Here is a 55,099-nt window from a genome sequence, read left to right on the forward strand (position 1 = left end):
GCGCGTGGTACTGCTCCAGCGACGGTACCAGGCCTTCTTCCATGCGCTCGCGCTGCAGGCGCAGCATCATCAGCGCATCGACGCCTTCCAGCATCGCGTCGAAATCATCGCCGACCACGCAGCCCTTCAGGGTCTCGTCGTCCGGCAGCAGCGACTGCGGGCCACACACGCGGATCTCGCCCACGCCCAGCGTGCGCAGCGCATGCAGGTCCGTGCGGGCCACGCGCGAGTGCTTCACGTCGCCGACGATCACGACTTTCAGCTTCGAGAAATCCGGGCCCTTGGCCTGGCGCAGGGTCAGCATGTCCAGCAGGCCCTGGGTCGGGTGCGAACTGCGGCCGTCACCGGCATTGATCAGCGCGGTGCCCTCGCCTGCCGCATCGGCCAGTGCGGCCACGGCGCCGTCATCGGGGTGGCGCACCACGAAGCCGCGCACGCCCATCGCTTCCAGGTTGCGCAGCGTGTCGCAGGCGGTCTCACCCTTGCGGGTAGAGGAGGTCGAGGCGTCGAAATTCAGCACGTCCGCCCCCAGCCGCTGCGCGGCCAGCTGGAACGAACTGCGGGTGCGCGTGGACGGTTCGAAGAACAGCGTGCACACCGCCGAACCGGCCAGCACCTGGCGCTTGTTGCCGACGCGGCCGACTGCGGCATCGCGGATCTGCCCTGCGCGGTCGAGCAGCTGAAGCAGCGTTTCGCGCGGCAGGCCCTCCAGGGTCAGCAGGTGGCGCAGGCGTCCGGAGGCATCGATTTGCTGGGCGGTCATGGCGGTGTCGGGCAGTCAGGGAATGGGGGTGGCGTCGTCCGGCGACGACAGCCAGCGATCGATGATCACCGCTGCGGCGACGGCATCGAGGGCAGCCGCATCACGGCGGCGCTTGCGCCCTTCGGCGCGCTCGACGGCGAAGCGGCGTGCGGCCTCGACCGAGCTGGAACGCTCGTCGATCATCACCACCGGCAGCTTGAAGCGCTCCCGCAGCTGGCGGGCGAAGCCCTGCGCGCGCTTGCGGTTGGGCTGGTCCTGGCCGTCCAGGGTCAGCGGGTCGCCGACCACCAGGCCGTCGGGCTTCCATTCCTTGAGCAGGCGTTCGATCGCGGTCCAGTCCGGGCCGTTGCCGTGCACATCGACCACGGCCACCGCGCGCGCATGCGCGGCGAAGGCACTGCCGATGGCCACGCCGATCCGTCGCGAGCCGACATCGAAACCCAGAACGGTGCCATCACGGCGGATCGCCGGGGCAGCAGAATCCGGCGCGGGCGTGATGGGCTCAGACATGGCCACTGTAGTCGGTCAGCCGGAACAGGTCCACGCCGATGCGCGAGGCCGCACCCTGCCAGCGCTGCTCCAGCGGCATCTGGAACACCAGCTCGGCATCGGCCGGCACGGTCAGCCAGCTGTTCTCGGACAGCTCGCTTTCCAGCTGCCCTGCGCCCCAACCGGCACAGCCGAGGGTGACCACGGCATTGGCCGGGCCTTCGCCGCGCGCCATCGCTTCGAGGATGTCGCGCGAGGTGGTCAGGTACAGGCCGTCGCCCACGGTCAGGCTGGAATCCCACGCCCGCGCGTCGTCATGGATGACGAAGCCGCGCTCGGGATGCACCGGGCCGCCGTTGAGCACCATGCGCGCCTGCAGGTCGCCATCACCGGTGGTGATGTCCATCTGTGCAAGCACTTCACCCAGCGTGTACTCGGAAGGCTGGTTGACCAGCACGCCCATCGCCCCGTTCTCGTCGTGCTGGCAGATCAGCGCGACGCTGCGGGCGAAGGTCGCGTCGAGCAGCGACGGCAGCGCGACGAGCAGGTGATCGGCAAGGGAGGTCGGCGTTACAGGCATGGTCCTATTCTACCTGCTGGGGGCGGGATGGTCGCGCGATGGCGTCGAACTGCGATGGGCTAGGATGGTGCTTTGCCATGGAAGGCCATCGATGCAGTCTTCAACGCCCCTGACCCTGCCGGCACGCAGCGCCATCGTCCTGCTTGCCCTGCTGCAGGGCCTGATGCTGTATGCCGCGCAGGAACTGTCCGACGCGTGGCCGTTCCGCGATATCGGCTGGCGCTACTGCTGGTACGCCTGGGTGCTGGCCATTCCCAGCGCGGTGGCGCTGAGCCTGGTGGAGCTGGGCCAGCGCCGCCTGTGGCTGCAGGCCGTGCTCGGCTCGACGGTGGTGCTGGCGCTGGCCGCCTGGATCGGCTGGAACCTCAATGGCGAGACCGCACTGGAATCGGGCGCGTTGCAGCTTCCGTTGACCCTGGGCATGGCCGTTGCGGTGTTCGTGGTCCTGCCCTGGTGGCAGTTCCAGCTGCAGCACGGGCACTGGCGTGCCAGTTACCCCGAGCTGTTCGAGCGCGCCTGGCAGAATGGTCTGACCCTGGCCCTGGCGGCACTGTTCACCGGGCTGACCTGGCTGCTGTTGTGGCTGTGGTCGGCGCTGTTCCAGCTGCTCGACGTGACCGTCTTCCGCGACCTGTTCCGGCAGGACGCGTTCATCGCACTGGCCACCGGCAGCCTGGCCGGGTTCGGCGTACTGATCGGGCGCACCCAGCACCGCGCCATCCAGATCACCCGCCAGGTGCTGTTCGCGATCTGCCGTGGGCTGTTGCCACTGCTCTCGTTCATCGCCGTATTGTTCGTGCTGAGCCTGCCGCTTACCGGGCTGGAACCATTGTGGAAGACCCGCTCGGCCGCCGGCCTGCTGCTGGTGCTGTCGCTGCTGCTGGTGACGTTCACCAATGCGGTCTACCAGCAGGGGGAAGACAGCGCCCCCTACCCGCTGCTGCTGCGCCGGCTGGTTGAGGCCAGCCTGCTGGCACTGCCGGTCTACGCGGCGTTGGCCCTGTATGCACTGGGCCTGCGCGTGGTGCAGTACGGCTGGACCGTGGACCGGTTCTGGGCGGTACTCGTCGCAGTGGCCGTGGCCGGCTATGCCGCGGGCTACGCGCTGGCGGTGCTGCGCCGGCAGCGCCGCTGGTTGCAGATGCTGGAGCCGGTCAACCGCTGGATGTGCTGGGCGGTGCTGGCACTGGCATTGCTGGGCAACTCGCCGCTGCTGGACCCGGTGCGGCTGGCCCTGTCCAGCCAGTTGGCGCGCCTGCGTGCGGACCCGCCTGCAATCACCAGCAGTGACGTCAACGTGCTGCGCTTCGATCTTGGCCACCGCGGCGTGCGGGCGCTGCGCGAGCTGCAGCGTGATCCAGCCATCACCGCCGATGCCAACGCGCCACAGGTGATCGCTGCCGCGCTGGCACGTACCTCGCGCTGGGATGACGGCCACCGCCTCGACAAGGGGCCGCAGGACGTCGTCGCCCTGCAGCGCGCGTTGAAGCTGGCCAAGGGATCCAGCTCGCCACCGGACGATTGGTGGCAGGCACTGGCCACGCGCGCGATCGATGGCGAATCCTGCGCCCAGAGCGAGCGCGACTGCCTGATCGTGCATCGCGACCTGGACGGCGATGGCACTGGCGAAGTGCTGCTGTGCGAGCTGTACACCCACCGTGGGCCGGACTGCGTGCTGTACGCACGTGGCAGGGATGCCCACTGGCGCCGGGCCGGTTCGCTGTTCGGCACCGTCAGCGGCCAAGCCGAGACGATCAACCAGGCCCTGCGTGACGGCAAACTCACGCTCGTGCCACCGCGCTGGCCGATGCTGTCCATTGGCGGGCACCCTGCGCTGGCCATCGATCCCGAACCCGAATCCAACGAGCCATCCCCATGAGCGGCTACTGCCTCATCGCCCCGGGCCATCCGGTGCACGACTACTACCACGCCAACGAATACGGCTTTCCGCAGCGTGACGAGCGCGAGCTGTTCGAACGGCTGGTGCTGGAGATCAACCAGGCCGGCCTGAGCTGGGAAACGATCCTGAAGAAGCGCGAGGGCTTCCGCACGGCCTATGACGGCTTCGATGTGGACCGCGTGGCGGCGTACGCCGAGCAGGACATCGAGCGCCTGCTGTCGGACGCGGGCGTCATCCGCAACCGGCTGAAGGTGCTGGCGGCGATCCACAACGCACAGGTGATCCAGCAGCTGCGGGCCAGCCACGGCAGCTTCGCGTCGTGGCTGGATGCGCACCACCCGCGCAGCAAGGCCGACTGGGTGAAGTTGTTCAAGAAGACCTTCCGCTTCACCGGCGGCGAGATCACCGGCGAGTTCCTGATGAGCCTGGGCTACCTGCCCGGTGCGCATGCCGAGGACTGCCCGGTGCATGCGCGGCTGCTGACGCTGTCGCCGCCGTGGTTGCAGGCCGCCGCCCGCTGATGGATATCCGCCGGGCATGGCCCGGCGTCATCACGCGTGGGTTCCGGTAGTGCCGGCCGCTGGCCGGCAACCCCGTTGAACGGTCACACGCCCATGTAGCGGCCGGGGCGGTGGTTGAACATCAGCACCAGGCTGAGCACCACCGCGCCGATGGCCGAGTACAGCACCTTCGACGGCGACAACACGAAGAACGCGGCCACCATCAGGCAGGCGTCGTAGGACATCTGCACCTTGCCCGCGCTCCAGCCGCGGGTGCGCTGCAGGTACACCGCCAGGATGCCGATGCCGCCGAGACTGGCACGATGGCGGATGAAGAACAGGATGCCCAGGCCGGACAACGCACCGCCGACGATCGCCGAATACAGCGGGTTGATGTGCGAGAAGTCGATCCAGCGCGGCAGCAGGTCGGTCAACACGCCACAGGCGGTGACCGCAGCGAAGGTCTTCAGGGTGAATTCCCAACCCATGCGCCGCAGCGCCACCCAGTAGAACGGCAGGTTGACCAGCACGAACACCAGGCCGAAGTTCCAGCCCATCGCGTAGTGCAGCAGGAAGGCCATGCCCGCCATGCCGCCGATCATCAGCCCGCCCTTGGCGAAGATGGCCAGGCCCAGCGAGGCCACCATCGTGGCCAGCACCATGCCTTGCACGTCCTCGGCGATCGAGTGGCGCAGCGCTTTTTCGTCGGCGGTGGTGCCGGCGCTGTCGGGCGGCGGGGTCAGCGGACCGGCGGTGACCAGGTGGCCGTCAGCGTCGTCGCACGGCGCGGGGCCATGGGAGGGAAGGGACATACGGGTGGGGAACAGCAGGTGGGGAGCGGTATTAGACACGATCTGCATGACAGTTGCAGATGAAATCGTTCAGCTGAATGCGCCCCGCGCTATCTCCGGCCCGCCGCTGCTCAGCCCTTGCCGGCCAGATGGTGCGCCACCAGCGCGTTGGCATGGCCATGGCCCAGCCCATGCTCACTTTTCAGGAAGCTGACCAATTCCATGTGTTTCAGGCCCTTCTTCCCGGCCAGCAGCCCGAACCAGTGCGCCACCGGCTGCCCGTAGGTCTTCTCGATGGAGGGGAAATACGAGGCCGGGCCTTTCGGCTTGGTGTCAATGCTCATGTGCAGCTCCCGTTGAAGTCATTCATTCGACGAACCACAGTCCCTGAAATCGACACACCCTCACGTCGTGGGGCCGGATCCCGTGCCGACCAACGGTCGGCACCCACCAACAGCAGCGGGAAATTGTCGAAGGCGGGGTGGCTCAGGTTGCGGGGGCGTGAGCGCCGTGGGCCCGAGGCATGCCTCGGGCGGGTTGGGCAGGATGCCCAGCCCCGGTCTTGCCGTGTGCGCAGGACAGCGCACACGAGCAAGCGCGACCGAGCTTCATGGGTGAGGGCGCTTTGCTTGCGAAGCACTGCTTCGCAAGCGCCCGAACGCACAGCCGCCAGCGGCTGGGCCGGGCCCCGGAGGGGGACTTGCGCCGTCCCCCGCAACCTGAGCCACCTCGCCTCCCACGGGAAGCCAGCTTTTGACGTTGCCGTTGACGTTGATTCGGCAAGTGCCGGGCGCAGCCCGGCCGTATCATCCCGTCATGCCCCGCGAAAACCTCAACGACCTGCAGGCCTTCGTCCACGTTGCCCGCGAGGGCAGCTTCACCAAGGCCGCCGCCCAGCTGGGCGTGTCCCAGTCCGCGCTCAGCCATGCCATGCGCGGCCTGGAACAGCGCCTGGGCGTGCGCCTGCTGACCCGCACCACCCGCAGCGTGTCCACCACCGAAGCCGGTGCCCGCCTGCTCGACACCCTGGGCCCGCGCCTGGCCGAGATCGAGGACGGACTGGCCGCGCTGGCCGAATACCGTGAACGCCCGGCCGGCACCATCCGCATCAATGCCACCGGCCATGCCGCCGAGTACATCGCGTGGCCACGGCTGGCGCCGCTGCTGCAGCAGTATCCGGATTTGAAGGTGGAACTGGCCGCCGACTATGGGCTGGCCGACATCGTGGCCGAGCGCTACGACATCGGCATCCGCCTCGGCGAACGCCTGGCGCGCGACATGGTCGCCGTGCCGATCAGCCCGCCGCTGCGCATGCGCGTGGTCGGTGCACCCAGCTACTTCCGCCAGCACGTGGTCCCACGCCATCCGGACGAGCTGGCAGGCCACAACTGCGTGACCCTGCGCCTGCCCACGCATGGCGGGCTGATGCCGTGGGATTTCGGCCAGGACGGCAACGAACTGAGCGTGCGCGTGAGCGGCCAGTGGACCTTCAACACCATGGGCATGACCCGCGCCGCTGCGCTGGCCGGCAGCGGACTGGCCTGGCTGCCGGAAGACCAGGTGCAGCCGATGCTGGACGATGGCCGCCTGCAGTCGGTGCTGGACGACTGGTGCCCGCACTTCGATGGCTACTACGCGTACTACCCGTCGCGCCGCCACGTCACCGTGGCGATGCGCACGGTGCTGGATGCGCTGCGCGGGCCGATGGCTGGATGAGGTGTGCGGACCAACGGTCCGCACCCACCTCGGTCCGCACCCGGTGATCAGCCCTTGGCCTGGGCCGCACGCTGGGCGTTGTAGCGCTCACCGACGATCGACACTTCATCCAGCGCCTGCGCGATGCGCTGCAGTTCCTCCGGCGCCAGCTGCAGGTCAGCCGCACCCAGGTTCTCTTCCAGGCGGTGGATCTTGGTGGTGCCCGGAATCGGCACGATCCACGGCGCCTGCGCCAGCAGCCAGGCCAGCGCCACCTGCGCCGGGGTCGCGCCGCGTGCTGCAGCAATCGTACTGATGCGATCCACCAGCGCCTGGTTGGCGCGGCGGGCTTCCACTTCGAAGCGCGGCACGCTGTTGCGGAAATCGTTGGCGTCGAAGGTGGTGTCGGCGTTGATCGCACCGGTCAGGAAGCCACGGCCGAGCGGACTGAACGGCACGAAGCCGATGCCCAGTTCCTGCAGGGCCGGCAGCAGTTCGCGCTCCGGTTCACGCCACCACAGCGAATACTCGCTCTGCACGGCAGCCACCGGCTGCACCGCGTGCGCACGGCGCACGGTGGTGGCGCTGGCCTCGGACAGGCCGAAGTGGCCGACCTTGCCCTCGGCGATCAGGTCGCGCACGGTGCCGGCCACGTCCTCGATCGGCACGTTCGGGTCGACACGGTGCTGGTAGAACAGGTCGATATGGTCGGTGCGCAGGCGCTTGAGACTGGCTTCGGCCACGGCGCGGATGTTCTCGGGGCGGCTGTCCAGGCCGGTATCGGTGCGCGCGTCCTTGAAACCGAACTTGGTGGCGATCACCAGTTTGTCGCGGTAAGGCGCCAGGGCCTCGCCGAGCAGGTCTTCATTGGTGTACGGGCCGTACACTTCGGCGGTGTCGAAGAAGGTCACGCCGCGTTCAACGGCAGCGTGCAGCAGGGCGATGCCCTGGCTGCGCTCGACCGGCTGGCCATAGGCATGGGTCAGGCCCATGCAGCCCAGGCCCAGGGCGGAAACCTTCAGGCCGCTGCGGCCGAGTTCACGTGTCTGCATCGTGGTGCTCCAGAGGGGGAACGCTGACGATACGCCTGCAGGGGCTGCCGATTGAATGGGCAGCGTTGCAGTTGGTCATGACTGGAATTCATCAATCGCCAACGCGCCCGGTAGAGTCGACTGTTAGTCGACTGCTCTTTCACCGGCCGGGAAAATCCCACGCTGCGCGCGAGCGTCGACTGACAGTCGACTCTACAGATCTGCAGGTCACCGGATCTCGGAGATCTCCACGCCATCCAGGCCCTGTGACAGCGTGCGTGCGTCGCCGCCCTGGCTGAGCTTGATGCGCAGGCGCACTTCGTTCTGCGAATCGGCGTAACGCAGCGCGTCCTCGTAGCTGATCTCGCCGGCCTGGTACAGCTCGAACAGGCTCTGGTCGAAGGTCTTCATGCCCAGCTGGACCGAGTCCTTCATCACTTCCTTCAGCTTGTGGATCTCGCCGTCGCGGATGTAGTCCTGCACCAGCGGCGTGCCCAGCAGGATCTCCATCGCCACCTTGCGCGAGCGGCCATCGGGCGACGGCACCAGCTGCTGCGCGACCACGCCCTTGAGATTCAGCGACAGGTCCATCAGCAGCTGGTTGCGGCGGTCTTCCGGGAAGAAATTGACGATGCGGTCCATCGCCTGGTTGGCGTTGTTGGCATGCAGGGTGCACAGCACCAGGTGGCCGGTTTCGGCGAACGCGATGGCGTGGTCCATGCCTTCGCGGGTACGCACCTCACCAATCATGATCACGTCCGGCGCCTGGCGCAGGGTGTTCTTCAGCGCGGCTTCCCAGCTGTCGGTATCGATGCCGACTTCGCGCTGGGTGATGATGCAGCCCTCGTGCTTGTGCACGAATTCGATCGGATCTTCGATGGTGATGATGTGGCCGGTCGAGTTCTGGTTGCGGTAACCGATCATCGCTGCCAGCGACGTCGATTTACCGGTGCCGGTGGCGCCGACGAACAGGATGATGCCGCGCTTGGTCATCGCCAGCGTCTTGATGATCGGCGGCAGGCTCAGTTCTTCCACCGTCGGAATGCGCGTCTCGATGCGACGCAGCACCATGCCGACCTGGTTGCGCTGGTAGAAGCAGCTGACGCGGAAGCGGCCGACACCGGACAGGCCGATGGCGAAGTTGCATTCATGGGTCTTCTCGAATTCCTCGCGCTGCGCCGGAGTCATCACGTTGAGGACCAGGTCGCGGCTCTGCTGCGGCGTGAGCGGGGTCTGCGTGATCGGCGAGATCTTGCCGTTGACCTTCATCGCCGGCGGCATGCCGGCCGTGATGAACAGGTCCGAGGCGCGCTGGTGCGCCATCAGCTTGAGGAACGAAGTGAAATCGATGGTGGTCGCGGTGGTGTTCACGGCAGGCTCCCGGAAAGCGGTTTACCAGGTAACGGTCGGTGGAGGAAACAACACGGGAACAGCAGCGCACTGGCGCACGCTGCCCCGTTACTGCCCCGCCTTACTCGAACAGGCGCTTGTCCTTGGCGTACTCACGGGCCTGGTTTCGGGTGATCAGGCTGCGCTTGACCAGGTCCTGCAGGTGCTGGTCCAGGGTCATCATGCCGTACTGCTGGCCAGTCTGGATGGCCGAGTACATCTGCGCCACCTTGTCCTCGCGGATCAGGTTGCGGATGGCCGGGGTGCCGACCATGATTTCCCACGCTGCGGTACGACCGCCGCCAACCTTCTTCAGCAGCGCCTGCGAAATGACCGCGCGCAACGACTCGGACAGCATCGAGCGCACCATCGGCTTTTCGCCGGCCGGGAACACGTCGATGATGCGGTCGATGGTCTTGGCCGCCGAGCTGGTGTGCAGGGTGCCGAACACCAGGTGGCCGGTTTCCGCCGCGGTCAGTGCCAGGCGGATGGTTTCCAGGTCACGAAGTTCGCCCACCAGGATGATGTCCGGGTCCTCACGCAGCGCCGAGCGCAGTGCTTCATTGAAGCCATGCGTGTCGCGGTGCACTTCGCGCTGGTTGATCAGGCACTTCTGCGAGGTATGCACGAATTCGATCGGATCCTCGACGGTGAGGATGTGGCCGTATTCGTTCTTGTTGATGTAGTCGATCATCGCCGCCAGCGTGGTCGACTTGCCCGAACCGGTCGGGCCGGTCACCAGGATCAGGCCCTGCGGCTGCTGGATCACTTCGCGGAACAGCGGCGGGCAGGCCAGGTCCTCGAGGGTGAGCACCTCGGACGGAATGGTACGGAACACCGCACCGGCACCGCGGTTCTGGTTGAACGCGTTCACTCGGAAGCGCGCCAGCGATGGAATCTCGAAGGAGAAGTCCACTTCGAGGAATTCCTCGTAATCGCGGCGCTGCTTGTCGGACATGATGTCGTACACCAGCGCATGGACCTGCTTGTGGTCCAGGGCTGGGATGTTGATCCGGCGAACGTCGCCGTCGACGCGGATCATCGGCGGCAGGCCTGCGGACAGGTGCAGGTCGGACGCTTTGTTCTTTACGGAAAACGCCAGCAGTTCGGCGATATCCATGAGCGGCTACTCCCCAATAACGGCTTCGACTGGAAGGATCTTTCCCCGGGCGGCAGTATAGCCTCCTGATTCAACGGAACGCGTTACGTGGCCACTTCCCTGCCCCAGATCCTGAGCAACCTGCATGCCGCCGCCGAGGCCGCTGGCAGGCCCGACCCACGCCTGCTGGCGGTGTCCAAGACCCAGCCGGCCGAGGCCGTGGCCGCGCTGGCCGCGCAGGGCCAGCACGCCTTCGGCGAGAACTACGTGCAGGAAGCACTGGCCAAGATGCAGGCGCTGCAGCACCTGGCGCTGGAATGGCACCTGATCGGCCACCTGCAGTCGAACAAGGCCGAGGCCGTGGCCAGCCATTTCGACTGGGTGCAGAGCGTGGACCGCCCCAAGCTGGTGACCGCGCTGGCACGCCATCGCCCGGCCGCGCGAGGCCCGCTGAACGTGCTGATCCAGGTCAACATCGACGACGAATCCAGCAAGCATGGCTGTGCACCGGAAGAAGTGGATGCACTGGCCGCAGCGATTGCCGCCGAACCCACCCTGCGCCTGCGCGGACTGATGGCGATTCCCGCGCCATGGCCCGAAGCCGAGCGCCGTCGGGATGCATTCGTGCGCATGCGCACACTTTTCCAGTCGCTGGCTGCCCAGCACGCGCAGATCGACACGCTGTCGATGGGCATGAGCAGCGACTACGCCGAAGCCATCGCCGAGGGCGCCACCCTGGTGCGCATCGGCACCGCCCTGTTCGGCGCGCGCCCGCGCCCGGCCTGATTTTTCAAGGAGATTTCCATGGCAGCTGATTCCATCACCTTCATCGGCGGCGGCAACATGGCGCGCAGCCTGATCGCCGGCCTGATCCGCCAGGGCGTGCCGGCCGCGCACATCCACGTCGCCGAACCGGTGGCCGAACTGCGCCAGGCGCTGGCCGCCGACTTCGGCGTGCAGGTGCATGACAACGCGAGCGATGCCGCCGCGCAGGGTGGCACCTGGCTGCTGGCGGTGAAGCCGCAGGTGCTGCGCGAAGTCTGCCAGTCTCTGCAGGCGCTGGCACAGGCGAGCCGACCGCTGGTGGTGTCGATTGCCGCCGGCATCACCAGTGCGCAGCTGCAGCGTTGGCTGGGGGGCGACCTGGCAGTGGTGCGCGCGATGCCGAACACCCCTGCCCTGCTCGGCGCAGGTGTGACCGGCCTGTTCGCCACACCGTCGGTGGACATGCAGCAGCACGCGCGGGCCGAGCAGGTGCTGGCCAGTGCCGGGCGCACGGTGTGGATCGACAGCGAGGGGCTGATGGATTCAGTGACTGCCGTTTCCGGCAGCGGCCCGGCCTATGTGTTCCTGCTGGCCGAAGCGATGGAAGCGGCGGGTATTGCCCAGGGCCTGCCGGCCGACGCCGCGCGCACGCTGGTGGTGCAGACCCTGCTGGGTGCCTCGCGCATGCTGGATGAGGCTGGTGAAAGCCCGGCGGAACTGCGCCGCCGCGTGACCTCGCCCAACGGCACCACCCAGGCCGCGATCGAGAGCTTCCAGGCCGGTGGCTTCGAGGCTCTGGTGGATACGGCACTGCGCGCTGCGCAGGTGCGTGGGCAGGAACTGTCTGCGGTGAATGATTGACCCCGATGTGTGCCGACCAATGGTCGGCACCTACCATCATCCACGCATGGCGTGGATCTATTGATACCTGTCGCCGCTGGAATGCACGGTGCTCTGCTGTCTGCGGTGAATGATTGCCCCCGATGTGTGCCGACCAACGGTCGGCACCCACCATCATCCACGCATGGCGTGGATGCTCATTGCCCCAACGTCGTCATGACGAAATCGACGAAGCACTGCAACCGCGGGCGCGGTCTGCGGTCGGGCAGGTAGATCAGGTGCATCGGCCGCGGTTCGGGCAGGTAGTCGCGCAGCAGCGGCTTCAACCGCCCGGCTGCAATCTCCCCGGCCAGCAGTGCGGTCGGCTGCAGCACCAGCCCGGCTCCGGCCACGGCGGCTTCGCGCAGTGCAACACCATCATTGCAGGTCAGGCGCGCTTCCCAGTCCACCTGTTCACCGTTGGCCAGCTGCCAGCCGTGGCCACCGCGCCAGGCCAGATGGCTCAGGCAGTCATGCCCTTCCAGATCGGCGGGCGTACGCGGCGTGCCGCGCCGGCGCAGGTAGGACGGCGCCGCGCACAGGCTCATCGCATACGGTGGCAGCGGCCGCGCCACCACCTCCTGCGACGGCAGCGGCCCGACCCGGATCGCCACGTCGAAGCCGTCCTCGATCAGATCCACACGGCGGTTGCTCAGATCCAGTTCGACGTTCAGCTGCGGCTGCGCGCGCAGCAGGCCGGCGAGCTGTGGCGCCAGCACGCAGCTGCCCCAGGTGGTGGGTGCGCTGACCCGCAGCAGCCCGCGCGGTTGCACCTGCAGTCCAGCCACGTCGGCCTCGGCCTGCTGCACCTGCTCCAGCACCTGCCGGCACCCGGCCAGGTAGGCGCTGCCGGCTTCGGTCAGGCGCTGGCGGCGGGTGTTCCGTTGCAGCAACCCGGTGCCCAGGTGCGCCTCCAGCTGCTGGATGTACTTGCCGACCATCACCGCCGAGACCTGCAGCTGTTCAGCGGCCCCTGCAAAGCTGCCGCACTCGGCTACCGCGACGAAAGCCTGCATGCAGCGAAGGGTATCCATTGCTAATCCGGAGTTAGGAATCTGCAAAGCATACGCCGCTTACCTAACCCCGCTGTGACGGCGCAGACTGCGTTCACTCCCTCACGCAAGGAACGGCCATGAAGATCCTCCTCGTTGGTGCCAGCGGCACCCTCGGCCAGGCAGTCGCCCGCCAGCTCGGCCAACAGCATCATCAGATTCTCGCCGCCGGCCGCAACAGTGGCGAACTGCGCGTGGACCTGACCGACGACGCCAGCGTCGCCGAACTGTTCTCGCGTACCGGCCCGGTTGATGCGGTGATTTCCACCGCCGGCAAGCTGCACTTCGGTCCGCTGCAGGACATGACGCCGGCGCAGTTCAACCTCGGCCTGCAGGACAAGCTGCTGGGCCAGGTGCGGCTGGCACTGGCGGCGCAGCACCATCTCAACGCCGGCGGCTCGATCACCCTGACCAGCGGCATCGTCAGTGCACAGCCGATCCGCGATGGCGTCAACGCCACCTCGGTGAATGCCGCGCTGGAAGGCTTCGTGCGTGCCGCCGCGTTGGAACTGCTGCCGCGTGGCCTGCGCATCAACGTGGTCAGCCCGAACGTGCTGATCGAATCGATGGCGGCCTACGGACCCTACTTCCCGGGCTTTGAAGCGGTGAGCGCGCAGCGCGCGGCGCTGGCCTTCAAGCGTGCAGTGGAAGGCATCCAGAGCGGCGAGACGATCACGGTCTGGTAAGAAAAAAGGGACGGAGGGGATCAAGTCGTCAATGCACAAACGACATAATCCCCTCCGTCCCCTTTTCGCGGGTCATTCCCAGCGCATCGGGCCGTCGCCGCGTTCGCCAAGCACATCGCCGGGGTTGGCCAGGCGGCAATGCTGCAGCGACAGGCAGCCGCAGCCGATGCAGCCGGTGAGCTCATCGCGCAGCAGTTGCAGCATATGGATGCGCTCCTCCAGCTCGGTGCGCCAGCGCGCGGACAGCCTGGCCCAGTCGGCCTTGGTCGGTGCGCGGCCCTCGGGCAGGCTTTCGAAGGCACGGCCGACCGCTTCCAACGGCATGCCCACGCGTTGCGCGACGCGGATCACCGCCAGCCGGCGCAGCACGTCGCGGCTGTAGCGGCGCTGGTTACCCGAAGTCCGCAGGCTGCTGATCAGCCCCTTGCGCTCGTAGAAGTGCAGCGCGGAAACCGCCACGCCACTGCGCTGGGAGACTTCGCCAACGCTCAGTTCCTGGGACACCATTGCTTGACCTCAACTGCAGTTGAGGTGTCATGCTGCTATCTTCGCCGCCGGTTGACAAGCGCGGCCCGCACCTGACCCGTATGACCCCGACCCTCTCTCCCGCCGCCGCCCATCTGCCGGCTGACACCTCGATCCTGTCCGCACGCTATCGCGCGACCACCCTCGGCATGGTCGCGCTGGTCGCGCTGCATGCCTTCGAGGCATTGGCCGTTGCGGCCGCGATGCCCACCGTGGCCGAGGCGCTGGATGGCCTGCGCCTGTACGCACTGGCCTTCGGCGGTACCCTGGCCACCAGCGTGATCGGCATGACCCTGGCCGGGCGCTGGACCGATCACCATGGTCCGGCACGGCCGCTCTGGTACGGATTGGCCTGCTTCGTGCTGGGCCTGTTGCTGGCCGGCTTCGCGATGCGCATGGGCATGCTGGTGGCGGGACGCCTGCTGCAGGGCCTGGGTGCGGGTGCGATCTCGGTCTCGCTGTACGTGATGGTCGGCCGCAGCTACCCGGAGCACCTGCGGCCGAAGGTGTTCGCCGCCTTCTCGGCCGGGTGGGTGGTGCCTTCGATGGTCGGCCCGGCGTTGAGCGGCCTGATCGTGCAGCACCTGGGCTGGCGCTGGGTGTTTCTGGCGGTGCCATTGCTGGCGGTTCCGGCAGGCCTGCTGCTGCGCCCCGCGCTGGCACGCATGCAGCCCAGTCCCCCCAGCACCGCCGACGATGGACGCGGCAAGGTGGTGCGCTGGGCCAGCGGCGCCTCGCTGGCCGCGTTGCTGCTGTACTTCGGCGGTCAGCAACCGGGCCTGCCTGCCCTGCTCTGCATCGGCGTGGCGGTGCTGGCGCTGCTGTTCTGCGTACATCGACTGCTTCCGCCCGGAACACTGATCCTGCGCCGTGGCCTGCCCAGCGTAATCGCGCTGCGTGGCATCGCGGCAGCTGCCTTCTTCGCCTGCGAGGCCTACCTGCCACTGCTGCTGCAGCGCGAACGTGGCCTTTCGCCCAGCTGGGCCGGTGCCGTACTCAGTCTCGGTGCGCTGGGCTGGTTCGCCGGCTCGTGGCTGCAGGGCCACCAGCAGCGTGGCTGGTCACGCCAGCAGCTGCTGCGCGCCGGCACGATGATGATGACGGTCGGCATCGCCGCCACGCTGGCCGTGCTGTTCAACGCGGTGCCACTGCCGGTGTCGCTGCTCGGCTGGGCCGTGACCGGCTTCGGCATGGGCATGATCTACGCCAGCCTGTCGGTGTTGACGCTGTCGTTGTCGGCGCCGCGGGAGCAAGGTGCCAACACCTCGGCACTGCAGCTGAGCGAGGCCCTGTCGGTGACCACCGCGCTGGCGGTCTCCGGTGCATTGTTCGCGTTGTTCGTGGAAAGCACCCCGCACACCGGCTACCTGCTGTGCCTGGCCATCACCTTCGGCCTTGCGCTGTTGGCCACGGTGATCGCGCGACGGGTGTAGCGCCGCCGCGCATCGCGGTAGTGCCGGCCGCTGGCCGGCAACCTCACGAACGCTGGAATGTCCAGATGATGACGGCCAGGGACCGGCATTACCGCGTACCAGCCCCCACATCATCGATGTCCCGATGCAGGATGCGCCGCACTTCCAGCACCGCCTGCGGGGTCTCCTGCACGCTGTGGCCGGAGATGATCACCTTCTCGGACAATGCACCCGGCAGGTGCGCGCTCCAGTACGGCACCAGCCCGTCATCGGATTTGTCCACCGGCAGTTCCGGTTTGCGCTGGGCGATGATCGAGTGGTACTTCAGGCCCGCTTCGATCGGCAGCTGTGCGGCGGCCTTCACGAACGGATCGCTGGCCTTGAGGTTGTCGATGCTGTTCGGGATCTTCGGCTTGGCCGTGCCATCGACCTGCTGTTCGGCCTGCGCCAGTGCCAGGAACACATCCTCGAACTTGCCGAGGATGGTCAGCGGCAGGCGTACCAGGCGACCGATCAGCCGCCCGACCTTGTTGCCTGCGATGTCGGTGCCCTGGTGTGGAGCAGCGATGAAGATCGCACGCTCCACGTTCGGCTGCGCCTTGAAATGCAGCAGCGGCCCCAGCTTGTTCTGCACCCGCTTCAGGCGCTCGCCCTTCAGGTCGTAGTTGGCCAGCAGATCATTCCACAGTACGTCGCCCGAGTCACTGACCAGCAGGCGCGCCAGCACGCCGCCCATGCTGTGGCCGATGTAGACCATGTCCTTCGATGCACGCGTGCTGCCGTTGGGATCGAAGTGCTTCAGCGTGTCGTTGAACGCACTGGCGATCTCGTAGCGGTTCAACGCGATCGGCGCATTGGTCGGGTAGTAGACCTGCCACACCTGGAACTGCTGGCGCAGCTCGGGGTCGCCCATGATCTCGTTGGCCAGGTTCACCCAGGCTTCCGGGCTGCTGGCCAGGCCGTGCAGCATGAAGATGATGCGACGATTCGGATCCCACGGCTGCATCAGGTAGATGTGCGGTTCGCCGATGCCCTCGCTCATGCCGAACAGGGTGCGCAGCGATTGCCGGGCGAAACCGCTCTGCGCCAGCCACAGGCCATAGGCGGCGGTGAAGTTGCCGGCCAGCGGCACCTGCTCGCCATGCAGGGTGATGCGCTCAGTGGCTTCGGGCGAGTAAGCGTCCAGCTCGACCCGGCGCGTGCGCATCACATCGTCCAGGTTGCTGCCCTCGAAACGCAGCAGTGCGGTGACGTTGATCGAGGACATCTCGCTGAACTCGGGCACCGAATCGTCATGGCGATGACGGCGGCCACGGCGTGCGTCGTCCTCATTCTCCTGCGGCGCCTCGGCCTTGGGGCCCTCGGGTGCGATCACCGGTGCAACCAGCTTCGGCGGGTCCATCACCATCACCAGCTCGGCACCGAAGCCATCGCGGCGATAGGTACTGCGCAGGCCGACGAAGCTGACCGTGCCGGCCGGCACCAGCTGCGCGGGAATGCTCTTCAGGTTCAGCTGCTGGTAGTTGGAGGCCAGCGACCAGCTGCCGACCGTGAGCGGCTTCGTGTAATCCTCGCCGGCCAGCGCAGCGGCGCGTGCGCGCACGAACAGCACCACTGCTGCCTTCTCGGCCGCGTAGTTGTAATAGTCGCGCACCTGCGTCTGGCGGTCCTCGAAGGCACGGTCGGACGGTGAGCGGCCGCTGTAGAACAGGTAGGCATAGGCATAGCGCGCCGCTTCCAGCCAGGCATCCAATGCCGCATCGCTCATCGGCGGATCGCCGGCAGCCGTCTTCTTCGGCGTCATCGCCAGCGCGGCCTTCACCCACAGTTCGGACAGCGCCGACAACCGCTGCTCGACATTGAGGTCGTCGGTCATCAGCAGCGTGCTGCGGCAGACCAGGAAGTCCTTTTCGCACTGCGACTCGTCCAGGCCTGCCGCGCTGAGCGTCTCGCGCGCGGCCGGGCTGAGCTTGCCCGTGTTGAGCACGTCGGCACGCTTGTTGACCAGCGAATCGCTGGACTTGACCTGCTTGACGGTAACCATCGCGCAACCGCTGCTACCCAGCAGCAGGAAGGCAGCGAACAACACCGGCAGCAGGCGCTGCCAGCGGCGTGGGAGGAATCGGGTCATTACTGCGGGTCCTGCTCGGTGCCGGGCACGCCCTGGCGGATTACGGTGGAGAAGTGGTCGCCGCTGCCCAGGTCCAGCGCACGCTGGGTGATGCGGCCCTTGTCATGCAGCTCGGCGTACGGCACACCTGGAGCGAGCGCGCCGACCTCCTGCGCGTACTCGGCCAGGTAACCGGACAGCAGCAGGCGGTAATCCAGCGGCAGGCGCGGTGCGATGTGCCGGGCCAGGTCGAAGACGATGGTGGTGCAGTTGCTGGTCAGCGTGTTGTAGAAGCCGGGCTTGGCGTCCAGTTCGCGGGCCTGCGCGATGTACGCTGCGAACAGCTCCTTCAGCTGCGCACGGTCCATGCCATGCAGGCGGTAGAGATAGACGTCCTCGCCGCGCGCGTTGGTGCGGGTGCGGATGATGTCGGTCTCCTCCGAAGCTACCAGGGTCATCTCGAACTTGCGGAAGAAGCCACCCAGCGCCGAGAACGATTCACCGCGCTCCTTGCGGATCTCCAGCGAGAACACCACGTGGCGACCGTCCTCGAAACCAAACGAGATCAGGGTGTGGGCGATGGCCGGGCCCATCCAGTACGACAGCACCAGATCGGCCGAGCGCAACTGGTCCAGGTCGTACTCGCGGCGCACCCAGCGGGCGTCGTAGTCGGTTTCGCTGCGCCAGGTGAAATCACGCACGTTGTCCAGCACGACGTGGCGGCCATCGAAAGACACCACGTGCAGGCGCTGGGCCACGTCATCGGCCCACACGCGGTCCTGGCGCGGGGTCAGCAGCAGCCACCACAGGCCGGCCAGCGCCAGCGATGCACCGAACGCCAGGCCCAGGCGGCGCGAGGCACGGCCCCGCGCGACCCGCCACGACACCCACAGCGCTACCAGCAGCCACAGCCCGGCGACGCCGGTAGCCAGCCAGCCCGGCCCCGGCAACTGATAGGCCAGCAGCCCGGTCACCCACAGCGCCAGCAGCGCCATGGCACTTCCTGTCATCCATCGTCCTGCGGCTTTCACTGGCATCCTGTCGCGGTCCTGAAGCCGCATAGTTAGCCACAAGCGGGTTCACCGTGGCATCTACGGCCCGTTCAGGCACATCGGCGCACCGTCTGCGGCGGCCCCCGCGGCCAGACGGATCACACAGGAGCAATGATGGGCATCACTTCCGTGGCCGGCGTTCCGGTCCAACCCCAGCACCGCGCAACCTGCCACTGCGGCACCGTCGAGCTGCTGCTGGACCTGCCGGACGGCATCGTCGATCCCCGCCGCTGCGACTGCTCGATGTGCCGGCGCCGGGGTGCCATCGCCGCCAGCGTCCCCCGCCAGGGCCTGCAGGTGCTGCGCGGGCAGAACCATCTGCGGATGTACCAGTTCAACACCCATGTGGCCGAGCACTACTTCTGTGGCGTGTGCGGCATCTACACCCATCACCGGCGCCGCTCCAACCCCGACCAGTACGGCTACAACGTGGCCTGCCTGGAAGGCATCGACCCGTTCGCGTTGGGGGTGATCCCGGTCAGCGATGGGGTCAACCACCCATCAGACCGCACCGGCTAGTGGCGCGTGCGCCGCGGCGGGGTGGCCACCTTCTGCCAGGGCGCCATGCCGCTGCGCCCCGCCCGCGCCGGGCGTTTCAGCCAGGGCCGGCGCGGCGTTGCCGGTGGCGCATCCGCGGCCGGGGCAGGAAGCGGTCGACGGCCAGGCCAGAGATGATCGAGCAGCCACATGGCAGGTCTCCGTGGGGGACGGGGACGACCAAGCCTAGGCCCGGGTGGGCATAGGCAGCGTGAGCGGGACACGACAACGGGATGACGGCGAAGGCGGGCGATGAGCCCGCTACGCAGTACGCCCGACCAGCGCGTCTTTACGTTTCCGCAGCAACAGGTGCAACAACGCAGCACATGCGGCGGTCAGCAGCGCCAGTACACGCAGCAGTGTTGCCAGCGCCTCACTACTGGCGTGCTGCAGCTGCATGCGACTCATCGCCGGTAGCAGTGCCTGCGCCTGTTCCCGCGCCCCGGTGGCCAGATAGGCACCGGCACGCGCCAGCGATGCCGGCGACGCCCCCTGCAGCTGATGGCCGATCAGCAGCGCAAGCAAGGCAGTGACTGCGGCCAATGCGATGCCCTCACCGGCTACACGCACGGTCCCGAAGATGCCGGCGGCCATGCCCGCACGCTGTACCGGCACCACGCTGACCGACAGCCCATCCATCAGCCCCCATGGCAAGGCCGTCCCTGCACCGACCAGCATCAGCCACGGCACCCACTGCGAAGGCGACGGCTGCGATGCATGGCGCGACAACAGGTACAGGCCAGAGGCACAGACCAGCAGTCCCAGCGTGCACAGCCGCGCACTTCCAACGCGCTCCGCCCAGCGCGCAGCCAGCATCGGCAGCACCAGCATCGGCGCGGACAGGGCCAGCATCTGCAGCCCCACCAGGGTCGCGCTCTGTCCGTGCACTCCCAGCAGCTGCAGAGGCAATACCACCAGCAGCACCACGTAGCCGAAGCAGGTCGCCACCGGCAGCAGCTGGACACCGAGGAACGCCGGTTGCGAGAACAACGAGAGGTCCAGCAGGGGTGAGCGGTGCAGTCGTTCGATGCAGATGAACGCTGCGCCCAGCAGCAGCGTCGCCAACAGCGCCAGTTGCACGCGCACGGTATGCAGGCCGAACTCGCCCAGCCACAGCAGGGCCAGGGTCAACGCTGCCAGCATCAGGCTGAAGCCCAGCATGCCGCCGACATCCAGCCGCCCGCGTTCACCGTGGCTTTCGGGCAACACACGCGCGCCCCGTACGAAGGCGGCGAATGTCAGCACGCCGCCGACGGCGAACACACTGCGCCATCCCAATGCCTGCAGCAGCAGACCCGCAAGCAGCGGCCCCAGCGCCAACCCCGCACCGAATGTGGCGCCCAGCAGGGCGAACACACGGCCACGCATCGGCCCCTGCCAGGCATGCGCGAGCGCAGCCGTGCCGGACGCCAACGCCGCTGCGGCGGCAACGCCCTGCAGCCCGCGCGCCAGATCCAGCCACAGCAGCGTGGGCGCGAGGCAGACGACGATCGTGGCGACGGTGAAGCCTGCCGTGCCCAGCAGGAACAACCGCCGCCGGCCATAGCGGTCGGCCAGGCCACCGGCAGCGAGCAGCAGGCTGCCGAAGGTGAGCATGAAGGCATTGGTCACCCAGGCCAGCACGCTCGGCGACGACGCCACGGAACGGGCCAGCGCGGGCACCGCGACGGCACCGCCCGAGAAGGACAACGGCAACGCCAGTGCGGCCAGGCAGACGGCAAGCAGGGTCCAGCGCTGCTGCGTCTGGACAGGTACAGGGAGCATCGAAACCGGGGCCATGCGGGCCTCCATCCATCGGGGGCATTGATGATGGACAGGCCGCTATCCCTGAAAAACAGGCTCGATGGACGTTGATTGCGTCCCACTGTTCCGTAATCATGCCCCGCATGGACTCCATTTCTGCCCTGCTCGCCTTCGTCCGCACCGCGGAGGCTGGCAGCATCGTCGGCGCTGCGCGTGTACTTGGCCTGTCCGCGTCGGCGGTCGGCAAGCGCATCGCCCGTCTTGAACAGGAGCTCGGCACCCGCCTGTTCCAACGCACCACCCGCCGCGTGCATCTCACCGACGAAGGCGAACTGCTGCTGCAGCGCTGCCGGCGTGCACTGGACGAGCTTTCCGAAGCACAGGCGGACCTGGCGCAGCGACAGCACGCCCCCAGCGGGCTGCTGCGCATCGGCCTGCCCACCATCGGGTACCGCTTCCTGCTGCCGGTGCTGCCCGGCTTCCAGCAACGCTATCCGCAGGTGCAGCTGGAACTGGACTTCAACGACCGCATCGTCGATGTGGTCAGCGAAGGCCTGGACGCGGTGATACGCAGTGGTGAACTGGCCGATTCCAGCTTGACCGCACGGCGACTGGGCGGCTTTCGTTTCATCCTCTGTGCGGCGCCGGGCTATCTGCAGGCGCATGGCACGCCCGGTGATGTGGGCGAGCTGCGCATGCATACCGCGCTGCGTTTCCGTTACCCCACCACCGGAAAGCTGCATCCGTGGCAGCTGCCGGGCATCGAAGGCGATGCGGGGGCACGCCTTCCCACGGCGATGACCTGCAACAACATGGAGGCCGTGCTTGCCGCTGCGATCGGTTGCATGGGCCTGGCCTGGATGCCTGACTTCCTCGCTGCTGACGCGCTGGCCGATGGCCGCCTGCAACGGGTACTGCCTGCGCTGCCCACGCACCAGGGGCAGTTCTCGCTGCTATGGCCCGGTGGGCGCCATCCCAGTGCACGCCTGCGGGTATTCATCGACTATGCCGTTGCGCATCTGTTCCAGGGCGCCCCGGAAAAGGGGACGGAGGGGATTAAGTCGTTTCAGGCACAGTAGGACCGATTACGACTTAATCCCCTCCGTCCCCTTTTTCGTTCAGCGACTGAAGCGGCGCGCGCCGGCCACGCAGATCACCGCGACCACGGTCACCAGCACCATGCTGAGGCTGACCGATTCGTGCAGCAGCAGCGCGGCCAGGGCCAGGCCGAAGAAGGGCTGTAGCAGCTGCAGCTGGCCGACGGCGGCGATACCGCCCTGGGCCAGCCCGCGATACCAGAACAGGAAGCCGAGCAGCATGCTGAACACTGCCACGTAGCCCAGTGCCCACCATGCCGAGGCATCGACCGCGGTGAACGAGGCCGGGCGCATCAGCACTGTCAGCGGCAGCATCGCCGGCAAGGCCAGCAGCAACGCCCAACTGATCACCTGCCAACCGCCGAGATGACGGGCCAGCCGACCACCTTCGGCATAGCCCAGCCCGCACACCACGATCGCCGCCAGCATCAGCAGGTCTGCCTGCAAGGACGCCTCGATGCCGTTGCGCACCGCATAGCCGACCACGCAGGCACTGCCCAGCAACGAAAACAGCCAGAAGGCCGGGCGCGGTCGATCGCCGCCGCGCAGCACGCCGAACACCGCAGTGCTCAGTGGTAACAGCCCGAGGAACACGATGGTGTGCGCCGACGATGCGTGACGCAGCGCGAGTGCGGTCAACAGCGGAAAGCCGACCACCACCCCGAGGCTGACCACTACCAGCCCGGGCAGGTCATTGCGCCGCGGCCACGGCTGGCGCAGCAGAAGGAGCAGGCCAAGGCCGAGCACGGCGGCAATGGTGGCGCGTGCAGCAGTGACGAATCCGGCGTCCAGCTGCAGCACCGCCAGGCGGGTGGCCGGCAGGGAGCCGGCGAAGATCACCACACCGATGAAGCCATTGATCCAACCACTCGCCGACCGTTCCACGCCTGTACTCCTGAAGGTGCCGGACGATGCCCGGCTGGACCTGCATGGAAGCATCCGGCGCGGGAAGACCCCAGCTACAATCCAGTACAGTCGCAAGTAACTGTACTGCCCACACTTCCACTACGGTTCCACCATGCCGCGCCCGCTTACCCGCATCGAATCGGTCATCCAGACCGTCCGCACCCGCATCAGTGCACGGGTGGATGGCCCCGGCTCCCGCCTGCCTTCGGTACGTGCGCAGGCTGCGACGATGGGAGTTTCAGTCTCCACCGTGGTCGAGGCCTACGAGCGCCTGGCGGCCGAAGGCCTGATCAGTGCACGCGCAGGCTCGGGCTTCTACGTCAGTGGCCCGGCCGCACCGCTGGCGCTGGCCGAAATGGAGCCGCGGCTGGATCGCGCGGTGGATCCGCTGTGGGTATCACGGCAATCGCTGGAAACGCCCGCGGGCGACCTCAAGCCAGGGTGCGGCTGGATGCCCAGTGACTGGCTGTATCACGATGGCGTGCGCCGCGGCCTGCGCCGGCTGGCGCGTGCCGATGCCATGCAACTGGTCGACTACGCCGCCCCGCTCGGGCTGCCCGCGTTGCGCCAGCTGCTGCAAAGGCGCAGCGCCACGCTTGGCATCGATGCACCGGTGGAGCAGATCCTGCTGACCGAATCCGGTACGCACGCGGTCGATCTGCTCTGCCGCTTCCTGCTCAAGCCCGGCGACTGCGTGCTGGTCGATGACCCGAGCTACTTCAATTACCACGCGCTGCTGAAGGCGCACCAGGTGCAGGCCATCGGCGTGCCGTACACGCACAGCGGCCCGGACCTGGAGGCGTTCGCGCAGGCCCTGCAGGCACATTCGCCGCGGCTGTACATCACCAATTCCGGATTGCACAACCCGACCGGCGCGGTACTTTCCGCAAGCACCGCACACCGCCTGCTGGGCCTGGCCGAACGCAGCGAACTGATCATCATCGAGGATGACATCTTCGCCGACTTCGAACTGCAGCCGGCACCGCGGCTGGCCGCGCTCGATGGGCTGTCACGGGTGATCCACGTCGGTAGCTTCTCCAAGACGCTGTCGGCAGCGTCGCGCTGCGGCTACATCGCCGCGCGCCACGACTGGATAGAGGCATTGACCGACCTGAAGCTGGCGACCAGCTTCGGCGGTGGTCATCTGGCCGCGCAGTTGATGCACATCGCGCTGACCGACAGCGGTTACCGCCGCCACATGCAGTCGATACGTTCGCGGCTGGCCGATGCACGCCGGCACACACTGCGGAAACTGCAGACGCTGGGCATCATGCCGTGGCTGCAGCCGGAAGCCGGCCTGTTCCTGTGGTGCCAGCTGCCCGATGGCCGCGACGCCGCCGCACTGGCGCGGCAATGCCTGCGCGAGGGCATCGTGCTGGCGCCGGGCAACGCGTTCAGCCAGTCGCAGCGCGCGGCCGACTATGTACGTTTCAACGTTTCGCAGTGCCAGGACCCGAAGATCTGGCAGGTACTGGCGCGCGCGCTGCGTTGAGCTGGTAATGCGCGACCAGCGCATCCACCACCACGCGCACGCCCGGCAACTGGCCGCGACGATGCGGCAGCAACACGCTGGTGGTGACTTCGCCGGCATGCCACGCCGGCAGCACCTGCTGCAGGCGGCCGGCGGCGATGGCCGCAGCACACAGGCTGTGTGGCAGTACGGTGATGCCAAGACCCGCTTCTGCCGCCGCGATCAGCAGCTGCGATTCATTGCCGACCAGCGCCACCTGCGGCTCCACCTGCACGGTGCGGGCGTCGGCGCCGTGCAGCGTCCAGCGCGTTGCATGGCGCGCGGTCAGCAGGCCGGCATGCGCGCGTAGCTGTTCGGGCGTGTCCACTGCCGGCGCGGCTGCCAGATAACCAGGGGACGCCACCAGCACGATGCGTTCGCTACCGAGCATGCGCTGCACCAACCCGGAATCCGGCAGCGGACCGAAGTGGCTGCGCAGGGCGATGTCGATGCCTTCCTGCGCCAGGTCGATGAAACGATCACTCACTTCAACTTCGATACGCAGCCGTGGATAGCGGCGGGCCAACGCGGGCAGGCACGCGGCGAGCTCGCCCTGCACCACCGGAATCGAAGCGCTGATCCGCACGGTGCCGCTGGGTTCGGCCTGGCGGTCGCGGACAATGGCCTCGGCGGCCTCGACCTCGGACAACGCTGCGCGTGCGCGCTCGAAGAACTCCTGACCGACCTCGGTCAATGCGAAGCGGCGCGAACTGCGCTGCAGCAGCCGCACCTGGAGCTGTTCTTCCAGCAGCGCCACGCGCTTGCTCAGGGTCGAGCGCGGCAGGCCCAGATGGCGCCCGCCTGCAGCGAACCCGCGCTGCTCCACCGCGGTCACGAACAGGGCCAGATCGTTGAGGTTGAGCATGCGCAACGTCCACAGATGTGGACTTCAGGATGCCATTCAAGCGGCTTCCGGGGCAATGTCCACGCAGGCACGCTTTCCTCACCCGCCGCATCGCGGCTTGAACCGGAAACCTGCCATGACCCCGATCCTCTTCTACGGCGTGCCCTCGGGCTGCTCGTTCGGCTCCATCGTCGCCCTGGAATGGCTGCGCCAGCCGTATCACCTGTGCCGCATCGACATGCCCGGCCAGGTGCAGAGCGAAGACTACCGCCGCCTCAATCCGCTGGGTGAAACCCCGACCCTGCGCACCGCGCAGGGCGAGCTGCTCAGCGAGAGCCTGGCCATCCTCAACCATCTGGCCGCGAAGGGCATCGCGCAGGGGCTGGGCTTCGCACAGGGCACGCCCGGCTTCGATCGCCTCAACCACCGGCTGGCCTATCTCAACACCAGTTTCTTCGGTGCCTACGCGCCGCTCTGGCACGCACTGGAGCATGCGCAAGGCGATGACGGCGAGGCGATGCGTGCCTATGGCACCACCAAGGTGCGCCACGCCCACCAGGCGCTGGAGCAGGTGATCGGCACGGGCCCGTGGCTGCTGGGCGAACAGCGCAGCTTTGCCGATGCCTACTTCGCCGGCATCGCGCGCTGGAACGACTATCACCAGGTGGTCGATCGTCGCGAGTTCCCCAGGGTGCAGCAGCTGTTCGAGCGCCTGCAGGACGACGCCGGCGTGCAGTTCGCCCACGCCATCGAAGCGCAGCAGCCGGCAACCAGCAGCGGTGGCTTCCTCGGCGAGGTGCGGCTGGAAGACGTGCTTGAGGCAGCAGCGGCCTGAGCCCTGTCCTGCCCGTGTGGCAGCGGCGCGCAATGCCTCTTGCGCGCCGCGCTACAGTGGTATGTCCCCCGCCGCAGGAATCCGCGCATGTCCACGTTCTCCGATCCGCAGGCGGTGGCCCGCTATGCCGAAGCGCCGCTGCGCCAGGTGCCCGGTTTCCTCGCGTTGCAGCAGATGAGCCGCCTGCTGCTGGCCGAACGCGTTCCCGCGCAGGGCCGTGTGCTGGTGCTGGGCGCCGGTGGCGGGCTGGAGCTGAAGGCTTTTGCCGAGGCGCAGCCGGGCTGGCAGCTGCTGGGCGTGGATCCGGCCGCGCCGATGCTGGCCCTGGCCGAGCAGACACTGGGTCCGCTGATGCCGCGCGTGCAACTGCTGGAAGGCTACATCGACGATGCGCCCGATCTGCGCTTCGATGGGGCCAGCTGCCTGCTGACCCTGCACTTCCTCGATGCCGCGCAGCGCCTGCACACGCTGCGCGAGCTGCACAGGCGCCTGCAACCCGGCGCGCCGCTGGTGGTGGCCCACCACAGCGTGCCGCAGGATCCGGCCGGCAAGCTGCGCTGGTTGCAGCGCTACGCAGCGTTCGCCGAAGCCTCGGGCGTTGCCCACGCCGATGCACAGCGCGCGATCGAGGCCATTGCCGAGCGGCTGCCGCTGCTGGCCCCCGAACAGGAAGTGGCGCTGCTGCAGGAGGCCGGCTTCGATGGTGTGGAGCTGTTCTATGCCGGCTTCAGCTTCAAGGGCTGGGTGGCGTACACCGGTTGATGCCTACGGCACCACCGTGATGCCGATGCGCTGCATCAACAGCGCCACCTGCTGCACGTCCAGCGTGGCGCCACGCAGGTTGGTGCTGCGCAGGTCCAGCTCACCCAGCTCCGAGTTGGTCAGGTCGCAGTCGGTGAAGTTGGCGCTGTTCCAGTCGATGCCCTCGAACTGGCCGCCGGACAGGTCCGAGCCGGCGAAGCTGGCGCCACTCACATTCGCGCCATCCCATCGGTTTTCCCACAGCTCGCACTTTTCCAGCGCTACCCGCGAGAAATTGGCATAGCGCAGGTTCGACTTCTTGATGAATGCGCTGCAGAACCAGCTGCGCGTGGTGATCTGGTTCATGAAGCTGGCGTTGCTGAAATCCGCGCCCTGCGCACGGCACTCGCTGATCTCCAGGCCCAGCGCCTTGATGAAATTGAAATGGCACATGCTGATATCGCAGCTGCGGAAACTGGCTTCCTTCAGCGTGGCGCCATTGAAGCGGCAGCCAGCACGGCTGTCGGCATCGTAGAAACTGCAGTTGATGAACTCGGTACCGGTCAGGTCGGCGCCGGAAAAATCGCACTCGTGGAACTGCTGGTCGACCACTTTCTGGCCGGTGTACTGGTCCGCGCTGATGCGCAGCTTGCGGTGAACGGTGGGGGACATCAGGGATTCCATGCCAAGTGCCCCGCCATGATGCCGGTCCGCGAGGGCGATCCATAGACCCCGGGGCGGGCGGGTTCACCGGCAGTCCAGCCGCCCTGTGCCCTCCCGCTGAATGCACGTTATTGCACGTTTATGCACGAACGTGCAGACTTATAGCATGAGCTCCGATCCCAGCCCCCTCCCCGCCCAGCGCACGCGCCAGATCCTCGAGGAACTGCGCCAGCAGGGCCGCGTGGTCGCCGCCGAACTGGCGCGCCGCTATGCCGTTTCAGAAGATTCGATCCGCCGCGACCTTCGTGAACTCGCCGCCCAGGGCCTGTGCCAGCGCGTCTACGGCGGCGCCGTGCTGCCGCCGCCCAAGGAACGGCCGCTGCGCGAGCGCCTGACCCGCGACCGCGGCGACAAGGCCGAGCTGGCCGCCCGCGTCTGCGCGCTGCTGCAACCCGGCCAGGTGGTACTGCTCGATGCCGGTTCGACCAATCTGGCGATCGCCCAGCAGCTGCCGGCCGCTCTCGGGCTGACGGTGATCACCAATGCCCCGCAGATCGCCACCGCCGCCAGCATGCTCGAAGGCACTTCAGTGCAGCTGATCGGCGGGCGCCTGGCCAGCGGTGGCGGTGCGGTCGGTGCCGAGGCGTTGGCCCAGGTGCAGCGCCTGCGTGCCGACGTGTACCTGCCCGGCCCCTGCGCGGTGGACGGCGACACCGGCGTGTGGGCGATGGATGCGGAAGAAGCCACGCTGAAGCGCGCGATGGTGGCCTGCAGCAGCCGTGTCATCGTCGCCGCCACCACTGAAAAGCTCGGTGCCCGCGGCAACTGGCAGATCGCCAGCCTGGACGAGATCGACGACCTGGTGCTGACCACCACCGCACCGCCCGCCTTGGCGGCTCGCTTCCACGCCGCCGGTATCGCGGTGCACCCCACGCCTCCCTGACCGTACTGCTCATGTCCCTTGCCAACCGCGCGCGTGCCGAACAGCACGCGACCCGCGCTGCGTTCTTCATTCCCGGCTTCGCCACCGCGTTGTGGGCCACCCTGGTGCCATTCGCCAAAGCGCGCACCGGGATCAATGACGCCACGCTGGGACTGGTGCTGCTCTGCCTCGGTGCCGGCTCGCTGCTGGCGATGCCCTTGTCCGGCGTGCTGGCCGCACGCCTCGGTTGCCGCCGGGTGATGGTGGCCAGCAGCCTGCTGATCTGCCTGACCGTGCCCGGCCTGGCACTGGCCGGTTCAGCCTGGACGCTGGGCGTGGTGCTGTTCGTGTTCGGTGCGGCCGTGGGCGCGATGGACTGCACGATGAACGTGCAGGCCGTCATCGTCGAGCGCGAAGCACGGCGGGTGATGATGTCTGGCTTCCATGCTTTCTTCAGCATTGGCGGCTTCCTCGGCGCGGCCACCATGACCGTGCTGCTGTCCGCACAGTTGCCGCCCTTGGCATCGGTGCTGATCGGTGTCGGCACCATGCTGCTGGTGACGCTGTTGTCGGCGACCTACTGGCACAGCGAACGCATGCCGCACGACACACCGATGCTGGCCCTGCCGCATGGCATCGTGCTGTTCATCGGCGTGCTGGCGTTCGTCGCCTTCCTCGGCGAAGGTGCGATGCTCGACTGGAGCGCGGTGTTCCTCAGCGATGTACGTCGCGTCGATGCCAGCCTCGCCGGCGTCGGCTATGTGACCTTCACCCTGACCATGACGGTCGCGCGCCTGTTCGGCGATGCACTGGTGGCACGCGTGGGCCGCCAGCGCGCGATCGTGTTCGGCGCGCTGCTCGCCGCTGCCGGCGTGCTGGTGCTGACCCTGGTCACGCCGTGGCAGATGTCGTTGGCCGGATACGTGCTGGTCGGCCTCGGCTGCGCCAACATCGCGCCGGCGCTGTTCTCGCTGGCCGGCCATCAGAACCGCATGCCCGGTGCACTGGCGATCACGGCCGTCTCTACGCTGGGCTTTGCCGGCATCCTTGCCGGACCGGCGTTGATCGGCTTTGCCGCCAATCATTTCGGTCTGATTGCTGCGTTCATCGGTGTGGCCACGGCCTTGTTGCTGGTGGCCGTGTCCACACGTTGGCTGCGGGTGTGACGCCTGTACGGAACCGCGCGCCCGAAGGCACGCGGTTCCAGAGCATGACATCAGCCCTGGCTCTCCTCAGTAGGAGGAGAACTGCCAGCGCTGGTTGTCGCCACCATGGCACATCCACATGTGCACCTTGGAGCCATTGGTGTTGCCCAGGCCAGGATCATCCAGGCACATGTTGGTCTGCGGATTGCGGATCTCGCCGACCAGGCGCCACGACTGGTGCGCACCGCCGTTGCAGGACCACATGCGGATCGCATTGCCGTCATGGCTTGCGCCGTCGGCTGCCTCCAGGCACTTCCCGCCCAGCCCGCGGATCGATCCATCCGAACCCAGTTCGAAGCGCTGCTGCGGTACACCCGTACAGTCCCACAGCTGTACGCGGGTGCCATCTGCCGTGTTGGCGCCTTCCACATCCAGGCACTTGCCGCCGACACCGACGATCGAGCCGTTGGCCGGATTGAACTCCCACTTCTGGTTGGCAGTCTGTGCGTTGCTGTAAAGCTGGATCTTGGTGCCGTTGGCGCTGGAGGCGCCGATGGCGTCGAGCACCTTATCGCCCACGCCGACGATGGAGGTATTGGTGAACTTCCATGACTGGTTCCAATCACCGTGCGCGTCATACAGCTGGATCCGGCTTCCATTACTGGTGCCGTAACCTACGATATCGAGTACGCGGTTGCTGGGCACACCGGTGATGGTCGACGTGTTGGGCTTCACCGTCCACAACTGCTGCGGCGTGCCCGGCGTGCAGTCCCACACTTGGATGGCGGTACCCGGACCGGTGTTGGCGCCTTCGGCGTCGAGGCACTTGTTGCCTGCGCCGCGGATCTCACCAAAGGTTGGAATGTTGCGCAGGTTGATCGGCGCCGACACCGAACCTTGCGAGAACTGGCCATCGCCGCTGAAGGTGGCGGTGATCGATGCGGTGGTGAAGCCGGCGGGCACGGTGTAGTTCACCGCAACCTTGGCGGGGCTGCCATAGGCATAGCGATGCGTACAGAACTGGACATCGCGTGTTGCCGCATAGCAAGCCTGGTCAAGCTGGGAAACGAGACCTGCCATTGGTGTATTGGTCGTGCTGACCTGCACTTTACCCACCGCTTGGCCATTCACCTTGAATTCGACGAAGCCACCGATCTGCTCATTGCCCGGGATGTGATACAGCCCCAGCGCCTGGCCATCGACCTGCGCAGAAAGCTGGATCACCTGCCCCGGCGCCGGAAGGGCATTGGACACGGAAGCCGTGGTGGTGGTCGGGAGGTTGTAGAGACGCGGGAACGATTTGGCCTGCGCGCCCGCAGATGCCGCTGCAATTCCAATTGCGAGAACACCCATCGAAACGTAGTTCATCCTTGCTCCATTTACGTTGTGTGGAAATCCTATCCAGGGACCACCATTGAAACGCTGCAAGTACGGTGCCCCCTGCACTCCCTGGCCATCGACATCGACTGCGGGCCGCGGCCTTCATGGCCAGGAACTCCGGATAGTCTCACAGACGGCGCGCTCGCGGCAGGATGCTACCGCCGCCTGCGCCGCAGTTTCATCCGCAACCGGCGGTAGCCGATCACCGTGGCCGTTGCACACAACGCAGCGCCAGCCAGGCTCAGCAGCAGCAACACCGCCAGCCGGGCGATGTCCTGACGCAGCATCGCCGGCAGGTCCCAGCTGTGCAGGAAGTAGAACAGCCAGCGACCCACGCGCTCGCGACGCCCCATCGTCAGCAACGGGTCGCCAGTGGCCAGATCGAGGTAGACCCGCGTCGCCTCGGCATCGCCGAAATCAGCCACCGCCACCGGGAAGCGGCGTACCGCTGCGCCGTTCATGGCTTCCGGTGCACGCGGGTAGAAGTACGCATCCGCTGCGAGCTGGACCCAGTACCCCTGCACGGGCGCATCGGACAACGCCCGCACCTTCTGCTGCAGCCATGCGGCCGGCAGCAACCGCGCAACCTGCAGATGACCATCACTGCCGGACACAATGCGGGTCTCGCCCTGCCCGTCCAGCAACACCGCGAACAGCTCACCATCGATGCGTCGCCACTGGATCTCCACCGGCTTGAAGCGCGCGTCGTCGACGGCCGCCAGCAGCGCCGCCGGTTCACCCAACGCGCCATCCACCGCCACCGTACCGCCACGATAGCGTCCGCTGTCGATCGCTTCACGCGTGCTGCTGAAAACTCCCAACGGATTCATCGACATCAGCCCGCTGAAGATCCAGGTGAATACGAAGGCCGCAGCCACCAGCCCGATCAGATGGTGCCAGCGCATCCAGGGCTCGACGTACGGCGTCTTCGCGCCAGTGCGGTAGTGCCCGCGGAAGCGCCAGCGCCACACACCCACCACGATGCCGCTGATCGCCGCCACCGTGCACAGCGCGGACAGCGCGATCACCCCCCACGTCCACACCGGGTCCACCGACTGCATGCGCAGGAAGTACAACCAGTGCAGCCAGGCGCCCACATAGTTCCAGCGCTGCTGCACATGCGGTGCGTCCTGCACCACTTCGCCGGTGTGTGAGGACACATACACATCCCCTGGCTGCGCGCCGCCCACTTCAACCCGGTACAGCGGCCGATGCGCATCCAGCGCACGCGAATGCGTCCAGCGGTCCTCGTCCACGCGTGTCGCGCCGACGAAGGCTTGGCCGCCCGCGAACTGTGCGGCGGATGCTTCGGCTCGCTGTGCCGACACCGGCAGCAGCGCCTGGCCGGTGTACGCCGACCAGGCGCCCACGTTGCGGCCATTGCGCACCACATACGCAGGCTCGCCACGCAGCGTGGTCAGTGCCACGCTTTCCGGCTCGGCCTGCACCGCCGCCGGCAGTACCGACAGTCCCTGCAGATCGCGGGCATCAGCCAGCACCGGCAACGCCGCCAGCCGCTCACCGGGTGTCAGCTTCGGGTAACCAATGAACAGCATCACCATGCCGCTGACAAACCACAGCAACATCAGCAGGCATCCGCCGATGCCCAGCCAGCGGTGCACCAGGTAGGTCCAGCGCTTGGCGGTGGATCGCAACGTCATCGCCAGCCTCCTCAGAAGCGATGGTCGACGGTGAACTCGACGCGCCGGTCCGCACCCAGCAGCCACTGCGTGCTGGTGTAGTACGCGGTGGCGTAGTAAGCCTTGTCGAACACGTTGAACAGCCGCGCCGACAGCCGCGTGCGCGGTGCCGCCTGCCAGGTCAGTGCCAGGTCGGTGGTGCTGTAGCCGGGCAGCTCCAAGGTGTTGGCGTTGTCGGCGTAGCGCTTGCCGACGTAACGCACGCCACCCGCCGCACTCCAGTCCGGTGCGAACTGCCAGCTCAGCCACACATTGGCCAGGCGCTCGGCCACGTTCGGTGGCACATTGCCATCACGCGACACCAGCACCGCCGGCGAACCGGTGGTTTCCAGGAAGTCCTCGAAATCGGCCTTCAGCACCGTGGCGTTGGCATCGAGCGACCAGTGCGGCGCGAAGTTCCAGTTCAAGGAGGCTTCAACGCCACGCGAGGTCTGTGCGCCCACCTGCACGCGGCGATCCGGCACCAGCGGATCGCGGCTGAGCAGCCCGGTCTTGCGGATGCGGTACGCCGCCAGCGTCCACTCGCCGCCATCGAAGGCCTGCTTCAGGCCCACCTCGATCTGCCGGCCCTTGGCCAGGTCGAAGGCCCCGTTGGCCGGGCTGATCATCAACAGGCCACTCACCGGGTCCGCCGCCTGCGAGTACTGCGCATACAGGTTCAACGTCGGCTGCAGCGCGAATACCGTGCCTGCACGCCAGCCGGTGCTGCGGTAGGTCTTCGAGAACGCGTTCTGGCCGCTGATCAGATCGGTACGATCAATGCGCGCGCGGTCGTGGCGCAGCCCACCCAGCATCGACCAGCGCTCGCTCAGCGCCAAGCGGTCTTCCACGAACAGCGCGTACTGCTCGGCACGATTACGGTAGCGCGGCAGGTTCGGCGCGTCGCTGGTGAACTGGCCCGGCACCGGATCGAACGGATCGACCGGGCCCGAGCTGCCGGCATAGGTGTTGTTGGTGTGCTTGAAGTGCGCGCGGTTGGCATCGAGGCCCACGGCGAAGCTGTTGGCCAGGCCCGCAATGTTCCCCTGTACCCTCAGCGTCGAGGTCAACCCGGTCTGGTCCTGGTCGTGGGTGATCTCGGTATTGCCTGAGCGATCGATCAAGCCGGTAGCGCGGTTGTAGACGTAGGCTTCGGCATTGCGCCAATCGCGCTGGCTGTCGATCTGGTAGAGGCGCGTGCGCCATTCGACGCTTGCGTTCGGCGTCCACAGCGCATCGAGCTGGGTCCAGCGGTCGCGGTAGCGGATGTCGCTGTCTTCCACGTTGTAGTTGCGGTGGCGCAGCGCCTCCAGCTGGCGGCCATCTACCAGTGGCGTGCCGAAGTAGCGCATCGGTTGCTGATAGCCTTCCGCATGGGTGAGCGACAGCTGCAGATCCGCACGCGGTTGCCACAGCAGTGCGCCGGAGAAGGTGGCATCACTACTGCGCCCGCGATCAACCCAGCCACCGCTGTAGTTGCCGCTCACATCCAGCCGGTAGGCCAGCTCGGGCGTCAGCGCGCCGCCACTGCCGAAGCCCAGGCGTGCGGTGTCCTCGCTGCCCACGGTTGCGCTGATCTCGTTCTCGATGGCACCGCGCGTCGGCTTCTTCGGCACGATGTTGATGACCCCGCCAATGGCACCATCGCCATGGATGACCGAGGCCGGACCGCGCAGCACTTCGATGCGCTCGATGGACCAGGTATCGAACGGAAAGGTGATGCCCACGCCGCCATACTGGCGCAGCCCGTCATACAGGCGCATCACGGAAGCGCCATCGGTGAAGCCACGGCTGGACAGCGCACTCAGGCCGTTGCCCGGGTGCGGCATCGCACTGATCGCACCGGCGCGGCTGATCGCATCATTGAGGTTGGTGTCGCCGCGCTGTTCCAGCTGCTCGCGCGAAATCACCGTCAGGCTGGCCGGTGTCTGCAGCACGCTCAGGCCCAACGCAGAGCCTGCGCTGGAGGTGGAAGACAGCTCGCCGCTGCGGGTATCGACCACGCGCACGGTATCCAGCGTGGTCGGTGGTGCCGCATCGGCGGCAAGTACAGAGGCGGTGTGCAGGAGCAACGCGCACATGGCAGGCAGCGCCGCCCTGCGCAGGCGCGCGGAGTTGGGGTTGGTTTTCATCTGTTCACGGCATGCAGGGCCACCCCGCAGTGGCAGGGCAGCTCAGGGAGTTCGGGGAACGCGCACGCAGTCGCGCCAGGCCATGCCTGGCAGCTTGGGAAAATCAATCCAAAGGCGTGCGCGCAGGGCTCAGACAGCCATGAAGACCGGCGGCCCACGCGCTCCCAATGTGCCGCTGACCCGCTGCGGCAACGCCTGCACTGCACCACGCAGCGCACGGCATATCGATACCATCGGTGCCAACAGCAGCAATGCCGCCACCAGCAGGGTGATCAGCCGCGCGGCGATCAGGCAGTAGTCGCAGTCCACGCCCATCTCATGCGCGGCGTGTGGATCGGCGGGCGGCTTCTTTGCGACCTCGCCCTGCTGCATCGCCATCGCGTGGTGGTCGTGATGGCCCTCCATCGCATGCTGCGCATGCTGGGAATGGTCCATCGCCGCTACCGGCACAGCCGCTGCAACGTGACCATGCGCCAGCCAGCGGCTCACCAGCGGGGCAAGCAGCACCAGCAGCATGGCTAGCCATGCCAGGGCCTGGAACCGGCGGTGGAGGACAGAACGACGCACCCGGCCATTCTACGGGCCTGCGGTCAACCTTGGACCACGTTCAGGGTTGCCCGGCGGCCAGTGCGACGTTATGACGCAGCCTCCAGCGCAGGGGATCGTCCACTGCCCGAGGGGGACGGAAGGCAGCCTGGCCGGCCCCTTCCGCCCCCGCACCGGATGACTAGAACCGCGCCGGTTGCTGCACCGCGCGCTCCAGGAACATGAAACCCGCCTGCAGGCTGTTGCGGGCGTTCTCCAACCAGCGCTCCGGATCGGCTACCGCAAATCGCTCCTGTGCATCCACATCACCCGAGTCGGCCAGATCAGCCAGCTGCAGATGGATGTGGTTCTCCACCAAGCTCACCAGCACGGCGAGCTCGGCCGATAAACCGGCGATGCGTTCGGTGAAGCCAGCGTCGTTGCTGTTCAGAGACATGTCCCCTGTTCCTATGCGTTGCGGTGTTGATGGATGGCTTCGAAACGCTCGGCACAGGCAGGCCCGCAGAACAGTCTTGCCGGATCGTTGTCGAAGTCCTCGCTGCAGTCCGGGTTGTGGCATTCCCCCATGGGAGTGAGAGGGGCAACGTTGCTGGCCCGCGTTGCGTGCTGGGCCAGGGCGCGTTGCAGGTGGCGCGCTTCCATTTCCTGCGCTTCGTCGATGGTGTCCGTCATGCGGGTTGTATTTTATCGAGGGGCGGTCGCACCGATTGAGAACGTCGCAACGACCGTCAACGACGCGGACTCCGCGGCGGATCGGCGTTCGTGGTTGCAGTGGATTTCAGGCATGCAGGCTCCTTGTGCACGGGCGCCCGAAGGCGCGATGGAGAGAAACGAAGGGCCGTCGCTGACGGCGATAGCATCATCCGAAAACCGGTTCTCGCCAACTGCGACGCATCGGCACGATCACAGTGATCTGCGAACGCCATCGCAGATCCAACGCGTACTGGGTGGCGCCGTCATGGCCAGGGATGCAAGGTGCTGGAAGGTGTTGCAAATGAAGCGCCGTTCCGACACCATGACCGTATCACCACTCCCATCACATCCTGACCACACTGCGTCGGTCGGCCGCTGCGTGACCTGCGCACGCCGGACACTGCACAGCACGTTGGCCGCCATCGGCCGCCGTGGACCGATCCACGTTCCCAGGGGCCTTGTCGAATGCACACACCGCATCCCACGCAGGACATCGTTCCCGCGTTCCTGCAGGCCATGCACGCGCACGGCATCGTGCCGGACGCGCGCGGCCGCGACGCGCTCAACGCCGATGGCACGCTGGTGCGCTTCCATGTGGAAGGCGACCGTCGTGGCACGCGCAATGGTTGGGCGGTGTTGTTTGGAGACCACGTGCCGGCCGGCGAGTTCGGCAGCTGGCGGACCGGCACCCGCCATGCCTGGTGCGCGAAATCGCCGACCGCGTTGAGCGCCGCCGAGCAGCGTGCCATCAGGCAACGCCAGGAGGCGGCCCGCAGCGAGCGCGAACGGCATCAGCGCGAACGCGAGGACGCCGCCGCCAGGGCGGCCAACGTGCTGTGGAACCGAGCCATTCCTGCCGATGCCCACCACCCCTATCTCGTACGCAAGGGCATCCATGCACATGGCCTGCGTGTGGCGCCATGGCCGGTGCGCAACAGCGATGGCCTTGTCTTCCGCCACATCGACAGCGCCCTGCTGGTATCGGTGATGAACAGCGCGGGCCGTATCGTCTCGTTGCAGGCGATCTTTCCCCGCGTGGATCCAGCACTTGGCCGCGACAAGGACTTCCTTTCCGGTGGCCGCAAGCAGGGCTGCTTCCATGTCATCGGCAAGCCGGTTACCGGCCAGCCGATCGCCATTGCAGAGGGCTATGCCACCGCCGGATCCATCCACCAGGCCACGGGCTGGTGCGTGGTGGTGGCCTGGGATGCAGGCAACCTTGGCGCGGTCGCCCGAGCCTGGCGCGGCGCCATGCCGGACGCGTCATTCGTGCTGTGTGCCGACAACGATCAGTGGACGCGGCAGCCGCTGGACAACCCTGGCGTCACCCTGGCCACGCAGGCTGCCGCGGACATCGATGCCCGCGTGGTCTGGCCCGAGTTCGCCACGCTGCATGGCGACGATGACCGCCCTACCGACTTCAACGACCTGCATCTGCGCGAGGGGCTGGACACCGTGCGTGCCCAGTTGTTGCCCCCCATGCCGCCGGCAGGGGGCGACGACGTGGCACTGGACGATGCGCCGTCATCGGCCAGCGCGCGCTACCAGGTGCCTGGCAACCTGTCCGCATTCGATGCCTTCACCCCGTTTCCCGATACCAACGCGCGCGGGCGGCCGTTGCCAACCGCCCGCAACCTGGCCGAACTGTGCCGTCGTACCGGTGTGACCGTGCGCTACAACGTCATCCGCAAGGATCTGGAGATTCTGGTCCCTGGGCTGCAGACGACCGTGGACAACGCCAAGGAGGTCGCGGCGGGCGAAGTGATGGATTGCATGCACCGCGCCGGCATGGCCACCGCCAGCTTCGAGACCAACCTGTGCCAGGTGGCCGAAGCCAATCCCTACAACCCGGTCGCCAGCTGGATCACCTCACGGCCGTGGGATGGCCAGTCCCGCCTGCAGGCGTTCTTCGATACAGTGCAGGAAGCCAAGCCCACGCACATGGCCGACGGCCGCGTGCTGAAGGAAGTCCTGATGCGGCGCTGGCTGATCTCCGGCGTGGCTGCGGCGTTTGAGCCCGATGGCGTGGTCGCGCGCGGCGTGCTGACGTTCGTTTCGAAACAGAACCTGGGCAAGACACGCTGGGCGCGGCAGCTGGCGCCGGTAGAGCTGCAACTGATCGCCGACGGTGTGGTGCTCGATCCGGCCAACAAGGACAGCGTCAAGCAGGTCATCTCCAGATGGATCGTCGAGCTGGGCGAAGTCGATGCCACCTTCCGCCGTACCGATATCGCGGCGCTGAAATCATTCATCTCGCGCAGCCATGACGAGATCCGTCGCCCCTACGCGCGCACCGAATCCCGCTATGCGCGGCGCACCATCCTGTTTGCCAGTGTCAACGACGAACGCTTCCTCCGCGATGCCACCGGCAACACCCGCTGGTGGACCGTGCACGCCGTGGCGCTGGGCGAACCGGCGCGGATCGACATGCAGCAGGTCTGGGCTGAGGCCCATGCGTTGTACTGCAGTGGCGAGACCTGGCACTTGAGTGCCGAGGAACTGGATGCGCTCAATGCCACCAACAGCGAACACGAGCCCATCTCGCCGATCGCCGAACTGATCGATCGTCATTTCGACTGGTCGCTCCCTGCCGAGCACTGGAGCGCGCACTACCGCGCCACCGAGATCGTCATCGCGGTGGGCATCGACAGGCCCAACCGTCGCGAGGTGAACGAGGCCGCCGCCTACGTGGTGAAGCGGCATGGCGTGCGCACCCGCGTGGTGGGCAAGGAGCGGGCCAAGGTCTGGCTGATGCCACAGCGCAGACGCAGTCTGGCCGAGCACGCGGCAGGGCCGTTCTAGATGCCGCGCCTCCATGATGGTCGCGACGTTGACAGCAGCAGCGGCGACTGGCGCCTGCACTGCGAAGCACGTCGCCTGCTGCAACTGGACGGCTACCGGCGCGTGGGCACCGACGGGCGCTGGACGACGGTCAGTCCGCGCCGGCACCGCCAACAGTATCTCGAGGGTGTCCTGGCCGCACGCGGGCCGGTTGAGCGTGAGCGTCTGGCAGCAGCGGCATTGCGGCTGTGGATCGCCAGCCCGCCCAACCGCACCATGATGCAAGTAGATGAAAGGTGTTGACTGGGAGCATCTACAGGGGCAAGATGCAGGTATCGGCCCGCCACCTTCCAGGAGCGCTTCCGCCATGTCCCGTCCCCGACTGCATGCCTTCGAAGGTGAGCAGCTGACCGTGCAGCAGATCCACCAGCGGGTACCGGTGCTGTCCGAGCGGACCATCCGCGACCACCTTGCTGCCGGCCGGCGTACCCGCACCGCCATGTTGTGCTTTGACCCGATCGCCGCAGCGGCCCGGGGAGGGCGCATCACCCAGCGCATCCTCCGCGCCCGCAGCGTCGTCGGTCGCGATTCCTGATCCTCCGGCACCTGCCGCATTTCTCCAGGAGTAGATTCCGCATGATTCCCGCCTCCCTCGACAGCGGTCATCGCCTGATTGCCGACACACTGGCCGCGTTCCGTGCCGGCCCTGGACTGGGCAGCGTTGCCCTGCGGCCGGCGCCACGCTCTCGTGTGCCGCTCTACATCGGCATCGCCGGCAGCAAGCGCTCGGGCAAGGACACACTCGCCAATGGACTGGCGTCGGCGTTGTCACTGCCATGCGACAGCTTCGCGGGCCCGCTGCGGCAATTGGTCGCCACCCTCCTCGGGCTCTCCCTGCACGAACTGGACAGCCGCAAGGAGGACGCCATCGACTGGCTGGCCGAACTCACCCCGCGCCACCTGATGCAGACCGCCGGTACCGAGTGGGGGCGTGACCGCGTCCATCCCGAGCTGTGGGTACGCTCGCTGTTCGCACGCCTGCCCGAGGGCGGGCTGGTACCCGACGTCCGCTTCGCCAATGAGGCCCGCGCGATCCGGCGTCGTGGTGGTGTCGTGATCCGCGTCAATCGCCCAGGCCATCGCAGCAGCGACCCTCATGCCAGCGAGCAGCCGCTGCCGCATGAGCTGGTCGACATCGAAGTCGACAATGACAGCACCCCGGCCGATCTGGTCCGCAGATCGCTGGACCAGCTGCGTTCGCGCGGTGTGATCTGATCCGGAATGCCGGCCCGCCATCCGGTCCATCCCCCGAACCCAGCGCAGGCCCCGACCCATCATCGGCGAAAATGATGTAAGGTCATCCCCCATCACCGACGACACCTGTCGTCACCCTGCATCCCCAACCCATTTCGCAAAGAGGAAACGCCATGGAGGTCGAACAGTTCACGTCGACGCGCCTGAAGGCCATCGAGTTGTTCAAGTCCCAGCCCAAGGGCAGCAAGGACATCGTGAGCCTGGATGCGATCTTCATCTCGCTGTGCACGCTGGCCACTGCCCGGGCGGGCGCAGGCAGCGCCCAGCAGGCGCGTACCGTGGCCCGCCCGGGCAGCCAGCAGCCGCCCGCGCCATGGTTCGTCGAAACCCTTGCGGCCCTGAAGGGCAAGGGCGAGTCGATCACCGTGGCGCGCTTCCTGATGTTCGCCAACCGCTTCCCGGTCAAGCGCATGGACCAGGTCAACGCGGCACGCTGGCTGCGCGACGCCGGGTACATCCCCCGCAAGACCGGCGGCAACCTGGTGTTCGATCTTTGATCCAGCGCCCCCTGCAGTCCTGAAGCCCCGGCATCGTCCGGGGCTTTTTCGTTTCCGGCCAGTACACGGCGCATGAGGCTGTGTGGCAGGTGGCCGTCCTCACCCTGTACCTGCCCCATCCCCTTGATCTGCCTCTGTTCCTGCCAGGTGAGGACAACGAGTACGGATGTGCAGGAAAACACCAGCGGCCAGAGCAAGCGGATTCGGCTCACTGCAAGCAGGCGTGTCGTGCTCCTCCCCCCTCCTCACGCACGACTGAACGTCTTCAGCGCACCGATATAAAAGTAGATGAAAGGTGTTGACTGGACAGGCGGGATGGCAACAGTGGAGATCAATGCCACTGAAGACATCCTCCATGAACGCCCTGCCCGACAGCATCCAGACCCTGGCCGAGGTCATCGGCGAATCCGCAGCCCTCACGCTGGTGCGTGCCTGGCCGCCGACCACCTCCAGCACCACCGGCCGTCACCGCGTCATTGTCTACGTACCCTCCACCCTGCCCGACCAGCACCGGCTGATCGACATCCTTGGCCACGACGTCGCCCAGCGGCTGGTCGCGCACTTCGGCGGCGAACTGTTGTTCCTGGCATCCTGCTTCGCTGCCGGCGCGCACGAACGCCGCGAGCAGATTGCCCGCGCGGTCGCCAGCGGCATGCCACGCGACCATGTTGCGCGTGAGTTCGGCGTCTCACAGACCACCATCAAGCGCGCCCTGCGCGGTGCGCGCACCGCGTTGCCACCGGCTGTCCACCCGGCCCTGCTCAAGGGATACGCACGCGCATGAACGAGAGCGACCTGCTGGCCGGCGTGCCGGATTGGGCCAAGTACCTGGGCGGGACCTCGGGCGTGCTGATCGCGGTGTCGCTGTGGCTGCGCCAGTGGTTGTCGTCGGCCAAGGTCGACCGCACCGCCGATGAAGCCACCAGCAACACCCTGCGCACCCTGCAGGAACAGCTCGCGGCCGAACGTACACGCGCTGATGGGCTGATGCACGAGCGCGAGGCAATGGCCCAGGAGATCGGGCAGCTGCGCGGTGAAGTCAGCGCCCTGCGTGCACAGATCGCCCAGCAGAGCGTACAGATAGACGCCCTGCTGGCCCTGGTGCGCAAGCAGCCGGGGGCCGCCGCATGACCGCCGCTGCAGCCAGCGCCCTCGGTGGCACCAACGTTGCTGCGTTCCTGGACATGCTGGCGGTGTCCGAAGGCACCGATATACCCAGCCAGCGTTCGCGTGACCGCGGCTACGACGTCATCGTCGGTGGCCAGCTGTTCACCGACTACCGCGACCATCCCCGCGTGCTGGTGTCGCTGCCGCGCTACGGCATCAAATCCAGCGCCGCCGGCCGCTACCAGTTCCTGCGCAGCACCTGGGATGACCTGCGCGCGCGACTGGGTCTGCCTGACTTCGGGCCAGTCTCCCAGGACCGTGCAGCAGTCGCCCTGCTGAAACAGTGCGGTGCCTACGAGCTGATCCGGCTGGGACGCTTCGATGCCGCCGTCACCGCGGCCCGGCGCATCTGGGCATCGCTGCCGGGCGCCGGCTACGGCCAGAAGGAGCACGCACTGGAAACACTGCGCGCGGCGTACCGTGCCGCCGGCGGAGCCCTGCAGTGACGCCCGCGGGACTGAGGTTGGGCATCGGGTTGCTGGTCCTTGCCGGTAGCCACGCGAGCTGCGCCTGGCTGGGATGGACCCTGCGCGACCGCACTGCGGACCTTGCCGTTGCCACCACCCGGGCAGCGCAGCAGGAGGCCCGCACCGATGCAGTCCAGCGCGCGCACCAGCAGGCCCTCGCCAACAGCGCCGCAGGCGCGCAGGCCGAATCACAGCGCCTGGCCCACCAGGCCCGGCACACCGAACAGTTCAACACCCTGCAACGGGACATCGAGACCCATGCCAAGACTCCTGGTCGTGATCGCGGCGACGCTGACGCTGAGTTCGTGCGCATCTGGCGCGAGGCCAACGCCGGCCACGCCCTGCCGCGCTGACCTCAGCATCGCACCTGCCCAGCTGCTTCCCCCACCCCGCCTGCCGGACCTGCACGCAGCCAGCGATGACGCGCTGCTGCGCAATCACGTTGCGGTCGCACAGCAGTACCACGCGCTGGCCGACCAGCTGAGTGCGCTGCTATGCAGCCTCGGCAGCCAGCGCGGCATCACCATCAATGGCGCCGTGCCGGCAGCACCCGCCGACTGCGGCAGCAGTGCCACTCCCACGCACTGAGCCTGCCGGATACGGCCACGCCTGCAATGCCACCCCACCGCGGTGATGGCAACACTGGCTGCAGACCGCGCGCGCCGCACGGGCCACGCACTTCTTTCCTTCCCTGCATGAGCTGACATGGCGAACGATCCCTTCCCTCCCACGCTCGATCCGCTGATTGCCGCGATCGAAGCCACGATCCGCGCACGCTTTCCCGGGTTTGCAAGCGTCGAGTTCCATCGCGACGCCAACGCCGAGGGGATGCCCCTGCCGGCCTGCCTGCTGGCGATGACCCGCTGTGACCGCAGCAGGGACAACAATGATGGCAGTGGCCTGCTGCAGGCCACGCTACGCTTCGAAGCGCGCATTGCGCTGCCGGCGACCGATGCAAGCACAGCGCTGCAGCTGCGCAACGCGGCCCTCGCCCTGGCGACCTGGCTGCACCAGCTCGGCCGCTTCCCCGGCGTTGCCAGCGGTGCGATCGATGTGATTGCAGCATTGCCGGAAGACGCCGCGGCGGCACAGCCGGGCCTGCGCACCTGGATCGTCGAGTGGTCACTGCCGGTCGCGCTGGGCGACAACCCCTGGGACGACGCTGGCGGCGTGGTGCCGCAGGCGTGCTACAGCTTCGCGCCGGAGATCGGCCGCGTCCATGAGTCCCGCTACCAGCCATTGCCGGAGCGCGCACCATGAGCGCTGAACACGCGCGGTTGATCGGCAACCTGCTGATGATCGGTGTGGTACGCGAGCTGGACGAGGCAAACGGTCGCGTTCGCGTCGATGCCGACGGCATGCTTACCGACTGGATTCCCTGGCTGGAACGCGGCGCGGGACCGGGCGTACGCACCTGGTGCGCACCCGAACCCGGCGAGCAGGTCGTACTGGCGTGCCCCTATGGCGACCCCGGCCAGGCGCTGGTACTCGGCAGCCTGTACCAGGACCGCTTTCCGCCGCCGGCCGACTCGCGCCTGCGGCAGCGCACCGCGTTCGCCGACGGCAGCAGCGTCGAGTACGACCAGGAAACCACCACGCTCAACGTCCATGTCGGCAGCGGCAAGGTCATCGTCACCTGCGCGAATGCACAGGTGATCGCCAGCGAATCGATCGTGCTCGATACACCCTCGATCAAGGCGACCGGCGATCTGGATGTCAGCGGCGCGATCAGCGCCGGCAAGGACATCAGCACACCGGGCGAAGTCAAGGCCGGTGCCATCGGCCTGAAGGCACACACGCACACCGCACAGGGCCCAACCGCCCCGACCACGCCGGCCCAGGCCTGAGCGGCCACGCCTGCAATGCCCTGAAAACCCGCACTCCACGACGATAGAGGCCATGCGAGGAATCGACGCCAACACCGGCAAATCACTGGATGGGCTCGCCCATCTCCACCAGTCCGTGCGTGACATTCTCACCACACCCCTTGGCTCCCGCGTACTGCGCCGCGAATACGGTTCACGCGTATTCGAACTGATCGATGCGCCGACCAACCGCTCGCTGCGCATGGACCTGATCGCGGCCACCGTCGACGCGCTGGCGCGATGGGAACCGCGTCTCCACGTCGAGAACGTCGACGTCTCCCTCCCCGCCCCCGGCGTGATGATCCTGGCAGTGACCGGGATCCACCTGCCGGACGGCGAGGCCATCACCATCGAAGGAATCGAGGTTCGCTAACCGTGGCATCCGGCTCGTTCACCAGTGTCAATCTGTCCCAGCTGCCTGCACCGGCGGTCATCGAAGTGCTCGATTTCGAAGCCATGTTCGATGAATCGCTGACCGCACTGCAGGCCCTGGATCCCACCTTCGACGCGCTGCTGCCGTCGGACCCGGCCTTCAAGATCCTGGAGGTCTGCACCTACCTGCGCCTGCTTGATCGCCAGCGTGTCAACGACGCCGCGCGTGGCGTGATGCTGGCCTATGCCGGTGGCAGCGACCTCGACCACCTCGCCGCGATCTTCGGCGTCGCCCGCCAGGTGCTCGACCCGGGCAGGCCGCAGGAAGGCATTCCACCGCGATATGAGAGCGATGAGGACTTCCGCCGCCGCATCCAGCTGGGCCCGGAAGGGTTCAGCGTGGCGGGGCCGGAAGGTGCCTATGTATTCCATGCGCTGAGCGCGGACCCGCGCGTGCTCGACGCCAGTGCGACCAGTCCCGCCCCCGGCGAAGTGGTGGTCTCGGTGCTGTCGCGCGAAGCGGATGGAACCGCCACCCAGGGGCTGCTGGACATCGTCGAGGCGAAGCTGAGCGCCGATGACGTGCGACCGCTGACCGACCACGTGCTGGTGAAGCCGGCCACGATCGTCACCTACTCGGTCGACGCCACGCTGTTCACCTTTGCCGGCCCGGATTCGCAGGTCGTGCTTGCCGAAGCGCGCACCCGCCTGGACCGCTACATCAGCGAGTCACATCGTCTCGGCCGCGATGTCACCCGTTCGGGGTTGTTCGCCGCATTGCATGCCGAGGGCGTGCAGCGCGTGGAGATCGTCCATCCGGCTGCAGATGTGGTGGTGGACCGAACCCAGGCCACGCACTGCACCGGCGTGACCCTGACCCACGGCGGCACCGATGAATGAGCCGAGCACGCGCCTGATCAACGCGCGCCTGCGCGGCGCGATCGATGGCCGCAACCGCACCTTCCGCCACCCCGGCGGCGCGCTGGCGAGCCTGCAGGCGGTGTACCGCACCGATGCACGGGGGCGGCAGCCGTTGCAGGGCAGCGTCATCGAGGGCAGCAGGGTCACCCTGGCCGCTGCACCGGCGCCCGGCGAGGTCATCGATGGTGACGCCCAGGTGGTGGTGCCCTCGGCGGCGAACCTGCTTCCCGCCAACGCCACCCACGCCGAGCGCGCGCTTGCCCGCGCCATCGTCGCACGTCCGTTGCCGGTGGACATCACCGCGCTGTGGGATGCCGATCGCTGTCCGACCGCGCTGCTGCCCTGGCTGGCCTGGGCGCTGTCGGTGGACGAATGGAAGGCCTACTGGCCCGAGGCCGTGAAGCGCGCCCGGGTGCGTACGGCCATCGCCATCCAGCGACGCAAGGGCACCGCCGGCAGCGTGCGCGACGTGGTGGCCGCCTTCGGTGGATCGGTGCTGATCCGCGAGTGGTGGCAGCTGCAGCCCAAGGGCGCGCCGCACACCTTCGAAGCGGTGATGACCATCGCCAACCAGGATGGCCAGTCCGCCACGGCGATGTTCGTCGAGGACGTCATCGGCGAAATCACCCGGACCAAGCCGGTGCGCTCGCATTTCACCTTTACCCAGGGCATGCAGGCCGACGCCGCCATCGGCGCACTTGCAGCCGCCCACGCCACGGCCTTCCGCCGCCTTCAACTGATCGGAGAGTAACCCCCGCATGCGCTTGAAAATCACCGATGCCGGCTTCGCCAAGCTGGTCAATCCGCCGAACACCGGCACCAACGCCGTGCTGATCACCCAGATCGGCCTGACCTCGACCGCCTTCGTGCCGTCGGCGGGGCTCACTGCACTGCCCGGCGAGATCAAGCGCGTCGCCACCTTCGGCGGCCAGGCCGTGGGCGATGACACCGTGCACGTCACCATCCGCGATGACAGCGCCACCTCCTACACGCTGCGCGGCTTCGGCCTGTACCTGGCTGACGGTACGCTGTTCGCCAGCTACGGCCAGGCCGATCCGATCATGGAGAAGTCGGCCGCATCGATGCTGCTGCTGGCCACCGACACACGCTTCAGCGGGATCGACACGACGCAGATCCAGTTCGGTGATGCCGGCTTCCTCTATCCACCGGCCACCACCGAGGTCGTCGGCGTGGTCGAGCTGGCCACCAGCACCGAAGCCGAAGATGCGACCGACACCCAGCGCGTGGTGACTCCGCGTGGCATGCGTGCTTACACCGACAAGCGCTTCGGCGCCAGCGCCCCGACCGCGCTGGCGAAGACACTGCTGTCTGCGGCGAACACCGCGGCGGCGCGCACTGCGCTGGAACTGAAGAGCGCCGCACTGAAGGACACCGGGCATGGCAACGGCCTGGACGCCGACACACTGGATGGCAAGCACGCCTCCGAGTTCGCCCTGGCCGGTGACTTCGCCACCGTGGGCCACAAGCATGTGATTGCCGATGTGACCGGGCTGCAGTCGGCACTGGATGGCAAGGCGTCCAGGGGCGGCAACACGTTCACCGACCAGCAGTTCATCAACGGCACGTATCCGTTGCTGGGCTTCGGTGCCGCCGGTGCCGAACAGTCCTTCATTGGCGGCTGGGGAAATTCCAGCCTGTGGCGCGTATGGAGCGCGGACCGCAGTGCCAGCAGCGAAATCACCATCAAGCATGGCGACACGCCGCGCTGGAACGGCTCGCCGATGTGGCATGCCGGGAACTTCGCGCCTGAAGCGAAGATGGACAAGAGTGGCGGGACGTTCACTGGACACGTCGGCGTGAATGGAAACTCGCTTCGTTCCTATGGATGGAATGGTGTGGCCAACGACGGCGTACTCGTGCTCGGCGATACCAACTCCTACATTTTCAAGAACGGCTCGAACTTCACTTTCGCCAACGCGGCAGGCGGATACACCGCCATGCTCAACGCGGGCGGCACTGTTTGGACCAGCGGCAATTTCGATCCAGCAAGCAAGGTAAGCAAAGCCGGCGACACGATGACCGGCGAGTTGAAGAATCTCTCGCACATCACCGCTGGCCCGGCAGCCAGCAATAAAGTTCGCATCACTGTTTCCGGGGACGGCTTCCCGTGCATCATGGGTACCAACCCAGCTGTCGATGCATATGTGCCGATGAACTACTACGGCACGCGGCACAACTTCAACTCCGGAATTTTCGCGAGCGGGCCGTCATTGTTCCGTGCTGCGGGCGATTCCCAGCCAGGCATCCGATTCCACTCGCAGACTCTCAACGGCTATCCACGTACAACGATTGAAGCCGTCACCGGTGACAGCAGCAGCTTCGCGGAAATGCATGCGATCAGCAACGGCTTCCACTTCTACAACCCCTCGTTGCGACGTGGTATCCGCATGTCCAACTCGGGACAAGTGACCACTACGCCGGAGTTCACTAACCCCGCCACCGGCATCACAGGTTTTGGCTTCACTTCGGAGGGTTCATTTGGCGGCGGATTCGGCATGCTGGACAACTCCATCCAGGGTGGATGGTGGATGGCCGCCGGCACCATGCAGTGGGGCATCAGCACCTATCCGAACAGCATGGGTGCAGCAATGATCCTTGGTGGTAACGGCGCGCTCACTACGACGGGTGGTTACGACTTCGGATCTTCGCGCAAGCTGAAGAACATCGATGGCGAACTCTCCTACGGTCTGGCTGTTGTAGAGAAGATGGAACTGGCGGCCGGTCACTACAAGCCCGAATACAACGACGACGGTCGCCGTCGCCTGTTCTTCGTCGCCGAGCAGCTGGCCGAACTGGTGCCGGAAGCGGTCGACCTGGAAGGCGTCGAGTTCCAGGGTGAGCGCGTGGCATCGGTCAAGCTCGACCAGCTGCTGCCGGTGATGGCCAAGGCCATCCAGGAACTGGCCGCCGAAGTGCGCGCACTGAAAGCGGAGCGCTGACATGCCCAGCGGATATCGCTCTTCCGGTGTCGACTTTGACGACCTGTTCGATCCGTACGTTGAAGGTCCACTGGCGCAGGATTCGGGCCGCCGTATCGGCGGCGGCGACCTGAGCCGCCGCTATGCCCACATCCAGTACGGCAGCAAGCGTGCCGACGTAGGCCATCGCATCAACGGAATGGACGTGTCCAACCTGTGGGCGGCCCGGGGCACCGCAAGCTACCGGCCGCCCTTCCATGGCAAGGACTACTCAGCCGGCAATGGCGCCAAAACAAACTCATTCGGCGATGTCACGGCGTCGGTGCAGATCAGCCTGCTGTCCGACGGCAACTTCACCGTCCACAGCAACAGTTACGGCGGTGGCAACGATGCCACCGCCCAGGTGGATTCCGGTCGCTGGGCACCGGCGGGTGCAAACCCCAGCCAGTACGAAGTGCAGTTCACGGCCAGCAACACAGGTGCTGCTTCGTTCAGCACAAGCGCACCGTCATTCTCCTCACTTGCGACATCGCGCTCGGCAACCGTATCCATCAGCATTCCTGCGGCATCTTCCATGTACGAGAGCATCACGGTTGAGATAGCCGTTCATCTCCGTCGTTCCGGTAGCCCCGCTCAGGTTTCAACCGTATACGCCAACGTCGCCGTTTCGGGCTGGTACTGATTACACATCGGGCCACCGCTGCAATTATCGCGACCGCCACATTCTCCGAACATTACCCCGTCGCCTGCACAAGCCGGCACACACCCACACCGAGGAAGAACCCCGAATGACCGAATTTCTCCATGGCGTACAGGTCGTCAACATCGATACCGGTGCCCGATCGATTGCCATCGCCTCCAGCAGCGTGATCGGCATCGTCGGCACCGCACCGCTGGCCGACACCGAAGCGTTCCCCATCAACACGCCCGTACTGGTGACCTCGCCGTCGCAGGCCGCCAAGCTGTCGGCGACCACCGGCACCGATGCCGGCACCCTGCCCGGTGCGCTCGACACGATCTTCGACCAGTCCAGTGCCGTCGTCGTCGTGGTCCGCGTCGAGAAGGGCGCCAATGAAAGCGCCACCCTGGCCAACGTGCTGGGCGGCGTGAATGCCCAGACCGGCGCCTACGAAGGCGTGCATGCGCTGCTGGCCGCCAAGTCCATCGTCGGCGTCAAGCCGCGCATCCTGGTCGCACCCGGCTTCACCCATGTGCACCCGGCCGATCCGGCCAAGCCGGAGGCCGTGCTGGCCAACCCGGTCGTAGCGGAACTGCTCGGCATCGCCGACAAGCTGCGTGCGGTGATCATCAAGGATGGCCCGAACAGCAACGACGACGCTGCCAAGTCCACCGCCGCCCTGACCGGCTCCAAGCGCGTCTACGTGGTCGACCCCGCGCTGCTGGTGCAGTCCGGTGATGCCATCGTCACCCGCCATGCCTCCGGTGCCGTGGCCGGTGCCATCGCCCGCAGCGACAACGAGCGCGGCTGGTGGGCGTCGCCGTCGAACCTGGAACTCAACGGCGTGGTCGGTACCGCGCGTGCGATCGACTTCGGCCTGTCCGATGCCACCAGCCGCGCCAACCTGCTGAACCAGGCCAACGTGGCCACGGTCATCCGCGAAGGGGGCTTCCGCCTGTGGGGCAACCGCACCACCAGCATCGATCCGAAGTGGCAGTTCCTGTGCGTGGTGCGCACCGCCGACATCATCGCCGACAGCCTGGAAGCCGCCCACCTGTGGGCCGTCGACCGCGGCATCAGCAAGACCTACGTCGATGACGTGCGCGAGGGCGTCAATGCCTTCCTGCGCGGCCTGAAGACCCAGGGCGCGATCCTCGGCGGCAACTGCTGGATCGACCCGGAACTGAACGCAGCGGACAGCGTGGCCCAGGGCCGCTTCTACTGGGACTTCGACTTCACTCCGACCTACCCGGGTGAGCAGCTGACCTTCCGCATGCACATGAACAACAACTACGTCTCGGAGATCTTCTAAGCATGGCGCGCAAGATCCGTAAAAACTTCAACTTCTACGTCGACGGCAAGGGTTATGCCGGCAGCGTGATGTCCTTCACCGCCCCCAAGCTGTCGCTGAAGACCGAGGACTTCCAAGCCGGCGGCATGCTCGCCCCGACCGAGATCGTGCTCGGCCATGAAAAGCTGACCGCCGATGTCGAGTTCGCCTCCGACGACGCGGAGATCATGAGCAAGTTCCACGTCATCGAAAGCAAGGAATACGGCTTCACCGCCCGCGAGGCGCTGGAAGGCGACGACGGCGAAGTGACCCAGGTCGTGCACAACATGCGCGGCAAGGTGAAGCTGCTGGACCGTGGCGAAACCAAGGTCGGCGAGAAGGGCACGATCAAGGTCAGCCTGGCGCTGAGCTACTACAAGCTGACCCATGGTGCCCAGGTAGTGCAGGAGATCGACGTGGTCAACATGATCGCCCGCCAGGGTGGCGTCGACGTCCTGGCCGGCATCCGCGGCGCGCTGGGCATCTGAGCCCACGCCGCACCGAAGAACCCGGGGGCGCCTCGCGCCCCCGCATCCATCGCACCGCATCGCATTCCAGGAACGCATCCATGTCCAGCAAGACCAAGACCCCCACCGACACCGTCATCGAGCGCGATGGTTTCGCCGAGATCACCCTCACCCGTCCCCGCCAGGTCAATGGCATGGAAACCGCCGTGCTGCGCATGCGCGAGCCGACCGTGGAAGACATGGAGCGCTACCAGGACGACAAGGGCAGCGATGCACAGCGCGAAGTGCGGATGATCGCCAACCTGTGCGAGATTTCGCCAGAGGACGTGCGCAAGATGCCGTTGCGCGACTACGCACGACTGCAGGCAGGCGTCGCGCTTTTTACCACCTGACCCTGCCACAGATCAGGCAGGGAGCGCTCGCCCTGGCCGGTCATACCGGCTGGGGCCTGCGCGAAATCATGACACTGCGGGTGTCGAAGTTCATCTGGTGGATTCAGGGATTGCCGGTACATGGCCAGTAACGTTCAAACGACAACGATCACGATCGGCGGTGAGGTGTCCAAGTCGCTGAAGGACGCATTGTCCTTCGCCAATGATGGCGTGAAGCGCCTCGGCGATGAAGCCGGCAAGCTGGAGCTCAAGCTCGCCGCGATGAAGAAGTCGGGCACCGCATACACCCGCATGCGCGCGCAGGCCGATGCGCTGCGCGCCTCACAGGAAGCGCTGGAGCGTGTCGAAGCCAAGCGCACCGCCAACCTGGAGAAGCGCGAGAAACTCGGCGCCTCGTTCAAGGCAGCGCGCGGCACACTCGGCACCGCCGTCACCGCACTGGCCAAGCCGGTCGAGAACGCCTCCGGCTTCGCCCGCCAGAACCAGCAGATCGGCGTGGCAGCCAACCTCAGCCGCGCGCAGGTGAGTGCGCTCGGCCAGGCGATCCTGCAGCAATCGCGTGCAACCAACCAGGGCGCCGACGATCTGCAGCGATCGATCAAGCTGATGGTCGCGGCCGGCATGGACGCACAGTCCGCGCAGGCCAGCCTCGGCGCCGTTGGACGGACCACCACCGTCACCGGTGCCAGCATCGATGATGTGGCCCAAGCTGCGGCCGCCCTGCAGCAGTCGTTCGATATCGATCCCTCGCGCATGCAGAACGCGCTGGACGTGCTGGTGGTGAACAGCCAGCAGGGCAGCCTGGGCCTGAAGGACATGGCCCAGGTGCTGCCGGTGCTGGGTTCCTCGTTCGAGGCGATGAAGCTGCAGGGCACATCGGCGGCGGCTACGCTGGGTGCGGCACTGGAAGCCACGCTGGACTCGGCAGGTGGCGCCGACAAGGCCGCCAGCAACATGAAGAGCTTCATGTCCGAGGTGCTCTCGCCGGACATTCAGGAGAAGGCCAAGAAGAGCCTGAACCTGGATCTGCGCAAGATCATCGGCGATGCACAGACCAGCGGCGGCAATCCCTTCGATGCTGCGATGCAGGGGATCATCCAGGCGACTGCGGGCGACCAGAAGAAGATCGGCACCCTGTTCAGCGATGCACAGGCGAAGAACTTCGTCCAGCCCATGATCGAGAACTGGGACACCTACATCCGTGTCCGCGACAAGGCCTTGAATGGATCGGCGGGTACCACCGATGCGGCCTATGCCGACGCGATGCAGACCGATCCGCAGAAGATCGAAGGCGCCAAGATCGCCGTGGACAACCTGTCCAAGGCGTTCGGTGCGGCGCTGCTGCCCGCGGTGGGCGAGGCCGCGGTCAAGCTGACCGAGCTGTTGAACGGGGTTACCTCGTTCGTGCAGGAAAACCCGAAGCTGATCGCCAACACCACGCAGATCGTGGTCGGCATGCTGGGCATGCGCGCGGCGGTACTCGGCGCTCGCTATGCCTGGACCTTCCTGCAGGGCCCGATCCTGGGCGTGCAGAAGGCCATCCAGCTGTTCCGTGGCGGCAGCCTGCTGGCACAGCTGGGGCGCTTCGGGCCGATGGCCATGCGCCTGGCATCGGGTTTCCGCATCGTCGCAACTGCCATTGGTGCCATCGGCGGTGGCCCCATCGCCGTTGCGGTCGCCGCCATCACCGCCGGCGCCCTGCTGGTGCGCAAGTACTGGGAACCGATCAAGGCATTCCTGGGCGGCGTCTGGGAAGGCCTGAGCGGTGCAGGCACCGCAGCGATGGGTGAACTGATGCGCGCGGTTGAACCACTGCGCCCCGCCTGGGAAGTCATGAGCGGGCTGATCGGCCAGGCCTGGGACTGGCTGTCGAAGATGCTGGAGCCGGCGCAGTACACCGGCAATGAATTGTCACGCGTCGCCCAGATCGGCTCGCTGGTGGGTGAGGCGCTGCTGACCAACTTCCGGCTGGTGATCCAGGTCATCGGCGGCGTGGTGGGGGCGGTGGTGTGGCTGGGCGAGATGCTCGGCACCGTCGCCGGCTTCATCAACGAAACCCTTGGCAACATCTGGGAGTCGATCAGCCAGAAGGCGACCGCAGCGTTCGACCGCATCCTGGAAAAGCTCAAGCCAGTCATAGAAGGCGTCGGCTGGTTCATGGACAAGCTTGGTGGTGGCGTAGGGGCTGCCAACGACAAAGCGCTGGAGGTCGCCGAGGGCGGGCTGCAGACCGCAGTGGGCGCCGCCAACATCTACAGCGGCATGAAGGCGCGCGGCGGTGGTGGCATCGGCGACATGGCGCGCGTGGCGTACGCGGTCGGCACCAACGACAACGATGGCCTGAACCGCCGCATGGCCGAGCTGAGCGGCGCGCAGGGACGCCGTGCGCCGGACATGCCCTCGCCCACGATGCGCGCACCGACCACCGTGCAGCAGCAACAGACCAACAACATCACCATCCACCAGCAGCCAGGCGAATCCAGCGAGGCGGTGGCGCGCCGCACGGCCGACGAGCTGCAGCGTCGCAACGCGGTTGCCGCCCGTGGTGGCCTGGCAGACAGGAACTGAGCATGAAACGCGAATTCGTAACCGGCACTGTGGACAAGCTGCTGTCGCAGTTCAAAGCCAATGACTCCGGCAACGCCCCGGTCCTGCTGATGCTGGGCGGCTTCAAGTTCAGCCTCAACACCGCGGTCTTCCGGGAGATCCAGCAATCCAACGAGTATCGCTGGCAGGCGCAGGACCGCATCGGCCAGATGGCGGCCCTGCAGTACACCGGACCGGGCTCAGCCAGCATGACCCTGCCGGGCGTCATCTACTACCAGTTCCGCGGCGCCGGCAACGAGCTCTCACAGCTGCGCAAGCTGGCCGCGCAGGGCACGCCTCATCGACTGCTGACCGGCAAAGGCGGCAACCTGGGCCTGTGGGTCATCGAGAAGATCGATGCCACCGCCAGCGAGTTCACCGCCGACAGCGCGATCCTGAAACAGGAATTCACCCTTTCACTGCGGAAGCACAGCAATGGCACGAACGTATAGCACCCGCGACGGCGACGTCGTAGACCGTATCGCGTACGCGCATTATGGCGAGCAGTCACCGGCCATCCTGCGCGCGGTGTTCGATGCCAACCCGGGCCTGGCCGCACGCGGCCCGGTACTGCCTGCCGGCGTAGCGATCACCCTGCCGGAGGTGCAGCGCCCGGCCAGCGAGCGCAAGGGAGTCGCCCTGTGGGATTGAACATCACACCGGCCTTCCGCGTGGTGGCCAACAGCCAGGACATCACCGACAAGATCATGGCGCGCTTCAAGTCGCTGCGCATCACCGACGAGACCGGCAACACGTCCGACACGCTGGAACTGCAGCTGGCCGACCACGATCCGTCCGATCCGATCCAGCTGCCACCGGTTGGCGCGGAACTGGAGGCCTTCATCGGCTATGACGGCGAAGTGCGGCGCGTAGGCCTGTACATCTGCGACGAGGTGGAGATCTCCGGCTTTCCCGGCAGCATGACGCTGCGCGCCCGGGCGGCACCATTCGAGACCAGCAAGGGGGGCAAGAGCGACCTGCAGACGCAGAAGACACGCACCTGGAAGAAGGGCACCACGATCGGCGACATGGTGCGACGCATGGCCGGCGAGCATGGGCTGAACGCAGCGGTGAGCGCATCGCTGGCGTCCATCGTGCTGCCGCTGACGGTGCAGTCGCAGGAGTCGGACATGAACCTGCTGCTGCGCCTGGCCAAACAGCACGATGCCATCGCCAAGCCCGGAGGCGGGCGCCTGGTGTTCGTGAAGCGGGGCGAATCCACCAGCGCCAG

The 55,099-nt window shown here is 66.8% G+C and carries 58 protein-coding genes and 1 pseudogene (2 of these 59 only partly in view); 37 read left to right on the top strand and 22 right to left on the bottom strand.

What is annotated here, in order from left to right:
• The 3 genes in view from AC5P78_RS05245 to AC5P78_RS05255 are tightly spaced (at most 15 nt apart) and all read right to left on the bottom strand, a layout consistent with a single transcriptional unit that may run on beyond the window.
• Positions 1-763, bottom strand: the 5' portion of a protein-coding gene (locus tag AC5P78_RS05245; protein ID WP_088431363.1) for an aspartate carbamoyltransferase catalytic subunit. 188 nt of this gene lie to the left of the window's left edge; 763 of the gene's 951 nt are visible here — the first part of the coding sequence; it begins with the start codon at positions 761-763; its stop codon lies off the left edge, out of view.
• A gap of 15 nt (positions 764-778) precedes the next feature.
• Complete coding sequence (ruvX, locus tag AC5P78_RS05250) at positions 779-1,273, bottom strand: Holliday junction resolvase RuvX (RefSeq protein ID WP_005408378.1); 495 nt, start codon at positions 1,271-1,273, stop codon at positions 779-781.
• Entirely contained in the window at positions 1,266-1,832 is a 567-nt protein-coding gene (locus AC5P78_RS05255) for a YqgE/AlgH family protein (protein ID WP_062606624.1), read from the bottom strand. The genes ruvX and AC5P78_RS05255 overlap by 8 nt, the downstream gene beginning before the upstream one ends.
• Before the next feature lie 91 nt (positions 1,833-1,923).
• Here AC5P78_RS05255 and AC5P78_RS05260 point away from each other — a divergent pair, with 91 nt between their 5' ends.
• On the top strand, positions 1,924-3,711 hold the full coding sequence (locus tag AC5P78_RS05260; RefSeq protein WP_201861896.1) for a DUF4153 domain-containing protein: 1,788 nt from the start codon (positions 1,924-1,926) through the stop codon (positions 3,709-3,711).
• Entirely contained in the window at positions 3,708-4,253 is a 546-nt protein-coding gene (locus tag AC5P78_RS05265; protein ID WP_060380162.1) for a DNA-3-methyladenine glycosylase I, read from the top strand. The genes AC5P78_RS05260 and AC5P78_RS05265 overlap by 4 nt, the downstream gene beginning before the upstream one ends.
• A gap of 83 nt (positions 4,254-4,336) precedes the next feature.
• Here the strand turns inward: AC5P78_RS05265 and AC5P78_RS05270 are convergent, their stop codons facing one another.
• Together AC5P78_RS05270 and AC5P78_RS05275 are read right to left on the bottom strand one after the other, a co-directional pair.
• A complete protein-coding gene (locus tag AC5P78_RS05270) occupies positions 4,337-5,044 on the bottom strand; it encodes a YitT family protein (RefSeq protein ID WP_014036228.1) in 708 nt (235 codons plus the stop codon).
• Between the two features lie 110 nt (positions 5,045-5,154).
• Positions 5,155-5,367: a DUF4287 domain-containing protein gene (locus AC5P78_RS05275; protein WP_060381059.1), complete on the bottom strand. Its 213-nt coding sequence runs from the start codon at positions 5,365-5,367 to the stop codon at positions 5,155-5,157.
• A gap of 472 nt (positions 5,368-5,839) precedes the next feature.
• Here AC5P78_RS05275 and AC5P78_RS05280 point away from each other — a divergent pair, with 472 nt between their 5' ends.
• Complete coding sequence (locus AC5P78_RS05280) at positions 5,840-6,739, top strand: LysR family transcriptional regulator (RefSeq protein WP_043033641.1); 900 nt, start codon at positions 5,840-5,842, stop codon at positions 6,737-6,739.
• A 47-nt stretch (positions 6,740-6,786) separates the two neighbouring features.
• Here AC5P78_RS05280 and AC5P78_RS05285 read toward each other — a convergent pair whose 3' ends face one another.
• From AC5P78_RS05285 to AC5P78_RS05295, 3 genes are all read right to left on the bottom strand, one after another.
• Positions 6,787-7,770 (bottom strand): aldo/keto reductase, encoded by a 984-nt coding sequence (locus AC5P78_RS05285; RefSeq protein ID WP_005412488.1) that lies wholly within the window; start codon positions 7,768-7,770, stop codon positions 6,787-6,789.
• Between the two features lie 207 nt (positions 7,771-7,977).
• Positions 7,978-9,120 (bottom strand): PilT/PilU family type 4a pilus ATPase, encoded by a 1,143-nt coding sequence (locus AC5P78_RS05290; RefSeq protein ID WP_005408369.1) that lies wholly within the window; start codon positions 9,118-9,120, stop codon positions 7,978-7,980.
• 100 nt (positions 9,121-9,220) lie between these two features.
• Complete coding sequence (locus AC5P78_RS05295; RefSeq protein WP_004147099.1) at positions 9,221-10,258, bottom strand: type IV pilus twitching motility protein PilT; 1,038 nt, start codon at positions 10,256-10,258, stop codon at positions 9,221-9,223.
• An 87-nt stretch (positions 10,259-10,345) separates the two neighbouring features.
• On the opposite strand from AC5P78_RS05295, the gene AC5P78_RS05300 reads away from it, so the two are divergent.
• Together AC5P78_RS05300 and proC are read left to right on the top strand one after the other, a co-directional pair.
• On the top strand, positions 10,346-11,023 hold the full coding sequence (locus AC5P78_RS05300) for a YggS family pyridoxal phosphate-dependent enzyme (protein ID WP_049397192.1): 678 nt from the start codon (positions 10,346-10,348) through the stop codon (positions 11,021-11,023).
• A gap of 18 nt (positions 11,024-11,041) precedes the next feature.
• Positions 11,042-11,863 carry a pyrroline-5-carboxylate reductase gene (proC, locus tag AC5P78_RS05305; protein ID WP_060381039.1) on the top strand — a complete coding sequence of 274 codons (822 nt, stop codon included), beginning with the start codon at positions 11,042-11,044 and terminating at the stop codon, positions 11,861-11,863.
• Positions 11,864-12,039: 176 nt separating this feature from the next.
• On the opposite strand, the gene AC5P78_RS05310 is transcribed toward proC, so the two are convergent.
• Positions 12,040-12,915, bottom strand: coding sequence for a LysR family transcriptional regulator (locus tag AC5P78_RS05310; protein WP_060381038.1), 876 nt, complete (start codon positions 12,913-12,915; stop codon positions 12,040-12,042).
• Between the two features lie 71 nt (positions 12,916-12,986).
• Between AC5P78_RS05310 and AC5P78_RS05315 the strand changes: the two are divergent.
• Positions 12,987-13,619, top strand: a pseudogene (locus AC5P78_RS05315) (short chain dehydrogenase); the annotation flags it as partial.
• Between the two features lie 72 nt (positions 13,620-13,691).
• Here the strand turns inward: AC5P78_RS05315 and soxR are convergent.
• Positions 13,692-14,126: a redox-sensitive transcriptional activator SoxR gene (gene soxR / locus AC5P78_RS05320; RefSeq protein ID WP_235643293.1), complete on the bottom strand. Its 435-nt coding sequence runs from the start codon at positions 14,124-14,126 to the stop codon at positions 13,692-13,694.
• A gap of 29 nt (positions 14,127-14,155) precedes the next feature.
• Between soxR and AC5P78_RS05325 the strand changes: the two genes are divergently transcribed.
• Entirely contained in the window at positions 14,156-15,577 is a 1,422-nt protein-coding gene (locus AC5P78_RS05325; protein ID WP_235643294.1) for an MFS transporter, read from the top strand.
• 88 nt (positions 15,578-15,665) lie between these two features.
• On the opposite strand, the gene AC5P78_RS05330 is transcribed toward AC5P78_RS05325, so the two are convergent.
• Together AC5P78_RS05330 and AC5P78_RS05335 are read right to left on the bottom strand one after the other, a co-directional pair.
• On the bottom strand, positions 15,666-17,687 hold the full coding sequence (locus AC5P78_RS05330) for an esterase/lipase family protein (RefSeq protein ID WP_111188985.1): 2,022 nt from the start codon (positions 17,685-17,687) through the stop codon (positions 15,666-15,668).
• Entirely contained in the window at positions 17,687-18,661 is a 975-nt protein-coding gene (locus AC5P78_RS05335) for an Lnb N-terminal periplasmic domain-containing protein (protein ID WP_005408361.1), read from the bottom strand. The genes AC5P78_RS05330 and AC5P78_RS05335 overlap by 1 nt, the downstream gene beginning before the upstream one ends.
• A 171-nt stretch (positions 18,662-18,832) precedes the next feature.
• On the opposite strand from AC5P78_RS05335, the gene AC5P78_RS05340 reads away from it, so the two are divergent.
• Positions 18,833-19,237, top strand: a complete 405-nt coding sequence (locus tag AC5P78_RS05340) for a GFA family protein (RefSeq protein WP_005408360.1) — start codon at positions 18,833-18,835, stop codon at positions 19,235-19,237.
• A 279-nt stretch (positions 19,238-19,516) separates the two neighbouring features.
• On the opposite strand, the gene AC5P78_RS05345 is transcribed toward AC5P78_RS05340, so the two are convergent.
• Positions 19,517-21,034: an MFS transporter gene (locus AC5P78_RS05345; RefSeq protein ID WP_235643295.1), complete on the bottom strand. Its 1,518-nt coding sequence runs from the start codon at positions 21,032-21,034 to the stop codon at positions 19,517-19,519.
• 107 nt (positions 21,035-21,141) lie between these two features.
• Between AC5P78_RS05345 and AC5P78_RS05350 the strand changes: the two genes are divergently transcribed.
• On the top strand, positions 21,142-22,077 hold the full coding sequence (locus AC5P78_RS05350; protein ID WP_111188988.1) for a LysR family transcriptional regulator: 936 nt from the start codon (positions 21,142-21,144) through the stop codon (positions 22,075-22,077).
• 39 nt (positions 22,078-22,116) lie between these two features.
• Here AC5P78_RS05350 and AC5P78_RS05355 read toward each other — a convergent pair whose 3' ends face one another.
• Entirely contained in the window at positions 22,117-22,980 is an 864-nt protein-coding gene (locus AC5P78_RS05355; RefSeq protein ID WP_495217156.1) for a DMT family transporter, read from the bottom strand.
• Between the two features lie 133 nt (positions 22,981-23,113).
• Here AC5P78_RS05355 and AC5P78_RS05360 point away from each other — a divergent pair, with 133 nt between their 5' ends.
• On the top strand, positions 23,114-24,493 hold the full coding sequence (locus tag AC5P78_RS05360) for an aminotransferase-like domain-containing protein (protein ID WP_235643296.1): 1,380 nt from the start codon (positions 23,114-23,116) through the stop codon (positions 24,491-24,493).
• Here the strand turns inward: AC5P78_RS05360 and AC5P78_RS05365 are convergent.
• Positions 24,432-25,376 (bottom strand): LysR substrate-binding domain-containing protein, encoded by a 945-nt coding sequence (locus tag AC5P78_RS05365; RefSeq protein WP_279703137.1) that lies wholly within the window; start codon positions 25,374-25,376, stop codon positions 24,432-24,434. The genes AC5P78_RS05360 and AC5P78_RS05365 overlap by 62 nt on opposite strands.
• Before the next feature lie 115 nt (positions 25,377-25,491).
• Between AC5P78_RS05365 and AC5P78_RS05370 the strand changes: the two genes are divergently transcribed.
• Positions 25,492-26,190, top strand: a complete 699-nt coding sequence (locus AC5P78_RS05370) for a glutathione S-transferase family protein (protein ID WP_241876580.1) — start codon at positions 25,492-25,494, stop codon at positions 26,188-26,190.
• Between the two features lie 87 nt (positions 26,191-26,277).
• A complete protein-coding gene (locus AC5P78_RS05375) occupies positions 26,278-26,952 on the top strand; it encodes a class I SAM-dependent methyltransferase (RefSeq protein WP_005412477.1) in 675 nt (224 codons plus the stop codon).
• Positions 26,953-26,955: 3 nt separating this feature from the next.
• Here AC5P78_RS05375 and smqnr read toward each other — a convergent pair whose 3' ends face one another.
• The gene (gene smqnr / locus AC5P78_RS05380; protein WP_414498233.1) at positions 26,956-27,603 is read right to left on the bottom strand and encodes a SmQnr family pentapeptide repeat protein; all 648 of its coding nucleotides are present in this window, start codon (positions 27,601-27,603) and stop codon (positions 26,956-26,958) included.
• Between the two features lie 157 nt (positions 27,604-27,760).
• Here smqnr and AC5P78_RS05385 point away from each other — a divergent pair, with 157 nt between their 5' ends.
• Both AC5P78_RS05385 and AC5P78_RS05390 read left to right on the top strand, forming a co-directional pair.
• The gene (locus tag AC5P78_RS05385) at positions 27,761-28,537 is read left to right on the top strand and encodes a DeoR/GlpR family DNA-binding transcription regulator (protein WP_005408351.1); all 777 of its coding nucleotides are present in this window, start codon (positions 27,761-27,763) and stop codon (positions 28,535-28,537) included.
• 11 nt (positions 28,538-28,548) lie between these two features.
• A complete protein-coding gene (locus AC5P78_RS05390) occupies positions 28,549-29,682 on the top strand; it encodes an MFS transporter (protein WP_043033653.1) in 1,134 nt (377 codons plus the stop codon).
• A gap of 66 nt (positions 29,683-29,748) precedes the next feature.
• Here AC5P78_RS05390 and AC5P78_RS05395 read toward each other — a convergent pair whose 3' ends face one another.
• The 6 genes from AC5P78_RS05395 to AC5P78_RS05420 all read right to left on the bottom strand — a co-directional run bounded on the left by AC5P78_RS05395 (position 29,749) and on the right by AC5P78_RS05420 (position 36,070).
• Positions 29,749-31,029, bottom strand: a complete 1,281-nt coding sequence (locus AC5P78_RS05395; RefSeq protein ID WP_005408349.1) for an RICIN domain-containing protein — start codon at positions 31,027-31,029, stop codon at positions 29,749-29,751.
• A 167-nt stretch (positions 31,030-31,196) separates the two neighbouring features.
• Positions 31,197-32,702 carry a PepSY domain-containing protein gene (locus AC5P78_RS05400; protein ID WP_414498232.1) on the bottom strand — a complete coding sequence of 502 codons (1,506 nt, stop codon included), beginning with the start codon at positions 32,700-32,702 and terminating at the stop codon, positions 31,197-31,199.
• Between the two features lie 11 nt (positions 32,703-32,713).
• Entirely contained in the window at positions 32,714-34,852 is a 2,139-nt protein-coding gene (locus AC5P78_RS05405) for a TonB-dependent receptor (protein ID WP_414498231.1), read from the bottom strand.
• Positions 34,853-34,981: 129 nt separating this feature from the next.
• Positions 34,982-35,368: a DUF2946 family protein gene (locus AC5P78_RS05410; RefSeq protein ID WP_005412471.1), complete on the bottom strand. Its 387-nt coding sequence runs from the start codon at positions 35,366-35,368 to the stop codon at positions 34,982-34,984.
• 211 nt (positions 35,369-35,579) lie between these two features.
• Complete coding sequence (locus tag AC5P78_RS05415) at positions 35,580-35,834, bottom strand: hypothetical protein (protein WP_012479313.1); 255 nt, start codon at positions 35,832-35,834, stop codon at positions 35,580-35,582.
• Positions 35,835-35,845: 11 nt separating this feature from the next.
• Positions 35,846-36,070, bottom strand: coding sequence for a hypothetical protein (locus AC5P78_RS05420; protein ID WP_005408344.1), 225 nt, complete (start codon positions 36,068-36,070; stop codon positions 35,846-35,848).
• 486 nt (positions 36,071-36,556) lie between these two features.
• Here AC5P78_RS05420 and AC5P78_RS05425 point away from each other — a divergent pair, with 486 nt between their 5' ends.
• The 23 genes from AC5P78_RS05425 to AC5P78_RS05535 all read left to right on the top strand — a co-directional run.
• A complete protein-coding gene (locus tag AC5P78_RS05425; protein WP_414498230.1) occupies positions 36,557-38,893 on the top strand; it encodes a VapE domain-containing protein in 2,337 nt (778 codons plus the stop codon).
• Positions 38,894-39,175 carry a DUF7696 family protein gene (locus AC5P78_RS05430; protein ID WP_043033658.1) on the top strand — a complete coding sequence of 94 codons (282 nt, stop codon included), beginning with the start codon at positions 38,894-38,896 and terminating at the stop codon, positions 39,173-39,175. It begins immediately after the preceding gene.
• A 64-nt stretch (positions 39,176-39,239) separates the two neighbouring features.
• The gene (locus tag AC5P78_RS05435) at positions 39,240-39,467 is read left to right on the top strand and encodes a hypothetical protein (protein WP_024956102.1); all 228 of its coding nucleotides are present in this window, start codon (positions 39,240-39,242) and stop codon (positions 39,465-39,467) included.
• A 41-nt stretch (positions 39,468-39,508) separates the two neighbouring features.
• Positions 39,509-40,147 carry a deoxynucleotide monophosphate kinase family protein gene (locus AC5P78_RS05440; protein ID WP_060380096.1) on the top strand — a complete coding sequence of 213 codons (639 nt, stop codon included), beginning with the start codon at positions 39,509-39,511 and terminating at the stop codon, positions 40,145-40,147.
• Positions 40,148-40,299: 152 nt separating this feature from the next.
• Positions 40,300-40,683 (top strand): hypothetical protein, encoded by a 384-nt coding sequence (locus AC5P78_RS05445; RefSeq protein ID WP_060380095.1) that lies wholly within the window; start codon positions 40,300-40,302, stop codon positions 40,681-40,683.
• Positions 40,684-41,038: 355 nt separating this feature from the next.
• Positions 41,039-41,467, top strand: coding sequence for a helix-turn-helix domain-containing protein (locus AC5P78_RS05450; protein ID WP_223846372.1), 429 nt, complete (start codon positions 41,039-41,041; stop codon positions 41,465-41,467).
• A complete protein-coding gene (locus AC5P78_RS05455; RefSeq protein WP_043033662.1) occupies positions 41,464-41,814 on the top strand; it encodes a hypothetical protein in 351 nt (116 codons plus the stop codon). Before AC5P78_RS05450 ends, AC5P78_RS05455 begins: the two co-directional genes overlap by 4 nt.
• Positions 41,811-42,296 (top strand): glycoside hydrolase family 24 protein, encoded by a 486-nt coding sequence (locus AC5P78_RS05460; RefSeq protein ID WP_049459412.1) that lies wholly within the window; start codon positions 41,811-41,813, stop codon positions 42,294-42,296. The genes AC5P78_RS05455 and AC5P78_RS05460 overlap by 4 nt, the downstream gene beginning before the upstream one ends.
• Entirely contained in the window at positions 42,293-42,670 is a 378-nt protein-coding gene (locus AC5P78_RS05465) for a hypothetical protein (protein WP_059033345.1), read from the top strand. The genes AC5P78_RS05460 and AC5P78_RS05465 overlap by 4 nt, the downstream gene beginning before the upstream one ends.
• A gap of 352 nt (positions 42,671-43,022) precedes the next feature.
• The gene (locus AC5P78_RS05470; protein WP_049397157.1) at positions 43,023-43,577 is read left to right on the top strand and encodes a hypothetical protein; all 555 of its coding nucleotides are present in this window, start codon (positions 43,023-43,025) and stop codon (positions 43,575-43,577) included.
• Positions 43,574-44,164: a phage baseplate assembly protein V gene (locus AC5P78_RS05475; RefSeq protein ID WP_049397155.1), complete on the top strand. Its 591-nt coding sequence runs from the start codon at positions 43,574-43,576 to the stop codon at positions 44,162-44,164. Before AC5P78_RS05470 ends, AC5P78_RS05475 begins: the two co-directional genes overlap by 4 nt.
• Positions 44,165-44,216: 52 nt before the next feature.
• Positions 44,217-44,555 carry a GPW/gp25 family protein gene (locus tag AC5P78_RS05480; protein ID WP_005408332.1) on the top strand — a complete coding sequence of 113 codons (339 nt, stop codon included), beginning with the start codon at positions 44,217-44,219 and terminating at the stop codon, positions 44,553-44,555.
• 2 nt (positions 44,556-44,557) lie between these two features.
• Entirely contained in the window at positions 44,558-45,454 is an 897-nt protein-coding gene (locus AC5P78_RS05485) for a baseplate assembly protein (protein ID WP_049459408.1), read from the top strand.
• Between the two features lie 223 nt (positions 45,455-45,677).
• A complete protein-coding gene (locus tag AC5P78_RS05490; protein WP_134948479.1) occupies positions 45,678-46,226 on the top strand; it encodes a phage tail protein I in 549 nt (182 codons plus the stop codon).
• A gap of 7 nt (positions 46,227-46,233) precedes the next feature.
• A complete protein-coding gene (locus AC5P78_RS05495) occupies positions 46,234-48,435 on the top strand; it encodes a tail fiber domain-containing protein (protein WP_414498229.1) in 2,202 nt (733 codons plus the stop codon).
• Position 48,436: 1 nt separating this feature from the next.
• On the top strand, positions 48,437-49,096 hold the full coding sequence (locus AC5P78_RS05500) for a hypothetical protein (RefSeq protein WP_111173608.1): 660 nt from the start codon (positions 48,437-48,439) through the stop codon (positions 49,094-49,096).
• Positions 49,097-49,202: 106 nt separating this feature from the next.
• The gene (locus AC5P78_RS05505) at positions 49,203-50,405 is read left to right on the top strand and encodes a phage tail sheath C-terminal domain-containing protein (protein ID WP_024956112.1); all 1,203 of its coding nucleotides are present in this window, start codon (positions 49,203-49,205) and stop codon (positions 50,403-50,405) included.
• A gap of 2 nt (positions 50,406-50,407) precedes the next feature.
• The gene (locus AC5P78_RS05510) at positions 50,408-50,911 is read left to right on the top strand and encodes a phage major tail tube protein (protein WP_005412457.1); all 504 of its coding nucleotides are present in this window, start codon (positions 50,408-50,410) and stop codon (positions 50,909-50,911) included.
• A gap of 80 nt (positions 50,912-50,991) precedes the next feature.
• Positions 50,992-51,282 carry a phage tail assembly protein gene (locus tag AC5P78_RS05515; RefSeq protein WP_012479296.1) on the top strand — a complete coding sequence of 97 codons (291 nt, stop codon included), beginning with the start codon at positions 50,992-50,994 and terminating at the stop codon, positions 51,280-51,282.
• A 120-nt stretch (positions 51,283-51,402) separates the two neighbouring features.
• On the top strand, positions 51,403-53,850 hold the full coding sequence (locus AC5P78_RS05520; RefSeq protein ID WP_012479295.1) for a phage tail tape measure protein: 2,448 nt from the start codon (positions 51,403-51,405) through the stop codon (positions 53,848-53,850).
• A gap of 2 nt (positions 53,851-53,852) precedes the next feature.
• The gene (locus AC5P78_RS05525; RefSeq protein WP_005408323.1) at positions 53,853-54,320 is read left to right on the top strand and encodes a phage tail protein; all 468 of its coding nucleotides are present in this window, start codon (positions 53,853-53,855) and stop codon (positions 54,318-54,320) included.
• A complete protein-coding gene (locus AC5P78_RS05530) occupies positions 54,304-54,519 on the top strand; it encodes a tail protein X (RefSeq protein ID WP_005408322.1) in 216 nt (71 codons plus the stop codon). Before AC5P78_RS05525 ends, AC5P78_RS05530 begins: the two co-directional genes overlap by 17 nt.
• Positions 54,510-55,099, top strand: partial view of a phage late control D family protein gene (locus tag AC5P78_RS05535; RefSeq protein ID WP_049397149.1) — the 5' portion only. 484 nt of this gene lie beyond the right edge of the window; the window shows 590 of its 1,074 coding nt (coding positions 1-590); it begins with the start codon at positions 54,510-54,512; its stop codon lies off the right edge, out of view. Before AC5P78_RS05530 ends, AC5P78_RS05535 begins: the two co-directional genes overlap by 10 nt.

This window comes from Stenotrophomonas sp. YJH_SMC_133 (assembly GCF_059370655.1).

Coding starts and splice junctions, on each gene's coding strand:
- AC5P78_RS05505 (WP_024956112.1), top strand. CDS start 49,203: ATGACCGAATTTCTCCATGGCGTACAGGTCGTCAACATCGATACCGGT.
- AC5P78_RS05395 (WP_005408349.1), bottom strand. CDS start 31,029: ATGAACTACGTTTCGATGGGTGTTCTCGCAATTGGAATTGCAGCGGCA.
- AC5P78_RS05385 (WP_005408351.1), top strand. CDS start 27,761: ATGAGCTCCGATCCCAGCCCCCTCCCCGCCCAGCGCACGCGCCAGATC.
- AC5P78_RS05265 (WP_060380162.1), top strand. CDS start 3,708: ATGAGCGGCTACTGCCTCATCGCCCCGGGCCATCCGGTGCACGACTAC.
- AC5P78_RS05500 (WP_111173608.1), top strand. CDS start 48,437: ATGCCCAGCGGATATCGCTCTTCCGGTGTCGACTTTGACGACCTGTTC.
- AC5P78_RS05310 (WP_060381038.1), bottom strand. CDS start 12,915: ATGGATACCCTTCGCTGCATGCAGGCTTTCGTCGCGGTAGCCGAGTGC.
- AC5P78_RS05330 (WP_111188985.1), bottom strand. CDS start 17,687: ATGACCCGATTCCTCCCACGCCGCTGGCAGCGCCTGCTGCCGGTGTTG.
- AC5P78_RS05455 (WP_043033662.1), top strand. CDS start 41,464: ATGAACGAGAGCGACCTGCTGGCCGGCGTGCCGGATTGGGCCAAGTAC.
- AC5P78_RS05450 (WP_223846372.1), top strand. CDS start 41,039: ATGAACGCCCTGCCCGACAGCATCCAGACCCTGGCCGAGGTCATCGGC.
- ruvX (WP_005408378.1), bottom strand. CDS start 1,273: ATGTCTGAGCCCATCACGCCCGCGCCGGATTCTGCTGCCCCGGCGATC.
- AC5P78_RS05285 (WP_005412488.1), bottom strand. CDS start 7,770: ATGCAGACACGTGAACTCGGCCGCAGCGGCCTGAAGGTTTCCGCCCTG.
- AC5P78_RS05470 (WP_049397157.1), top strand. CDS start 43,023: ATGGCGAACGATCCCTTCCCTCCCACGCTCGATCCGCTGATTGCCGCG.
- AC5P78_RS05495 (WP_414498229.1), top strand. CDS start 46,234: ATGCGCTTGAAAATCACCGATGCCGGCTTCGCCAAGCTGGTCAATCCG.
- AC5P78_RS05415 (WP_012479313.1), bottom strand. CDS start 35,834: ATGTCTCTGAACAGCAACGACGCTGGCTTCACCGAACGCATCGCCGGT.
- AC5P78_RS05275 (WP_060381059.1), bottom strand. CDS start 5,367: ATGAGCATTGACACCAAGCCGAAAGGCCCGGCCTCGTATTTCCCCTCC.
- AC5P78_RS05365 (WP_279703137.1), bottom strand. CDS start 25,376: ATGCTCAACCTCAACGATCTGGCCCTGTTCGTGACCGCGGTGGAGCAG.
- AC5P78_RS05460 (WP_049459412.1), top strand. CDS start 41,811: ATGACCGCCGCTGCAGCCAGCGCCCTCGGTGGCACCAACGTTGCTGCG.
- soxR (WP_235643293.1), bottom strand. CDS start 14,126: ATGGTGTCCCAGGAACTGAGCGTTGGCGAAGTCTCCCAGCGCAGTGGC.
- AC5P78_RS05515 (WP_012479296.1), top strand. CDS start 50,992: ATGTCCAGCAAGACCAAGACCCCCACCGACACCGTCATCGAGCGCGAT.
- AC5P78_RS05260 (WP_201861896.1), top strand. CDS start 1,924: ATGCAGTCTTCAACGCCCCTGACCCTGCCGGCACGCAGCGCCATCGTC.
- smqnr (WP_414498233.1), bottom strand. CDS start 27,603: ATGTCCCCCACCGTTCACCGCAAGCTGCGCATCAGCGCGGACCAGTAC.
- AC5P78_RS05345 (WP_235643295.1), bottom strand. CDS start 21,034: ATGGCCCCGGTTTCGATGCTCCCTGTACCTGTCCAGACGCAGCAGCGC.
- AC5P78_RS05520 (WP_012479295.1), top strand. CDS start 51,403: ATGGCCAGTAACGTTCAAACGACAACGATCACGATCGGCGGTGAGGTG.
- AC5P78_RS05510 (WP_005412457.1), top strand. CDS start 50,408: ATGGCGCGCAAGATCCGTAAAAACTTCAACTTCTACGTCGACGGCAAG.
- AC5P78_RS05400 (WP_414498232.1), bottom strand. CDS start 32,702: ATGACGTTGCGATCCACCGCCAAGCGCTGGACCTACCTGGTGCACCGC.
- AC5P78_RS05370 (WP_241876580.1), top strand. CDS start 25,492: ATGACCCCGATCCTCTTCTACGGCGTGCCCTCGGGCTGCTCGTTCGGC.
- AC5P78_RS05435 (WP_024956102.1), top strand. CDS start 39,240: ATGTCCCGTCCCCGACTGCATGCCTTCGAAGGTGAGCAGCTGACCGTG.
- AC5P78_RS05390 (WP_043033653.1), top strand. CDS start 28,549: ATGTCCCTTGCCAACCGCGCGCGTGCCGAACAGCACGCGACCCGCGCT.
- AC5P78_RS05340 (WP_005408360.1), top strand. CDS start 18,833: ATGGGCATCACTTCCGTGGCCGGCGTTCCGGTCCAACCCCAGCACCGC.
- AC5P78_RS05430 (WP_043033658.1), top strand. CDS start 38,894: ATGCCGCGCCTCCATGATGGTCGCGACGTTGACAGCAGCAGCGGCGAC.
- AC5P78_RS05420 (WP_005408344.1), bottom strand. CDS start 36,070: ATGACGGACACCATCGACGAAGCGCAGGAAATGGAAGCGCGCCACCTG.
- proC (WP_060381039.1), top strand. CDS start 11,042: ATGGCAGCTGATTCCATCACCTTCATCGGCGGCGGCAACATGGCGCGC.
- AC5P78_RS05325 (WP_235643294.1), top strand. CDS start 14,156: ATGCTGCTATCTTCGCCGCCGGTTGACAAGCGCGGCCCGCACCTGACC.
- AC5P78_RS05270 (WP_014036228.1), bottom strand. CDS start 5,044: ATGTCCCTTCCCTCCCATGGCCCCGCGCCGTGCGACGACGCTGACGGC.
- AC5P78_RS05375 (WP_005412477.1), top strand. CDS start 26,278: ATGTCCACGTTCTCCGATCCGCAGGCGGTGGCCCGCTATGCCGAAGCG.
- AC5P78_RS05530 (WP_005408322.1), top strand. CDS start 54,304: ATGGCACGAACGTATAGCACCCGCGACGGCGACGTCGTAGACCGTATC.
- AC5P78_RS05475 (WP_049397155.1), top strand. CDS start 43,574: ATGAGCGCTGAACACGCGCGGTTGATCGGCAACCTGCTGATGATCGGT.
- AC5P78_RS05360 (WP_235643296.1), top strand. CDS start 23,114: ATGCCGCGCCCGCTTACCCGCATCGAATCGGTCATCCAGACCGTCCGC.
- AC5P78_RS05480 (WP_005408332.1), top strand. CDS start 44,217: ATGCGAGGAATCGACGCCAACACCGGCAAATCACTGGATGGGCTCGCC.
- AC5P78_RS05255 (WP_062606624.1), bottom strand. CDS start 1,832: ATGCCTGTAACGCCGACCTCCCTTGCCGATCACCTGCTCGTCGCGCTG.
- AC5P78_RS05350 (WP_111188988.1), top strand. CDS start 21,142: ATGGACTCCATTTCTGCCCTGCTCGCCTTCGTCCGCACCGCGGAGGCT.
- AC5P78_RS05405 (WP_414498231.1), bottom strand. CDS start 34,852: ATGAAAACCAACCCCAACTCCGCGCGCCTGCGCAGGGCGGCGCTGCCT.
- AC5P78_RS05445 (WP_060380095.1), top strand. CDS start 40,300: ATGGAGGTCGAACAGTTCACGTCGACGCGCCTGAAGGCCATCGAGTTG.
- AC5P78_RS05425 (WP_414498230.1), top strand. CDS start 36,557: ATGCACACACCGCATCCCACGCAGGACATCGTTCCCGCGTTCCTGCAG.
- AC5P78_RS05440 (WP_060380096.1), top strand. CDS start 39,509: ATGATTCCCGCCTCCCTCGACAGCGGTCATCGCCTGATTGCCGACACA.
- AC5P78_RS05410 (WP_005412471.1), bottom strand. CDS start 35,368: ATGCTGCTGGTGCTGCTTGCCCCGCTGGTGAGCCGCTGGCTGGCGCAT.
- AC5P78_RS05335 (WP_005408361.1), bottom strand. CDS start 18,661: ATGGCGCTGCTGGCGCTGTGGGTGACCGGGCTGCTGGCCTATCAGTTG.
- AC5P78_RS05295 (WP_004147099.1), bottom strand. CDS start 10,258: ATGGATATCGCCGAACTGCTGGCGTTTTCCGTAAAGAACAAAGCGTCC.
- AC5P78_RS05280 (WP_043033641.1), top strand. CDS start 5,840: ATGCCCCGCGAAAACCTCAACGACCTGCAGGCCTTCGTCCACGTTGCC.
- AC5P78_RS05525 (WP_005408323.1), top strand. CDS start 53,853: ATGAAACGCGAATTCGTAACCGGCACTGTGGACAAGCTGCTGTCGCAG.